Source organism: Allorhizobium sp. GW101-3B10, assembly GCF_059424725.1.
Genome location: NZ_JBWKZR010000001.1, coordinates 4723130 through 4779677, shown reverse-complemented (window position 1 = coordinate 4779677; position 56548 = coordinate 4723130). Strand labels below are relative to the sequence as shown.

52 protein-coding genes and 1 pseudogene (2 of these 53 cut by a window edge) are annotated in these 56548 nt (G+C 64.2%); 22 read left to right on the top strand and 31 right to left on the bottom strand.

The genetic code is table 11. The features are described from left to right. Positions 1 to 223, bottom strand: the start of a protein-coding gene (locus AC07Y0_RS23360) for a DNA translocase FtsK (RefSeq protein ID WP_498679988.1). 2591 nt of this gene lie to the left of the window's left edge; 223 of the gene's 2814 nt are visible here — the first part of the coding sequence; it begins with the start codon at positions 221 to 223; the stop codon falls past the left edge of the window. Between the two features lie 273 nt (positions 224 to 496). On the opposite strand from AC07Y0_RS23360, the gene AC07Y0_RS23355 reads away from it, so the two are divergent. Continuing rightward, positions 497 to 925 (top strand): RrF2 family transcriptional regulator, encoded by a 429-nt coding sequence (locus tag AC07Y0_RS23355; protein ID WP_498680324.1) that lies wholly within the window; start codon positions 497 to 499, stop codon positions 923 to 925. Positions 926 to 989: 64 nt separating this feature from the next. Here AC07Y0_RS23355 and AC07Y0_RS23350 read toward each other — a convergent pair whose 3' ends face one another. Further along, complete coding sequence (locus AC07Y0_RS23350) at positions 990 to 1826, bottom strand: ferritin-like domain-containing protein (protein WP_498679987.1); 837 nt, start codon at positions 1824 to 1826, stop codon at positions 990 to 992. A gap of 153 nt (positions 1827 to 1979) precedes the next feature. Here AC07Y0_RS23350 and AC07Y0_RS23345 point away from each other — a divergent pair, with 153 nt between their 5' ends. From AC07Y0_RS23345 to AC07Y0_RS23315, 7 genes are read left to right on the top strand one after another with little or no spacing between them, the layout of a single operon-like run. Then, complete coding sequence (locus AC07Y0_RS23345) at positions 1980 to 4295, top strand: 4Fe-4S binding protein (protein ID WP_498679986.1); 2316 nt, start codon at positions 1980 to 1982, stop codon at positions 4293 to 4295. 24 nt (positions 4296 to 4319) lie between these two features. Then, positions 4320 to 6239, top strand: coding sequence for a TAT-dependent nitrous-oxide reductase (gene nosZ, locus AC07Y0_RS23340; RefSeq protein WP_498679985.1), 1920 nt, complete (start codon positions 4320 to 4322; stop codon positions 6237 to 6239). Further along, positions 6236 to 7612: a nitrous oxide reductase family maturation protein NosD gene (locus tag AC07Y0_RS23335; protein ID WP_498679984.1), complete on the top strand. Its 1377-nt coding sequence runs from the start codon at positions 6236 to 6238 to the stop codon at positions 7610 to 7612. The genes nosZ and AC07Y0_RS23335 overlap by 4 nt, the downstream gene beginning before the upstream one ends. Next, positions 7609 to 8523 carry an ABC transporter ATP-binding protein gene (locus AC07Y0_RS23330; RefSeq protein WP_498679983.1) on the top strand — a complete coding sequence of 305 codons (915 nt, stop codon included), beginning with the start codon at positions 7609 to 7611 and terminating at the stop codon, positions 8521 to 8523. The genes AC07Y0_RS23335 and AC07Y0_RS23330 overlap by 4 nt, the downstream gene beginning before the upstream one ends. Next, complete coding sequence (locus tag AC07Y0_RS23325) at positions 8520 to 9347, top strand: ABC transporter permease (RefSeq protein WP_498679982.1); 828 nt, start codon at positions 8520 to 8522, stop codon at positions 9345 to 9347. Before AC07Y0_RS23330 ends, AC07Y0_RS23325 begins: the two co-directional genes overlap by 4 nt. Continuing rightward, entirely contained in the window at positions 9344 to 9919 is a 576-nt protein-coding gene (locus AC07Y0_RS23320; protein ID WP_498679981.1) for a nitrous oxide reductase accessory protein NosL, read from the top strand. The genes AC07Y0_RS23325 and AC07Y0_RS23320 overlap by 4 nt, the downstream gene beginning before the upstream one ends. Next, on the top strand, positions 9912 to 10931 hold the full coding sequence (locus tag AC07Y0_RS23315) for an FAD:protein FMN transferase (RefSeq protein WP_498679980.1): 1020 nt from the start codon (positions 9912 to 9914) through the stop codon (positions 10929 to 10931). The genes AC07Y0_RS23320 and AC07Y0_RS23315 overlap by 8 nt, the downstream gene beginning before the upstream one ends. Positions 10932 to 11023: 92 nt before the next feature. On the opposite strand, the gene AC07Y0_RS23310 is transcribed toward AC07Y0_RS23315, so the two are convergent. From AC07Y0_RS23310 to AC07Y0_RS23255, 12 genes are all read right to left on the bottom strand, one after another. Beyond that, positions 11024 to 12643: an FGGY-family carbohydrate kinase gene (locus AC07Y0_RS23310; RefSeq protein WP_498679979.1), complete on the bottom strand. Its 1620-nt coding sequence runs from the start codon at positions 12641 to 12643 to the stop codon at positions 11024 to 11026. After that, positions 12636 to 13364: an HAD family hydrolase gene (locus tag AC07Y0_RS23305; RefSeq protein WP_498680323.1), complete on the bottom strand. Its 729-nt coding sequence runs from the start codon at positions 13362 to 13364 to the stop codon at positions 12636 to 12638. Before AC07Y0_RS23305 ends, AC07Y0_RS23310 begins: the two co-directional genes overlap by 8 nt. After that, positions 13361 to 14842, bottom strand: coding sequence for a mannitol dehydrogenase family protein (locus AC07Y0_RS23300; protein WP_498679978.1), 1482 nt, complete (start codon positions 14840 to 14842; stop codon positions 13361 to 13363). Before AC07Y0_RS23300 ends, AC07Y0_RS23305 begins: the two co-directional genes overlap by 4 nt. Positions 14843 to 14888: 46 nt before the next feature. Then, positions 14889 to 15665 (bottom strand): L-iditol 2-dehydrogenase, encoded by a 777-nt coding sequence (locus AC07Y0_RS23295; RefSeq protein ID WP_498679977.1) that lies wholly within the window; start codon positions 15663 to 15665, stop codon positions 14889 to 14891. Next, positions 15662 to 16660, bottom strand: a complete 999-nt coding sequence (locus tag AC07Y0_RS23290) for an ABC transporter ATP-binding protein (RefSeq protein ID WP_498679976.1) — start codon at positions 16658 to 16660, stop codon at positions 15662 to 15664. The genes AC07Y0_RS23295 and AC07Y0_RS23290 overlap by 4 nt, the downstream gene beginning before the upstream one ends. Before the next feature lie 12 nt (positions 16661 to 16672). Continuing rightward, positions 16673 to 17497 (bottom strand): carbohydrate ABC transporter permease, encoded by an 825-nt coding sequence (locus tag AC07Y0_RS23285; RefSeq protein ID WP_498679975.1) that lies wholly within the window; start codon positions 17495 to 17497, stop codon positions 16673 to 16675. Between the two features lie 11 nt (positions 17498 to 17508). Beyond that, positions 17509 to 18381 (bottom strand): carbohydrate ABC transporter permease, encoded by an 873-nt coding sequence (locus AC07Y0_RS23280; protein ID WP_498679974.1) that lies wholly within the window; start codon positions 18379 to 18381, stop codon positions 17509 to 17511. A 209-nt stretch (positions 18382 to 18590) separates the two neighbouring features. Continuing rightward, the gene (locus AC07Y0_RS23275) at positions 18591 to 19904 is read right to left on the bottom strand and encodes an ABC transporter substrate-binding protein (RefSeq protein WP_498679973.1); all 1314 of its coding nucleotides are present in this window, start codon (positions 19902 to 19904) and stop codon (positions 18591 to 18593) included. A 151-nt stretch (positions 19905 to 20055) separates the two neighbouring features. After that, on the bottom strand, positions 20056 to 21009 hold the full coding sequence (locus tag AC07Y0_RS23270; protein WP_498679972.1) for a sugar-binding transcriptional regulator: 954 nt from the start codon (positions 21007 to 21009) through the stop codon (positions 20056 to 20058). 184 nt (positions 21010 to 21193) lie between these two features. After that, positions 21194 to 24394, bottom strand: coding sequence for an efflux RND transporter permease subunit (locus AC07Y0_RS23265; protein ID WP_498679971.1), 3201 nt, complete (start codon positions 24392 to 24394; stop codon positions 21194 to 21196). 118 nt (positions 24395 to 24512) lie between these two features. Further along, entirely contained in the window at positions 24513 to 25715 is a 1203-nt protein-coding gene (locus tag AC07Y0_RS23260) for an efflux RND transporter periplasmic adaptor subunit (RefSeq protein ID WP_498679970.1), read from the bottom strand. Between the two features lie 71 nt (positions 25716 to 25786). After that, the gene (locus tag AC07Y0_RS23255; RefSeq protein ID WP_498679969.1) at positions 25787 to 26593 is read right to left on the bottom strand and encodes an alpha/beta hydrolase fold domain-containing protein; all 807 of its coding nucleotides are present in this window, start codon (positions 26591 to 26593) and stop codon (positions 25787 to 25789) included. A 350-nt stretch (positions 26594 to 26943) separates the two neighbouring features. Between AC07Y0_RS23255 and AC07Y0_RS23250 the strand changes: the two genes are divergently transcribed. Further along, entirely contained in the window at positions 26944 to 27888 is a 945-nt protein-coding gene (locus AC07Y0_RS23250; protein ID WP_498679968.1) for a LysR family transcriptional regulator, read from the top strand. 84 nt (positions 27889 to 27972) lie between these two features. On the opposite strand, the gene AC07Y0_RS23245 is transcribed toward AC07Y0_RS23250, so the two are convergent. Genes AC07Y0_RS23245 through AC07Y0_RS23235 form a run of 3 tightly spaced genes read right to left on the bottom strand, consistent with a single transcriptional unit; the run spans position 27973 to position 31477 of the window. After that, positions 27973 to 29226 (bottom strand): dihydrolipoamide acetyltransferase family protein, encoded by a 1254-nt coding sequence (locus AC07Y0_RS23245; RefSeq protein WP_498679967.1) that lies wholly within the window; start codon positions 29224 to 29226, stop codon positions 27973 to 27975. 3 nt (positions 29227 to 29229) lie between these two features. After that, entirely contained in the window at positions 29230 to 30243 is a 1014-nt protein-coding gene (locus tag AC07Y0_RS23240; RefSeq protein WP_498679966.1) for an alpha-ketoacid dehydrogenase subunit beta, read from the bottom strand. A gap of 1 nt (position 30244) precedes the next feature. Beyond that, entirely contained in the window at positions 30245 to 31477 is a 1233-nt protein-coding gene (locus tag AC07Y0_RS23235; RefSeq protein WP_498679965.1) for a 3-methyl-2-oxobutanoate dehydrogenase (2-methylpropanoyl-transferring) subunit alpha, read from the bottom strand. Positions 31478 to 31937: 460 nt separating this feature from the next. On the opposite strand from AC07Y0_RS23235, the gene AC07Y0_RS23230 reads away from it, so the two are divergent. From AC07Y0_RS23230 to AC07Y0_RS23205, 6 genes are all read left to right on the top strand, one after another. Next, on the top strand, positions 31938 to 32411 hold the full coding sequence (locus tag AC07Y0_RS23230; RefSeq protein ID WP_498679964.1) for an Lrp/AsnC family transcriptional regulator: 474 nt from the start codon (positions 31938 to 31940) through the stop codon (positions 32409 to 32411). Positions 32412 to 32499: 88 nt separating this feature from the next. Further along, positions 32500 to 33672 (top strand): isovaleryl-CoA dehydrogenase, encoded by a 1173-nt coding sequence (locus tag AC07Y0_RS23225; RefSeq protein ID WP_498679963.1) that lies wholly within the window; start codon positions 32500 to 32502, stop codon positions 33670 to 33672. A gap of 10 nt (positions 33673 to 33682) precedes the next feature. Then, entirely contained in the window at positions 33683 to 35284 is a 1602-nt protein-coding gene (locus tag AC07Y0_RS23220; protein WP_498679962.1) for a carboxyl transferase domain-containing protein, read from the top strand. A gap of 5 nt (positions 35285 to 35289) precedes the next feature. After that, positions 35290 to 37287, top strand: a complete 1998-nt coding sequence (locus AC07Y0_RS23215) for an acetyl/propionyl/methylcrotonyl-CoA carboxylase subunit alpha (RefSeq protein ID WP_498679961.1) — start codon at positions 35290 to 35292, stop codon at positions 37285 to 37287. A 1-nt stretch (position 37288) separates the two neighbouring features. Further along, on the top strand, positions 37289 to 38203 hold the full coding sequence (locus tag AC07Y0_RS23210) for a hydroxymethylglutaryl-CoA lyase (protein ID WP_498679960.1): 915 nt from the start codon (positions 37289 to 37291) through the stop codon (positions 38201 to 38203). A gap of 3 nt (positions 38204 to 38206) precedes the next feature. Then, entirely contained in the window at positions 38207 to 38977 is a 771-nt protein-coding gene (locus AC07Y0_RS23205) for an enoyl-CoA hydratase-related protein (RefSeq protein WP_498679959.1), read from the top strand. A 125-nt stretch (positions 38978 to 39102) separates the two neighbouring features. Here AC07Y0_RS23205 and AC07Y0_RS23200 read toward each other — a convergent pair. From AC07Y0_RS23200 to AC07Y0_RS23135, 14 genes and pseudogenes are all read right to left on the bottom strand, one after another. Then, positions 39103 to 39540: pseudogene (locus AC07Y0_RS23200) on the bottom strand (IclR family transcriptional regulator domain-containing protein); the annotation flags it as partial. Positions 39541 to 39664: 124 nt separating this feature from the next. Next, entirely contained in the window at positions 39665 to 40291 is a 627-nt protein-coding gene (locus tag AC07Y0_RS23195; protein WP_498679958.1) for a nitrogen fixation protein NifQ, read from the bottom strand. A gap of 32 nt (positions 40292 to 40323) precedes the next feature. Next, entirely contained in the window at positions 40324 to 40644 is a 321-nt protein-coding gene (gene fdxB, locus AC07Y0_RS23190; RefSeq protein WP_498679957.1) for a ferredoxin III, nif-specific, read from the bottom strand. Then, on the bottom strand, positions 40644 to 40844 hold the full coding sequence (locus AC07Y0_RS23185) for a CCE_0567 family metalloprotein (protein WP_498679956.1): 201 nt from the start codon (positions 40842 to 40844) through the stop codon (positions 40644 to 40646). The genes fdxB and AC07Y0_RS23185 overlap by 1 nt, the downstream gene beginning before the upstream one ends. 15 nt (positions 40845 to 40859) lie before the next feature. Next, on the bottom strand, positions 40860 to 41342 hold the full coding sequence (locus tag AC07Y0_RS23180; protein WP_498679955.1) for a NifX-associated nitrogen fixation protein: 483 nt from the start codon (positions 41340 to 41342) through the stop codon (positions 40860 to 40862). 15 nt (positions 41343 to 41357) lie between these two features. Continuing rightward, positions 41358 to 41855, bottom strand: a complete 498-nt coding sequence (nifX, locus tag AC07Y0_RS23175; RefSeq protein WP_498679954.1) for a nitrogen fixation protein NifX — start codon at positions 41853 to 41855, stop codon at positions 41358 to 41360. Continuing rightward, positions 41821 to 43209, bottom strand: coding sequence for a nitrogenase iron-molybdenum cofactor biosynthesis protein NifN (gene nifN / locus AC07Y0_RS23170; RefSeq protein WP_498679953.1), 1389 nt, complete (start codon positions 43207 to 43209; stop codon positions 41821 to 41823). The genes nifX and nifN overlap by 35 nt, the downstream gene beginning before the upstream one ends. After that, positions 43209 to 44714, bottom strand: a complete 1506-nt coding sequence (gene nifE / locus AC07Y0_RS23165; protein WP_498679952.1) for a nitrogenase iron-molybdenum cofactor biosynthesis protein NifE — start codon at positions 44712 to 44714, stop codon at positions 43209 to 43211. The genes nifN and nifE overlap by 1 nt, the downstream gene beginning before the upstream one ends. 178 nt (positions 44715 to 44892) lie before the next feature. Beyond that, positions 44893 to 45285, bottom strand: a complete 393-nt coding sequence (locus AC07Y0_RS23160) for a type II toxin-antitoxin system VapC family toxin (protein WP_498679951.1) — start codon at positions 45283 to 45285, stop codon at positions 44893 to 44895. Continuing rightward, positions 45282 to 45545, bottom strand: coding sequence for a type II toxin-antitoxin system Phd/YefM family antitoxin (locus tag AC07Y0_RS23155; protein ID WP_498679950.1), 264 nt, complete (start codon positions 45543 to 45545; stop codon positions 45282 to 45284). The genes AC07Y0_RS23160 and AC07Y0_RS23155 overlap by 4 nt, the downstream gene beginning before the upstream one ends. 112 nt (positions 45546 to 45657) lie before the next feature. Further along, the gene (nifK, locus tag AC07Y0_RS23150) at positions 45658 to 47199 is read right to left on the bottom strand and encodes a nitrogenase molybdenum-iron protein subunit beta (protein WP_498679949.1); all 1542 of its coding nucleotides are present in this window, start codon (positions 47197 to 47199) and stop codon (positions 45658 to 45660) included. Positions 47200 to 47335: 136 nt separating this feature from the next. Further along, positions 47336 to 48847 carry a nitrogenase molybdenum-iron protein alpha chain gene (gene nifD, locus AC07Y0_RS23145; protein ID WP_498679948.1) on the bottom strand — a complete coding sequence of 504 codons (1512 nt, stop codon included), beginning with the start codon at positions 48845 to 48847 and terminating at the stop codon, positions 47336 to 47338. A gap of 93 nt (positions 48848 to 48940) precedes the next feature. After that, positions 48941 to 49840: a nitrogenase iron protein gene (gene nifH / locus AC07Y0_RS23140; protein ID WP_498679947.1), complete on the bottom strand. Its 900-nt coding sequence runs from the start codon at positions 49838 to 49840 to the stop codon at positions 48941 to 48943. 305 nt (positions 49841 to 50145) lie between these two features. Then, positions 50146 to 51245, bottom strand: a protein-coding gene (locus AC07Y0_RS23135) for an IS3 family transposase (protein WP_498673386.1) whose coding sequence is annotated in 2 segments (ribosomal slippage) — positions 50146 to 50993 and positions 50993 to 51245 — 1101 coding nt in all. Because the reading frame shifts where the segments join, the coding sequence is not laid out codon by codon here. A gap of 222 nt (positions 51246 to 51467) precedes the next feature. Here AC07Y0_RS23135 and AC07Y0_RS23130 point away from each other — a divergent pair. The 7 genes from AC07Y0_RS23130 to AC07Y0_RS23100 all read left to right on the top strand — a co-directional run. Beyond that, positions 51468 to 51788, top strand: coding sequence for an iron-sulfur cluster assembly accessory protein (locus AC07Y0_RS23130; protein ID WP_454747456.1), 321 nt, complete (start codon positions 51468 to 51470; stop codon positions 51786 to 51788). 13 nt (positions 51789 to 51801) lie between these two features. Then, positions 51802 to 52197: a NifU family protein gene (locus tag AC07Y0_RS23125; RefSeq protein ID WP_498679946.1), complete on the top strand. Its 396-nt coding sequence runs from the start codon at positions 51802 to 51804 to the stop codon at positions 52195 to 52197. Between the two features lie 12 nt (positions 52198 to 52209). Beyond that, positions 52210 to 53400, top strand: coding sequence for a cysteine desulfurase NifS (nifS, locus tag AC07Y0_RS23120; RefSeq protein WP_498679945.1), 1191 nt, complete (start codon positions 52210 to 52212; stop codon positions 53398 to 53400). Next, on the top strand, positions 53393 to 54586 hold the full coding sequence (nifV, locus tag AC07Y0_RS23115) for a homocitrate synthase (RefSeq protein ID WP_498679944.1): 1194 nt from the start codon (positions 53393 to 53395) through the stop codon (positions 54584 to 54586). Before nifS ends, nifV begins: the two co-directional genes overlap by 8 nt. Beyond that, the gene (cysE, locus tag AC07Y0_RS23110) at positions 54568 to 55374 is read left to right on the top strand and encodes a serine O-acetyltransferase (protein ID WP_498679943.1); all 807 of its coding nucleotides are present in this window, start codon (positions 54568 to 54570) and stop codon (positions 55372 to 55374) included. The genes nifV and cysE overlap by 19 nt, the downstream gene beginning before the upstream one ends. After that, positions 55367 to 55750 (top strand): nitrogenase stabilizing/protective protein NifW, encoded by a 384-nt coding sequence (gene nifW, locus AC07Y0_RS23105; protein WP_454747461.1) that lies wholly within the window; start codon positions 55367 to 55369, stop codon positions 55748 to 55750. The genes cysE and nifW overlap by 8 nt, the downstream gene beginning before the upstream one ends. Positions 55751 to 56023: 273 nt before the next feature. Beyond that, positions 56024 to 56548, top strand: partial view of an electron transfer flavoprotein subunit beta/FixA family protein gene (locus AC07Y0_RS23100; RefSeq protein ID WP_498680322.1) — the 5' portion only. Its footprint extends 330 nt past the window's final position; only the first 525 of its 855 coding nucleotides appear in the window; it begins with the start codon at positions 56024 to 56026; the stop codon falls past the right edge of the window.

Sequence of the window (56548 nt, the reverse complement as noted above, 5' to 3'; positions counted from 1 at the left end):
GGCCGGGCGTCCGCCCGAAGCGCACGTTCGGTCCCAGGATGAAGGCCCGCTGCCAGACAGGAAGCTTTTCCGGGTCCAGAATCACGGCATCGGGGACCGGCTGCGCCGGCGGCCGGGCATCGGCACCGGCCGTATCGGCACGCAGTGCCGCATGCGCCTGATCGCTATCGGGATCGACATTGCTGGGATTGGAAACCGAGATACGGAAGGGGGGAAATTGCATGTTACGCCAGACCATCAAACAAGCTGTCACACCAGTCCCGTTAATAGAAAGAAAACCTTAACCAGGTCTTGCCAAGGACCTCACATGTTCACCTTTCGCACATGCCGCACTTCGCTGAGCAGGGAATGCGGGTTGCCGATCGACCGATCGCAAGACACCGGCACCTACACGGTTTTTCGCGCAGCAATTGACAAGAAAGAATAGCGAATAATATATATTTGTTGCGCGGCACAATCCTGTGACGACGTGATGACGAATGGCACAGACTTCTCAATGCAGCTGACGCGCTTTTCCGACTATGGTCTGCGGCTGATGATGATGGCCGCCACCCACGCTGATCGGCGCATCACCATCGAAGAAACCGCAAAAGCCTATGACATCTCCCGTGCCCACCTGATGAAGGTCGCGCAATTGCTGGTTCGTGAAGGCTTCCTCAAGGCTTCGCGCGGGCGCTCCGGCGGCCTTTCCTTGGCGCGACCGGCCGAATCCATCACCATCGGCGATCTGGTTCGGGCCACGGAATCCGATTTTGCAGTCGTCGAATGCATGGGACCGGGCAACAAGTGCCGCATCACCAGGGGATGCCGGCTGCGCGGGGTGCTCGGCGAGGCGCTTGGCGCCTTCCTGAACGTTCTCGATCGCCATACGCTGGCCGAACTGACCTTGACGCCAGAGGATTTCGGTTTCTCCAGAGCGGCATGAGACTTCGCCATCCGCCGCAGATGGATCTGGACAGCCGCTGCGTCCGGCCGCTCTTGGTGGCAGCCTAGGTCCTGACCGCGTGGAGACAAGCGATCAGCCCGCCTGCACAAGCCTGGGCCCGCAGTCGGGAGTCCTCGTCCTTTTCGCGCTCGGCCAGGTCGAGATAGCAGTCGAGCAACAGTTCACACAACGGCACCGGCCGCGCCTCCACGCTCTCCGGCACGAGGTCGAGCACAGGCGTCGGTCCGAAGGGGTGTGCGGCAGCGGCTGCACTGCGCGCCTGCGCCTCCACAGCCAGATCGCGAAACCGCCCCGCATCCTTGGCCGTCGCCCGGATCGCACGTCCCTCCAGGTGGTCCGAAAGGCGAAGCTCAAGGGCGGCGATCTCGCCGCGCACCGGCCTCACGCCGGAGCGGCGCAGATCGTGGAAGGCCCGGCGCCGCTCGCGCCTGAGCGTCGCGACATGGCCCAGTTCCTCCCTCGCCATGCGCTCCGCCGCCTGGCGGATCTCCTCGGACGGCGCATGCGCCGACACATAGGTCCACAAGACGAAGGCACGTTCCTCGTTGCGAACCGCCATGGAAAAGGCACGGTAGGAATTGAGCAACTCCGGCGCCACGAGCGCGGTGCCTTCGTCGTCGAACATCGGCTCATGCAGGGCGACCGCGGGCGGGATGGCGACGTCCGACTGCGCGATCCAGCGGTCGACATTGCCGAGATGCCCCTCCTCCTCCGCCGTCAGGACCTCGAAGACGGCCGCGAGATCCGGACGGCCCTCGTGTCGCATGCGCTCGGCAAGCGCCACATAGCCGGTGATCGCCTCCTGCTCCATCGCCCGGGCGAGCGCCAGCAGCGCATCCATTGATTCGACGGCCCATGGCTCATCTCTGATGTCCGTCATGGCACTCCCCCGCTTCGCTCTCGTCTCGCTCAGCCTGCATATCATGCACAAAAGATACCTTCTCTATATTTGTTTTGAATCAAAGAGTTTTTACATTAGACTGCATAAACACCGCGTTACGCCACGAGCAGATCCCATAAAAAGACGAGGCCGATGATAGAGAGCGCGACACTTCAGCACCGCATCCGTTCGCTTCTGACCCGGTTTGCGGTCCTGCTGGTCGCCATCATGGCGGTCTTCGCCTTCGCATCTCCCGGCCATACGGCCGGCCAGCTCGGCGCCTATCTGGAAAAGGTCGAGCCCGGCGAGCTTTTCGACGGAGCCGACCGATTCGGCGACCTGAGCGGCGATCCGGCGATCGCGCCGGTCATGCGCGGCGACGAACTGCTTGGCTATGCCTATCTCAATTCCGACTTCTCCAGCGCCATCGGCTATTCGGGCAAGCCGATCCATATCGTCGTCGGCATCGATCCAAAGGGCGTGATCCGCGGCTTCAAGCTGGTCGACCACAAGGAGCCGATCGTCCTGATCGGCATTCCGGAGGAAAAGGTCGTCGCCTCCATGAATGCCCTGATCGACAAGGACATGGGCCGCGTCGCCTCGGGCGCCGAGCGCCCACCGCAGGTCGACATCGTCAGCGGCGCAACTGTCACCGTGCTGGTCATGGGCGACAGCGTATCGCGTGCCGCCGTCCAGCTCATTCGCAGCAATCGCCTCGGCGTGGACCTGGCGACCGGCGTGGCGGCCGCGACCGAAATTCGCAAGCTCGACCTGTCGAAGACCGAAACCGCCAACTGGCAGACGCTGCTCGGCGACGGCTCGGTGCGCAGCCTGCGCATGACCGTGGGCGAGGTCTCCGACGCCTTCCGCCAGGCGGGACAGACGATCTCGGCCGACAAGCCGGAGACGAAGACGCCACAGGACCGCTTCATCGACCTCTATCTCGCGCCCGTCAGCGTTCCAACGATCGGCCGGTCCCTGCTCGGCGACGCCGCCTACGACCGTCTGGTCCACAAGCTGAAGCCCGGGCAGTCGGCCATTCTCGTCGCCGGCGAAGGCGCCTATTCGTTCAAGGGCTCGGGCTATGTGCGCGGCGGCATCTTCGACCGGATCGAGCTGCTGCAGAGCGGCCAGGGCGTGCGCTTCCGCGACCGGGACCATACCCGCATTCCCGCCCTTGCCGCCGACGGCGCGCCGCGCCTGCGCGAAATCGCGCTGTTCGTGGTGCCGTCCGAATTCGCCTTCGACGTCACCCAGCCCTTCGAATTGCAGATGCTGGTGCAGCGCAGCGCCGAGGGGCGCAACAAGGCGGTCCTGCCCTACAACCTGTCCTACATCCTGCCCGACAAATATGTGACCGTCGAGAAGCTCCCAGCACCGGCGGCGCCCCAGGCCACGGCCGTTCCGGCGCCAGGTGCCGATCAGGCGCCGGCTCCCGGCGGCGACAGGCTGACGGACCAGCAGATCGCCGACGGCCAGCCGCTCTGGATGCGCATCTGGGACATGAACCGCATCAACATCGGCATCACCATTGCAGCGCTCCTCGTGCTGACCGGTATCTTCTTCTTCCAGGACTGGCTGGTGAAGCGTCCAAGGCTGTTTGCCTGGGTTCGCCGCGGCTATCTCCTGTTCACGCTCGTCTGGCTCGGCTGGTACGCCAATGCCCAGTTGTCGGTGGTCAACGTGCTGACCTTCGCCAACTCGCTGATGACCGGCTTCAACTGGGAGTTCTTCCTGTCGGCGCCGCTGATCTTCATTCTCTGGGCCTCGGTCGCTGCGGGACTGCTGTTCTGGGGCCGCGGACCGTTCTGCGGCTGGCTCTGCCCCTTCGGCGCACTCCAGGAACTGACCAACAATGTCGCGCAATGGCTGAAGGTGCCGCAGATCCGCCTGCCCTGGGGCCTGCACGAACGCCTTTGGCCGATCAAGTACATCATCTTCCTCGCCCTGTTCGGTCTGTCGCTCTATTCGCTGGCGCTCGCCGAGATGTTCTCGGAGGTCGAGCCGTTCAAGACCGCGATCGTGCTGAAATTCGCCCGCGAATGGCCCTTCGTCATCTTCGCGCTCACCATGCTGTCGGCCGGCCTGTTCATCGAGCGCTTCTACTGCCGTTATCTCTGCCCGCTCGGCGCCGCACTCGCCATCCCCGGCCGCATCCGCATGTTCGAATGGCTGAAGCGCTATCCCGAATGCGGTTCGCCCTGCCAGCGTTGCGCCAAGGAATGTCCCGTCCAGTCGATTCATCCGGAGGGGCAGATCAACGTCAACGAGTGCATCTACTGCATGCACTGCCAGGAACTCTACCACGACGACCACCGCTGTCCGCACATGATCCAGGTGCGACTGAAGCGGGAGAAGTTCTCGGCCCTTTCGACGTCGACGTCCCGGGGCGAGGCCCCGGCCAAGGTCGCCGTCACCCATAATGGCGCACCCATCGGCAAGGCCGGCGGCGCCGAACAGACTGCGTGATCAACCAGCCAAGGAGAGGCAATCATGTCAAACGAAGAGAACCAGATGCGCTTGAACCGGCGCCAGATGCTGGGTTCCACGGCTTTCGTGGCGGCAGCAGGTGCGGCGACCGTCGGGGGAGCGATCAGCCTTACCGGCGGCTCAGCCACGCCGGCGGCGGCTCAAGGCTCGGATGAGCACAGCTATGAAGTCAAACCCGGCGAACTGGATGAATATTATACCTTCTTCTCCAGCGGTCAGTCAGGCGAAGTCCGCATCGTCGGCCTGCCGTCGATGCGCGAACTCATGCGCATTCCGGTGTTCAACCGCTGCAGCGCCACCGGCTGGGGCCAGACCAACGAGAGCCGCAAGATCCTGATGGATGGCATGTTGCCGGAAGACCGTGAATTCATGGCGGATCGCGGCGGCATCTTCCAGAACGGCGACCTTCACCACCCGCATCTCTCCTTCACCGACGGCACCTATGACGGCCGCTATCTCTATGCCAACGACAAGGCCAATACGCGCGTCTGCCGCATTCGCCTCGACGTGATGAAGTGCGACAAGATCATCCAGCTGCCGAACCAGCACACGGTCCACGGCCTGCGCGTGCAGAAATATCCGAAGACCGGCTATGTCTTCGCCAATGGCGAAGACCGCGTGCCGATCCCGAACGACGGCAAAATCCTCGACGACCACAAGCAGTATCACGCCATCTTCACCGCGGTGGACGGCGAGACGATGAAGGTCGCCTGGCAGGTCATGATCGACGGCAATCTCGACAATGTCGACGCCGACTACCAGGGCAAATACGCCTTCGCGACCTGCTATAATTCGGAAGAAGGCGTCAATCTCGCCGAGATGATGGGCAACGAGCAGGACTGGATCGTCGTCTTCAACCTGAAGCGGATCGAAGAGGCCGTGGCCAAGGGCGACTTCAAGGAGATGGGCGGCGTTCCGGTCATCGACGGCCGCCATGGCTCGCCCTACACGCGCTACATCCCGGTCTCCAACAGCCCGCACGGCATCAACACAGCGCCGGACGGCATCCACGTCGTCGCCAACGGCAAGCTGTCGCCGACCGTCACGGTGTTCGACGTGCGCAAGTTCGACGACCTGTTCGACGACAAGATCAAGCCGCGCGACTGCGTCGTGGCCGAGCCGGAACTCGGTCTCGGGCCGTTGCACACGGCCTATGACGGCAAGGGCAATGCCTATACCACGCTGTTCATCGACAGCCAGGTGTGCAAGTGGAACATCGAGGACGCCAGAAAGGCCTATGCCGGCGAGAAGGTCGATCCGATCCGCCAGAAGCTCGACGTGCACTACCAGCCGGGCCATAACCATACCTCCATGGGCCAGACCAAGGAAGCCGATGGCAAGTGGCTGGTCTCGCTCAACAAGTTCTCCAAGGACCGCTACCTGAACGTCGGCCCGCTGAAGCCGGAGAACGACCAGCTGATCGACATTTCCGGCGACGAGATGGTCATCGTCCACGACGGTCCGTCCTTCGCCGAACCGCATGACGCCACCATCGTGCACGCCTCGAAGATCAACCCGGTGCATGTCTGGGATCGCAACGACCCGTTCTTCGCCGATGCGGTCGCCCAGGCCAAGATCGACAGCGTCGACCTGATGGCCGACAGCACGGTCATCCGCGACGGCGACAAGGTGCGCGTCTACATGACCTCGGTCGCTCCGGCCTTCGGACTGGAAAGCTTCCAGGTCAAGCAGGGCGACGAGGTCACCGTCTACGTCACCAATATCGACGAGGTGGAAGACCTGACCCACGGCTTCGCCATCATCAACTACGGCATCAACATGGAGGTCGGACCGCAGGCCACCGCCTCGGTCACCTTCAAGGCCAACAAGCCGGGTGTCTGGTGGTATTATTGCTCGTGGTTCTGCCATGCCATGCACATGGAGATGAAGGGCCGCATGTTCGTCGAACCGAAGGCGGCATGATGATTGCTCGTCTCCTGACGACACGATTTGGAATGGCGGCCACCCTGGCCGCCCTTCCAGCCATGGCCTGGGCGGCGGACCTCGCGGTCTCGCCGAACGGTCCCGCATTGCAGGAAATCATCGCCGGGGCGGCCGCCGGCGACGTGCTCACCCTCGAGCCGGGCGTCTTTGCCGGACCGATCACCATCGACAAGCCTCTGGTCATCGCGGGCAGGCCGGGCGCGGCGATTGCCGGCAATGGCAAGGGCAGCGTGGTGACGATCGAGGCCGCGGGCGTAACCGTGCGTGGGCTTTCCGTCAGCGGCTCGGGCCGCGATCTCACCACCCGGGATTCCGGCATTTATGCCGGCCAGGCCGCGACCGGCGCAATCATCGAGGACAACAGCGTCACGGACAATCTCTTCGGCATCTACCTCTACGGCGCGGTGGACTCCATTGCGCGCAACAACCGCATCACCGGCCTCCAGAGCGGACGCATGAGCGAGGCAGGCAGCGGCGTGACCATCTGGAATGCGCCCGGCGCCAAGGTGCTCGGCAACGAGATCCGCTTCGGCCGCGACGGGATCGCCACCATGGCCAGCAAGCGCAACGTCTTCAGTCACAACCGGTTCAGCGACCTGCGCTTTGCCATCCACTACATGTATACCGATGACAGCGAAGTGAGCGACAACGTCTCCACCCGCAACTCCGTCGGCTATGCGATCATGTATTCCAGCCGGCTCAAGATCATTGGGAATCTCTCCGACGGGGACCGTGACCACGGCCTGTTGCTCAACACCGCCAAGAGTTCCGAGGTGCGCGACAACACGGTCATCGGCCGGATGCAGCCGGTCGACCGCTGGCTTTCCGCCGGAACGCAATCCGGCGAGCACGGCTTGCCGAAGACGACGGACGATGCCGTCGTCGCCGCGAACGGCGAACGCCTCGGCCCGGAAAAATGCGTCTTCATCTACAATGCCAACAAGAACCGCTTCCTCGGCAACCTGTTCGAGAACTGCGCGATCGGCATCCATTTCACCGCGGGCTCGGAAGGCAATACGATGACGGGCAACGCCTTCATCAACAACCGCAACCAGGTCAAATATGTCGGCACGCGCTATCTCGACTGGTCGAACGAGGGCCGCGGCAACTACTGGAGCGACAATCCGGCCTTCGATCTCGACGGCGACGGCATCGCCGACAATCCCTATCGGCCGAACGACCTGATCGACCAGGTGCTGTGGACCTCGCCGCAGGCGAAGATCCTGATGTCGAGTCCCGCGGTCCAGGTGATCCGCTGGGCCCAGGCCCAGTTTCCGGCGCTCCTGCCCGGCGGCGTGGTCGACAGCCATCCCCTGATGGCGCCTATGGCAGCGAAGAAGGCGATCCAATGACGGCGACGGTAACCACCGCCGGCGTGTCCAAACGCTATGGCCCAGTTCAGGCGGTGAAGGACGTGACCTTCACCTTGAACGCCGGCGAAACGATCGCGCTCGTCGGCCACAACGGTGCCGGCAAGACGACGCTGATCAAGCTCATGCTCGGCCTGATCCGCCCGACGACTGGAACCGTCAGCGTGCTCGGCGAGGATCCGGCCCGCGGCGATTTCCATGTTCGCCAGCGGCTCGGCTATCTGCCCGAAAGCGTCTCCTTCCACATGGCGCTGACCGGACGCGAGACGCTCGCCTTCTATGCCCGGCTGAAGCGGGTGGAACTCTCCTCCGCCGACGCCCTGTTCGAGCGCGTGGGCCTGGCCCAGGAAGCGGCCGACCGGCCGGTACGCACCTATTCCAAGGGCATGCGCCAGCGTCTCGGTCTCGCCCAGGCGCTGCTCGGCGAGCCGCGCGTGCTCTTGCTGGACGAGCCGACCAGCGGTCTCGACCCGGCGCTGCGCCGCAATTTCTACGATCTGATCACCGACCTTCGCGCCGGCGGCGCCACCGTGCTTCTGTCCTCGCACGCGCTGACCGAACTCGAGGATCGGGCGGATCGCGTCATCATCGTCAATCGCGGCGTCAAGATCGCCGACGGCACGCTCGACGAGTTGCGCCACATCGCCCGGCTGCCGACGCGCATCGGCGTCAGGCTCGCCGCCGGGGATGCCTCGCCCGGCTGGACCCGGGGAGCCACCGACTGGAAACGGACGGCAGGCGGAATTTTCGAGACCGACGTGGCACCCGAAGATAAGATCGCCCTGCTCCATGACATGACGGCGGACCCGTCCCTTCTCGCAGCGCTGACGGTCGCCGAACCGACGCTCGACGAGCTTTATGCGCATTTTCTTGAAGGGCAGTCACCGGCATGACGAACATCCTCATCATCGCCCGTAAGGAGATCCAGGAGGGCCTGCGCAACCGCTGGGTTCTGGCGACGACCCTGCTGCTTGCGGCGCTGGCGCTCACCCTGTCCTTCCTCGGAAGCGCGCCTACCGGCAATGTCGGCGTCAATCGCCTCGACGTGGTGATCGTCAGCCTGTCGAGCCTCACCATCTTCCTCGTGCCGCTGATCGCGCTCCTCCTGTCGCACGATGCGATCGTCGGCGAGTCCGAGCGCGGCACCATGGTCCTGCTGCTGAGCTATCCGATCGGCCGCAGCGAGGTGATCTTCGGCAAGTTCCTCGGCCATCTCGCCATCCTCGCTTTCGCCACGGCGATCGGCTATGGCGCGGCGGCGGCCGCCCTGACGGTGACCGGCGCTGATATCGCGATCGACAGCTGGCGCGCCTTCCTGTCCATGATCGGCTCCTCCGTCCTGCTCGGCGCCGTATTCCTCGCCGTCGGCTACCTCACCAGCACGTTGGTCAGCGAGCGCAGCACGGCGGGCGGAATCGCCATCGGCATCTGGCTGTTCTTCGTGCTGATCTACGACATGGCGCTGCTCGGGGGACTGGTCGCCGCCAAGGGCCAGGCCGTGCCCGCCTTGTTGCTCGACCTTCTTCTGCTCGCCAACCCGACGGACGCCTACCGGCTGCTCAATCTCGGATCGGGCAATGCCGGCGCGCTGTCGGGCATGGGAGGCATCGCCGCCCATACGGGCCTCACCGCACCTGCGCTGATCGCAGCACTGACACTCTGGACGATCGTGCCTCTCGGCTGTGCGACCGTCATCTTTTCGAGGAGGGAAGTATGAGACTTTCCATCGCCATGGGCGCGCTTGCCGCCTCGCTCCTGCTTTCTGCCTGCAGCGGCGGAGACGAAGCCGCCATGCCGCCGCCCTTCGCGCTGACCGAAGAGGCCATGGGCCGCTACTGCGGCATGAATGTGCTGGAACATGCCGGCCCCAAGGGCCAGATCATCCTGCAGCAGATCCCCGAGGCCATCTGGTTCTCCTCCGCGCGCGACACCCTCGCCTTCACCATGCTGCCGGAAGAGCCGCGCGACATCGCGGCGATCTACGTGTCCGACATGAGCAAGGCGCCGAGCTGGGACGAGCCGGGAGCGGAAAACTGGATTGATGCGAAGAAAGCATTCTTCGTCATTGGCAGCGCCCAGCGCGGCGGCATGGGCACCGAGGAAGCCGTTCCCTTCTCCGTGGAAGCGGACGCGAAATCCTTCGCCGAAAAGCATGGCGGCCGCTTGGTCAGGTTCGACGACATGCCGAAGGACTATATCCTAGGCTTCGGCAGTGACGCGCCGACGGACGGTTCCGCATTCGATCCAGAAGGTACCAGCGAGAACGCAGAGGGACACGATCATGGCTGACACCTTCACGCGCCGCCGGGCGATCTGCATCATGGCCGCGGCCGCCGGGCTGCCGCTCATGGCTTCTGCCGGCCCGGCCTTAGCCGCAACGGATCCTGTCGTCTGGAAGGGCCAGGCGCTGGGAGCCCCCGCGACACTGATCCTCAATCATCCCGACAGGACGAGAGCCGAGGCCCTCGTCCGCCGCGCCGTGGCAGAGGTCGAACGGCTGGAATCGATTCTCAGCCTCTATCGCGACACATCGGCGCTGTGTGAGCTGAACCGTATGGGCGCGCTCGCCATGCCGCCGCAGGATCTGGTTCAGGTGCTTGAGGCCAGCCGGACCGTTTTCGAAATGACCGGAGGCGCCTTCGACCCCAGCGTGCAGCCGCTCTTTGCCGTCTATGCCCGCCATTTCGCCAGGCCTGACGCCGCAGCCTCCGGACCATCCGCCGCCGATATGGAGCGAGCAAAGGCGCTTGTCGATTTCGGCGCCGTGCGCTTCAACCCCGACCGCATCGCCTTTGCCCGGCGCGGCATGGCGCTGACACTGAACGGCATCGCCCAGGGCTATGTCACCGACCGGGTGGTCGCGCTGCTGCGAGAAGAAGGCATCGACAGCAGCCTCGTCGACATGGGCGAGGGCCGCGCGATCGGTGCACAGCCAGACGGTTCGCCCTGGCGCATCGGCATTGCCGAAACCCAGGCCGATCGGGCGGGCGAGACGGTGATCCCGCTGATCGACCGCGCGATCGCCACCTCCGCCTTCTCCGGCTTCCGCTTCGATCCCGCCGGCCGTTTCAGCCACATCCTCGATCCCCGTCAGGGCAGCGTGCCGCCGCGCTACCGGCGCCTCACCGTCATTGCCCCCGACGCGACCACCGCCGACGGCTATTCGACGGCCTTCAGCCTGATCAACCTCGAGCACATGCGCTCCATCCTCGACCGCCAGCCGGAGGTCGCCGTCGATCTGGTGACGTCCGCCGGCGAGCATCTGCGTCTCGGCCGAACCATCGACACCATGGCATTGTGAAGGTCTCTGCCCCCGGCGGAAATGACGGATCGAGAAAGCGCGCGAGCTGACCCGCAAGTGAAGCCGCTATCCGCATGATCCGGCGGTCGTCCTCACTCGGCCTCGTGAAGCCCCAGACTGTCACCGTCCTGAAGAAGTGCAAGCTCGGCCCGATGGCGCATCATCGTCATCAGCGCCGCATAGTCCCGTTCGTAGAAATTCCGCCGCGCGGGATTGGGCGCGGTGGAGCGCATGCGGATCGTCATGGCGGAACCCGCCGCCGCCATGTCGGCAAAGAGGCCGGCAGTGACCGCCGCATGCTGGGCGGTCCCCAGCAGCACGGCGTCCTGATCGACCGGCGTCAGCACGGTGCAGCCGATGGCATCGGCATAGAGCTGCGGGATGAGCGGGTGGTTCGAAAAGCCGCCGGCTATCGCCAGCGTGGCGACGCGGCCCGGCTCGCCCGGCATATGGGCGATGATGTGGCGAATGCCGCAGGCGAGCGCCACGCAGGTGCGCCAATAGAGGCGGCACAGGCTCTCGAAACTGCGATCGAGCGTCATGCCCGTCAGGCTGCCGGTGAGACCGGGATCGGTCGTCGGCGATCGAGTGCCGTGAAAATCGGGAAGCACATGAATCGGCAGGCCGTAACCCGGGCCCTCCGCCGCGATGCGTTCGGCGACATGGTCGAGGATCTGCGCATGCCGTGCCCGGCTGGGATCTCCGCCGGCGGGATGGGTCTGCAGGATGTGGTCGAGCAGCGCGCCGGATGCCGACTGACCGGCCTCCGTCAGCCACAAGCCCGCGATCGCCACGTCGCGAAAGGCGCCCCAGCATCCCTCGGCCTGCACGCTTTGCCGCGTCAGCTGCACCACGCAGCTCGACGTTCCGGCGATCAGCGCCAGATGCGTTTCCAGCCGGTCTTCGGAGAGTACGTCCGGAAGGCTGAAGAGGGCGATCGTGCCGGCATAGGCGTCGACCAGGCCCGGAGCGACGCAGCAGCCGATGGTCAGCCCCAGCTGATCGGCCGCCTCCACCGACAGATTACCCACCACCTCGGTGGCTACCAGAGTGCTCTCCGGCAGGGCCGCGCGCTCGACCACGTCCTCGACCCCGACCAGCGCGTAGAAATCGCCAGGCGCCTCGCCCGGCGCCTGTGGCCCAAAGCCCCATTTGGAGGCGAGCGGCGAGTGCCCGCGTTTGGTCGAGCCCGTGGCCCGCCATGTGAGATAGTCGGACAGGTCGAACATGAAGCCGGCCCGTTCCCAGGTGTCCGGCATCTCCTCCTTCAGCCACAGGAGCTTCGGTACCTGCATTTCGGCGGACAGGCGGCCGCCATAGCGATCGAGCAGCGGATCGCCGGTGGCATTGCAGCGCTCCGCCTGTTCCACCGCCCGGTGGTCCATCCACAAAAGCGTGTCCAGATTGGCGCGGCCGGTGGTCGAAATCGACAGCGGCTTGCCCTGACGATCACGCACGACCAGCGAGCAGGTCGCATCGAAGCCGATGGCGCGCACCGCGTCGGGCGCGATACCGGCCTTGTCCACGACCGAACGGACCGTGCGGCAGACGGCCGCCCAGATCTCCTCGCTGTCCTGTTCGAGGTGTCTTTCGCGCGGCTGGGCGAGCGAGATCGGTGCAACGTCACGGGCGATCTGCACGCCACTGAGGTCAAACAGGCCGGCCCGGGCACTGCCCGTCCCAACGTCCACCGCGATGATGTAGTCATGCATCAGGATTGTCTCTCGGTCTCCCGGCCGGGAGGACAAGGTGAAGCAAATCGGCCATGGCGTCAAACTGGGTTTCCGGTTTCAGCCTCTCCAGTTCGGCCCGGTAGTCGGCAAGGCCGGTATGCGATCCGCCGGTATAGGCAAGCACCCGCATCTGCGCCGCGCGCGCCGCCATGATGCCGGCGGGACTGTCTTCGATCACGACGCATTCGCGGGGAGGCCGTCCCATACGCTGGGCGGCATGGAGGAACAGGTCGGGTGCCGGCTTGCCCCGCTCGACCATGGTCGCCGAGAAGATCGGCGGATCGAATCGCGGGCGGATGCCCGTGACCGTCAGCGAAAGCTCGATCCGCTCCGGCTGCGAGGAGGAGGCGACGCACCAGGCGATACCCTCCGCCTCGAGCGCCTCCAGCGCCGCGATGATGCCGGCCGTCGGCCGCAGCTCGGCCCGGAACCGCGCATAGAGCTTCTGCCGCATCGCGCTCAGGAAGGCATCGTCGATCGCAAGGCCGTATTCCTCTTCGGCCGTCTTGACCATCGAAGCGAGGCTGCGTCCGAGGAAGAGGGCGGACGCCCTTTCCAGCCCGATGGAAATCCCCGAATCGCCCAGCATCTCCATGAGAACCGCCAGCGAGATCGGCTCGCTGTCGACCAGAACCCCGTCGCAGTCGAAGATGATCAGCGGCTTGGCCGCGCCCGGGGTGGTTTCATCGAGGCCGTTCAGCGCAATTGTCCTTCCAGATACCGCTTCAGCGTCTCCGCCGTGCCGACGCTGCGCAGCGAATTCAGCGCGGTGGCGAAGCGTTGCCGGAACAGCGGATCCGTGCCGACACTGCCGAAGATGTCCGATAGTTCCAGAAATGCAAGGGGCTCCTGCTTCGAACGGAGCGCGGTCGCGTGCAGGCGCTCGGCATTGGGGTCGTTGAAGGTGATCGCCTTGCCGCTGTCCGACTGGCCTTCGAAATAGCGGCACCAGAGCGCCGAGACCAGCGCCAGGCCGACGACGTCCAGCCCCCTCGCCAGCCGGTCGGCGGTGGATGGCAGGATGAATTTCGGCTGGCGGTTGGAACCGTCCTGCGCAAGACGCGGAATGGTGTCGCCGATCTTGGGATTGGAGAAACGCCGGTCGATCAGCTGGAAATAGTCGTTCAGGTCGGTGTTCGGCACCGGCGGCACGATCGGGATGATCTCGTCCCGCTCCAGCTTTTCCAGGAAGGCCTTCACCAGCGGGTTCTCCATCGCCTCATGGACGAAATGAATGTCCATCAGCGCCGCGGGATAGGCGATCGCCGCATGGCCGCCATTGAGGATGCGCAGCTTCATCAGCTCATAGGGCGCGACATCGGCGACGAAGGTGACGCCGACCTCTTCCAGCGCGGGTCGGCCGAGCGGAAACTTGTCTTCCATGACCCATTGCTTGAACTCCTCGCAGAATACAGGCCAGTTGTCCTCGATCGCGTAGGTGTCGCGGGTGATGGAAATCTCGCGCTCGCCGGTCGCCGGCGTGATGCGGTCGACCATGGAGTTGGGGAAGGCGACGTTCTCGTGGATCCAGTGGGCGAAATCCGGATCGGAGAGTTTTGCCAGCCCGGTGACGGTCGCCTCGGTCACTTCGCCATTGCCCGGAATGTTGTCGCAACACATCATCGTGAACGGCGGCAGGCCGGCGGCACGGCGCGCCTTGAGGCCGGCGATGATCAGGCCGAACACGCTCTTCGGGTGCGCGGGGTCGGCCGCATCGGCGACCATGGCCGGATGCTTCGGATCGAAGGCGCCGGTGGCCGGATCGATGAAATAGCCCCCTTCGGTGATCGTCATCGAGACGATGCGGATCGCTGGGTCCGCGAGCGCGGCTATGATCTTGTCGTAGTCGGGCGCGGTCAGGATGTCGATCATCGGACCGGTCACGGTCGCCGCACTGCGATTGTTGTCCTGCTCCACGACGGTGGTCAGATAGTCCTGCGCCGCGAGCTTTTCCTTCATCAACCGATCCGAGGGCATGACGCCGGCCCCGACGATGGCGAAGTCCAGATCCCGGCCGAGATTGAACAGCTCGTGCAGGTAGATCGCCTGGTGGGCGCGGTGGAAGTTGCCGACCCCGAAATGCAGGATGCCCGGCGTAAGCTGGTCGCGGCGATAGGCCGGCACCGCCGCCGTGGCGGCGATTTCGGGAAGGCTGGCCAGGGAAAGCTTGCAGGTCATGTCATTGTCCTCGATCGGTAAAGCCGGATGGTCGCGTGCGCGACCGTCAGCTCATCCAGTTGCCGCCATCGACATTGTAGGTCTGGGCGACGATGTACTCGGCCTCCGGGGTGGCGAGGAAGATCGCCATTCCCGTCAGGTCCTGGGCGGTTCCCATCCGCCCGAACGGCACGGCCGCACCGACCTGCCGCTTCTTCTCGCCGGGTGGCAGGTTCTCGTAGCGGGCAAACAGCGCATCGACGCCGTCCCAGTGCTCGCCGTCCACCACGCCGGGGGCGATGGCATTGACGTTGATGCCGTGCTTGATGAGGTCGAGGCCGGCGGACTGGGTGAGCGAGATGATCGCCGCCTTGGTGGCGCAGTAGACGGCGACAAGCGCCTCGCCGCGCCGCCCGGCCTGGCTTGCCATGTTGATGATCTTGCCGCCGCGGCCGGCCGCGATCATCGATCGGGCGACCGCCTGCAGCATGAACAGCGACCCGGCGACATTGATGGCAAACAGCCGGTCGTAGCTTGCCCGGGTGATCTCGACGATCGGTGCGAGATCGAAAAGGGCGGCATTGTTGACCAGGATGTCGATCCCGCCCGCCGTCTGCTCGACGGTCTTTACCGCCGTGTCGATCGAGGCCTGGTCGGTGACGTCGAGCCGGACGGCATAGGCGGCGGGACCGATCGCGGTCGCCGTCTCGCTCGCACGGTCAAAGTCGATGTCGGCAATGGCGACCCTTGCCCCTTCGCGCACATAGGCTTCGGCGAAGGCACGGCCAATCCCGCGCGCCGATCCGGTGATGATCGCGGACTTTCCCTCCAGCCTGCCGGTCATTGCGCCAGGCCTTTGTCGTTGAAGCGATGCAGGCGGGCGATGTCGGGCGTGATGTAGACGATGTCGCCGTGGCGGACCGGCATTTCTCCGCTGGCACGCGCCGTGACGTGACCGACGCCGTCGACATCGACATGCAGGAAGGTGTCGGAACCCAGATGCTCGGCGACCGTTACCTTGCCCTTCCAGGCACCCTCGGTGCTGGAAAGCGTGACATGCTCCGGACGAATGCCGATCGTGTGGGCTCCATGCTGCTGCGCCACGCCGCCGCCCAGAAGATTCATTTTGGGCGAACCGATGAAGCCGGCGACGAACAGATTGGCCGGGTTGCGATAGAGTTCGAGCGGGGAGCCCACCTGCTCGATGCGGCCCTTGTTGAGGACGACGATCTTGTCGGCCATGGTCATGGCCTCAACCTGGTCATGGGTGACGTAGATCGAAGTCGCGCCGAGCTTCTGGTGCAGTTCGGAAATCTCCAGGCGCATGTTGACGCGCAGCGACGCATCGAGGTTTGACAGCGGCTCGTCGAACAGGAAGCATTCGGGCGAACGCACGATGGCGCGGCCGATGGCGACGCGCTGGCGCTGGCCGCCGGAGAGGTTGCGCGGCTTGCGGTCGAGATAGTCGGTGAGGTTGAGGATCTTCGCCGCCTCTTCGACCTTGCGGCTGATCTCCGCCGGATCGACCTTGGCCATCTTCAGGGGGAAGCCGATGTTCGACCGCACGCTCATATGCGGATAGAGCGCATAGGACTGGAACACCATGGCAAGGCCGCGCTGCGACGGCGCCTTGTCGGTGGCGTCGACGCCGTCGATCAGGATGCGGCCGCCGGACACATCCTCGAGGCCGGCGATCAGCCGCAGAAGCGTGGACTTGCCGCAGCCGGAGGGCCCGACGAAGACGGCGAATTCGCCATTGTTGATCTCGAGGTCGATCGAGGGAATGACGGAGACCTCGCCAAAGGTCTTGCAGACGTTTTCGAGCTTGATGCTGCCCATGGTCGTTGTTCCTTACTTGACGGCGCCGAAGGTCAGGCCGCGGACCAATTGCTTTTGGCTGAACCAGCCGAGGATGACGATCGGTGCGATCGCCAGCGTCGAAGCGGCCGAGAGCTTCGCCCAGAAAAGCCCCTGCGGACTGGAGAAGGAGGCGATGAACGCGGTCAGGGGCGCCGCATTCGTCGTGGTCAACCGGATGGTCCAGAACGACTCGTTCCAGGCGAGGATGACGTTGAGGAGCATGGTCGAGGCGATGCCGGGAACCGCCATCGGGGTCAGCACGTAGACGATTTCGTTGAGCAGCGAAGCTCCGTCCATGCGCGCCGCTTCGAGGATCTCACCCGGGATTTCGCGGAAATAGGTGTAGAGCATCCACACCACGATCGGCAGATTGATCAGCATCAGCATGACGGTCAGGCCGATGCGGCTGTCGAGCAGGCCGAAGTCGCGGAACAAGAGGTAGATCGGCACCAGCACGGCGACCGCCGGCATCATCTTGGTGGAGAGCATCCACATCAGGATGTCCTTGGTGCGCTTGGTCGGCGAGAACGCCATGGCCCATGCCGCCGGGATGGCGATGATCAGGGCGAGCAGGGTCGAACCGACCGAAATCACCACCGAGTTCATGAACGGCTTGAAATAGTCCCTCTGGGTCTGGACCGTGACGTAGTTCTCGAGCGTGAAGGAGGGGATCAGGTCGAAGCCCTGGATCGCCTCGGTCTCGGTCTTGATGCTGGTGAGGATCGTGTAGAGGATCGGGAAGAAGATCACCAGGGCGACCGTCCAGGCAAGGACGGTCAGGGCGATCCTGCGGCGGGTGGTGACTGCGCGTGCCATGATCGTTCTCCTCAGCGGTCCAGGTTCTTGCCGACCGCGCGCATCAGGAAGAAGGCGACGATATTGGCAAGGATGACCGCGATGATGCCGCCTGCCGATGCGCCGCCCACGTCATAGCCGAGCAGCGCGGTGCGATAGATCAGGAAGGCAAGGTTGGTGGAGGCGTAGCCGGGGCCGCCATTGGTGGTGACGAGGATTTCCGCATAGACGCCGAGCAGGAAGATGGTCTGGATCAGGATCACGACCGTGATCGCCCGGGCGAGGTGCGGCAGGACGAGATAGATGAACTGGTTGATGAAGTTCGCCCCGTCCATCTCGGCGGCTTCCTTCTGCTCGCCGTCGAGCGACTGCAGCGCGGTCAGCAGGATCAGCGTGGCGAACGGCAGCCATTGCCAGGCGACGATGATAATGATCGACAGCAGTGGATATTGGGCGAACCAGTCGACCGGCTGCAATCCCAATGCCCGGTTGATGTCGGCGAGCACGCCGTAGCCCGGATGCATGATCATGTTCTTCCACACCAGCGCGGCGACCGGCGGCATCACGAAGAAGGGCGAGATGATCATGATGCGGACCAGACCCTGGCCGAAGATCGGCTGGTCGAGCAGAAGCGCGATGGCGATACCGCCGACGATGGTGATCAGCAGCACGCCGCCGACAATGGTCAGCGTGTTGAAGATCGACTGGAAGAAGGCCGGGTCCGTGTAGAAGAAGCGGTAGTTGAACAAGCCGCCGAAACTGACATTGGCCGGGTTCAGCAGATTGTAGTTCTGGAACGAGAACCACAGGGTCATTGCCAGCGGCACGATCATCCAGATCAGCAGCAAACCGACGGAAGGTGCCATCATGATGCGGGCAAGCGTCTGGGTGTTTTGCGTAGCCATGGTCCAATCCCATCCTTGAAGCCGCGTGCTCTGCGACGCGTGCGGCATGGCTCTTCATTGCGGCCGATCGGCCGTCCGCTTGCCGGTTTCGGCAGACGGCCATGCGGCGAAAGCCACAGGCCTTGCCGCCGAATGCCGACTTCGAGCGGAATGCCGACTTGGGGCGCCGCCCGAACCTCGGTCCGGGCGGCGCATGCGCGGGAGGGAGCTTACTTGATGTAGCCGGCGCGGGTCATTTCGCGTTCGGCGGCCTGCTGGGCCTGAGCGAGGGCGTCGTCGACCGTCATCTGGCCGGCAAGCGCTGCCGAGAAGAGCTGGCCGACCGTGGTGCCGAGGCCCTGGAATTCAGGGATCGCCACGAACTGCACGCCGACATAGGGAACCGGCTTGACGGACGGGTTCTTCGGATCGGCGGCATTGATCGAGTCCAGCGTCATCTTCGCGAACGGGGCTGCCTTCTGGTATTCCGGGTTTTCATAGAGCGAGGTGCGCGTGCCCGGGGGGACGTTGGCCCAGCCCTCCTTGGAAGCGACGAGGTTCGCGTATTCCTTGCCGGTTGCCCAGGCGATGAACTTCTCGGCCGCTTCGGCCTTCTGCGAGCCCGCCGGGACGGCGAGGTTCCAGGCCCAGAGCCAGTTGCCGCGCTTGCCGAGGCCGGTGTCGGGAGCGAGCGCGAAACCGACCTTGTCGGCGACCGTCGAGTCCTTCGGGTTGGTGACGAAGGAGGCCGCCACCGTGGCGTCGATCCACATGCCGCACTTGCCCTGCTGGAACAGCGCCAGGTTCTCGTTGAAGCCGTTGGACGACGCGCCCTGCGGGCCGGCATCATTCATCAGCTTCACATACATGTCGAGCGTGTTCTTCCATTCCGGCTGGTCGAACTGCGGCTTCCAGTTCTCGTCGAACCAGCGGGCGCCAAAGGCATTGGACGTGGCCGTCAGGAAGGCCATGTTCTCGCCCCAGCCCGCCTTGCCGCGCAGGCAGATGCCGTTGATGCCGGTCGCACGGTCGGTCATCTTGCGGGCCGCTTCATTGATGAATTCCCAGGTCGGCGCGTCGGGCATGGTGAGCCCGGCCTTTTCGATCAGGTCCTTGCGGTACATGACCATCGAGCTTTCGCCGTAGAACGGCGCGGCATAGAGCTTGCCGTCGTCGCCGGTGAGGCCCGAACGGATCGCGGGCAGCAGGTCGTCGACGTCGTAGTCGGCTCCGAGATTGTCGAGCGGCAGAAGCCAGCCCTGCTTGGCCCAGATCGGAACTTCATAGGTGCCGATCGTCATCACGTCATACTGGCCGCCCTTGGTGGCGATGTCCGTCGTGACGCGTTCGCGCAGAACGTTCTCCTCGAGCGTGACCCACTCGACCTGGATGTCCGGGTTCTTGGCGGTGAACTCCGAGGTCAGACCCTGCATGCGGATCATGTCGCCGTTGTTGACGGTCGCGATCGTCAGGGTTTCGGCCGAGGCGATGCCCGTGAGCGCGAGTGCCGAGCATGCGCCCAGCAGAAGTGTCTTCAAATTCATGTCTTCCTCCCAGAAAGAATGAGCATTTGCTTGGCTCATGGGCAATTACTCACATGCGCGCGCCGAAAGTCAATGCAGAATCCATGCTGCATTGCCGAAGAGCCGGGTCACGCCGTTGAATTGAAATGGAAAAATCTTGGTGAGAATTTGCTCAGCGGGCGAGCAGATGACGGGCCGCGTCTTCGTCGGTGATGAGGCCGTTGATATGTCCGCCCATCGCGGCGGCCCGGATGGCCTGCAGCTTGCGCCTTCCCCGCGCCACGCCGATCACCACCGCAGTCTCCCGCGACGGGATGGCGATACTGGCGACGCGCTCGTTGACCGGATGGTCGAGAAGCCTGCCGTCCTCGCCGAAGATCCAGCCGCAGATCTCGCCGGCGGCCCCGGCGGCCAGCAGCTCATCCATTTCGTCCTGCCGCAGGAAGCCGTCCACCAGCAGCGGCGCCCGGGCGCCCATTTCGCCGATACCGACGAAGGTGATGTTCGATCGCCGGCCGAGCTCTATTGTCGGCGCCACCAGCGGCTGGCGGTGTAGCAGGTCCCGCTCTTCGCGGGACGAGACGATGACGGGCAGAGGCATGGGAAAATGCGGCGCCTTCACCGCATCGGCCATCGAATAGATGACGTTGAAATAGGCGGCCGAACCGTCCGGGCTGATATTGCCGGTGAGCGATACGATCTTGTGCTGCGGGCACTCCATCGGCGGCAGCTGGTCGACCATGGCGCGTAGGGTTCGCCCGGTGCCCATGCCGATGACGAGCGGGTCCGGCTGCTTCAGCCAGCGCTCGAGCTCGGCGGCACCTGCCTCGGCCACGCCGACAGTGGCCGAATCGGAGCCAGGATCAGTCGGCACCACCTCGACCCGCTTCAGCCCGTACTTCGCCTTGACCGCCTCGGCAAGCTCCATGCAGACCGCGATCGGATGGTCCAGGCGAACCTTGATCAGCTTTTCGGCGACCGCGAGCGAAACGAGGCGCTGGGCGCTCTGGCGGGAAATGCCCATGGCGGCGGCGATCTCGTCCTGGGTCCGCCCGGCGACGTAGTAGAGCCAGCCGGCCCGTGCCGCATCGTCAAGCCTGGTGTGCGTTTCGCCTCGCCGTGTCATGTCGCATTGCCCTCTCGTCAGGCAGTGCTGCCAAGTTTTCCCCTCTGTGTCAAACATGGCGCCCCGATCCACCGGCCGCACCACTCGTTGCGACGGCAACGGCACCGCGCGTCAAGTCATATGCCGGTGAAACGGCAAAAGGAGGCCCGTCGCCGGGCCTCCTTTTGCGTCGTCGTCAAGCATCCTACTCCGCCGCGATGCGACGGCTCTCCGCTGCCTCTGCGGCCACCACGTCCTGATTGTGATGCACCAGCGCACGATTGCCGGTAATCCGACGCAGGAGCACGTAGAAGACCGGCGTCATGAAGATGCCGAAGAAGGTGACGCCGATCATGCCGGAAAACACCGCCAGCCCCATCGCCGCGCGCATTTCCGCACCGGCACCGGTCGAAATCACCAAAGGCACGACACCCATGATGAAGGCCATGGACGTCATCAGGATCGGCCGCAGGCGAAGCCGGCTCGCCTCGATCGCGGCCTGGACCGGCGTTCGACCCTCGAACTCCAGTTCCCGGGCGAATTCGACGATCAGGATCGCGTTTTTCGCCGACAGCCCCACGAGCACCATGAGGCCGATCTGGGTGAAGATGTTGTTGTCCCCGCCCGTGTACCAGACCCCCGCCAGCGCTGCGAGCACGCCCATCGGCACGATCATGATGATCGCGATCGGCAAGGTCAGGCTCTCGTATTGGGCGGCCAGCACGAGATAGACGAGCAGCAGGGCGAGCGGAAAGACGACGATGCTCGAATTGCCGGCCAGGATCTGCTGGTAGGTCAGGTCCGTCCATTCGAACGTGATGCCGTTCGGCAGCGTTTCGTCTGCGATGCGCTCGACCGCCGCCTGCGCCTGCCCAGACGAGAAGCCCGGCGCCGGACCACCATTGATGTCGGCAGCGAGGAAGCCGTTATAGCGCGTGGTGCGCTCCGGCCCCGTGGTGCTGTCGACCTTCAGCAGGGCCGAAAGCGGGATCATCTGCCCGCTGCGCGAACGAACCTGCAACTGACCGATATCCTCGGGCCTCGCCCGGAAGGCGGCATCGGCCTGCACGCGGACACTGTAGGTTCGGCCGAAGGCATTGAAGTCGTTCACGTAGAGCGAGCCGAGATAGATCTGCAGCGTTTCGAACACGTCCGTCACCGACACGCCGAGCTGTTCCGCCTTCGAGCGGTCGAGGTCGGCATAGAGCTGCGGCACGTTGATCTGGAAGCTGGAGAACAGGCCCGCAAGCTCCGGCGTCTGGTACGCCTTGCCGAGGAACGCCTTGGTCGCCTCGTCCAGCGCCTGATAGCCGAGACCGGCACGGTCCTCGATCTGCAGCTTGAAACCGCCCGTGGAGCCGAGGCCGTTGACCGGCGGCGGCGGGAACATGGCGATGAAGGCGTCCTGGATACCGGCGAACTTCTGGTTCAGCTGCATGGCGATGGCACCGCCGGACAGCTCGGGCGTCGTGCGCTCGGCGAAATCGTCGAGAACCGCAAAGACGATGCCCGAATTGGAGCCGATGGTGAAACCGTTGATCGACAGACCGGGGAAGGCGATGGCATGAGCCACGCCCGGCTGTTCCAGCGCGATGTCGCTCATGCGCTTGATCACCTCTTCCGTCCGATCGAGCGTCGCACCGTCCGGCAATTGCGCAAAGCCGATGAGATACTGCTTGTCCTGCGCCGGGACGAAGCCGCCCGGAACAGCATTGAAGACGGTATAGGTGGCGCCGATCAGCGCGAGATAGACGACCATGACCAGCGACTTGCGCGACAGGAGACCGCCGACGCTGCGGCCGTAGCCGTTCGATGCGGCGCCGAAGGCCCGGTTGAAACCGCGGAAGAACCAGCCGAAGACGCGATCCATGGCCCGAGTCAGCCAGTCCTTGGGCGCATGGTGATCCTTCAGCAGAAGGGCTGCCAAAGCCGGGGACAGGGTGAGCGAGTTGACGGCCGAGATCACGGTCGAGATGGCGATCGTCAGCGCAAACTGGCGATAGAACTGGCCGGAAAGCCCGCTGATGAAGGCCAGCGGGACGAAGACGGCGACCAGCACCAGTGCGATGGCGATGATCGGCCCGGAGACTTCCCGCATCGCGCGATAGGTCGCCTCTCGCGGCGTCAGCCCGTTCTCGATATTACGCTCGACGTTTTCCACGACGACGATCGCGTCGTCCACCACGATGCCGATGGCGAGCACCAGCCCGAACAGCGTCAGCGCATTGATCGAGAAGCCGAAGGCATACATCACGGCAAAGGTGCCGATGATCGAAACCGGCACGGCGATCAGCGGGATGATCGACGCGCGCCAGGTTTGCAGGAAGAGGATGACGACGAGAACGACGAGGGCAACCGCCTCCAGAAGCGTGTCGACGACCTTCTCGATCGACGCGCGCACGAATTCGGTGGTGTCGTAGACGATCTCGTATTTCACGCCGTCGGGCATGGCGAGCTGGAGCTGGTCCATGGTGGCGCGCACGTTGTCGGCGATCTCGATGGCGTTCGAACCGGGCGCCTGCAGCACGGCAATCGCCACCGCCGGCTGGCCGTCGAGCAGCGAACGCAGCGTATAGTCGGCCGCGCCCATCTCGATGCGGGCGACGTCCTTGAGGCGCGTGATCTCGCCCTCATTGCCCGTCTTGACGATGATCTCGCCGAATTCCTCCGGCGTGCTGAGACGTCCCTGGGCGTTGACGTTGAGCTGAAGTTCGACGCCGCTCGGGCTCGGCGATGCGCCGATGATGCCGGCCGCGGCCTGCACGTTCTGCTGGCGGATAGCATTGGTGATGTCGCTGGCGGCCAGAGCGTGTTCGGCCGCCTTCTGCGGATCGATCCAGATGCGCATGGCGTAGTCGCCGGCACCGAAGACCTGAACCTGGCCGGCGCCCTCGATGCGGGCGAGACGGTCCTTGATGTTCAGCGTCGCGTAGTTGCGCAGATAGGTCACGTCGTAGCGGTCGGTGGTCGAGACCAGGTTCACCACCATGATGAAGTCCGGCGAGCTCTTGACGGTGGTGACCCCGAGCGCGCGAACCTCCGCCGGCAGGCGCGGTTCGGCCTGCGAGACACGGTTCTGGACGAGCTGCTGGGCCTTGTCCGGATCGGTTCCGAGCTTGAAGGTGACGGTCAGCGTCAGCACGCCGTCGGACGTTGCCTGGCTGTTCATATACAGCATGTCGTCGACGCCGTTGATCTGCTCCTCGAGCGGGGTTGCCACCGTCTCGGAGATGACCACGGGGTTGGCGCCGGGATAGACCGCGCGCACCACGATGGACGGCGGCACGACCTCCGGATATTCCGAAATCGGCAGCGACCGCATGCCGATCAGGCCTGCGACGACGATCAGGATCGACAGGACGGCAGCGAACACCGGCCGGTCGACGAAGAAGCGGGAAATACTCATTTCGAAGCCCTCTCCAGGGTGAAATCTTGACAATGCAACCCGGGCCGGTGGACCGAGGTCCGCCAGCGGATCAGATGCAATGCGGAAAGAGGCGGGGCGTCGGCGCCCCGCCCGCCCGTCAGTTCACGACCGCGACGGCCTCTTTGGTCTGCGGGTCAACCAGCGCGCCCGGACGCACGCGCTGCAGTCCGTTGACGATCACCTTGTCGCCATCGGCAAGCCCGCTCACGACGATCCGCTCGCCATCGGCACTGCTGCCGAGTTCGACCGGCCGATAGGTCACCTTGTTTTCGGCATCGACGACGAAGACGAACTTCTTGTCCTGGTCGGTTCCGATCGCCCGTTCGCTGACGAGGATCTTCCTGTCCGGTCGTGGGTCGCCCATGCGGATGCGCACGAACTGGCCCGGGATCAACAGACCTCGCGGATTGTCGATCACGGCGCGGACCGCAATGGTGCCGCTCGACGCATCCACCTCGTTGCCGATCAGTTGCAGCTTGCCCTTTATCGGCGTGCCCTCGTCGGCGAGCGTGCCGATCTCCACCGGAATCTGGTCGATCGGCGGTAGCGCGCCATCGGTCGCCGGCAGCCTGGACAGCGCCCGCGCGACGATTTCCTCGCTGGCGTTGAAGCTGGCATAGATCGGGTCGGCCGATACCAGCGTCGTCAGCGCCGAGGAGGTGGATCCGGCGGCAACGAGGTTGCCCGCGGTGATCGCCACCTTGCCGGCGCGGCCGGATACCGGGGCGCGGACCTTGGTGTAGTCGAGCTCCAGCACCGCGGAACGAAGGACGGCCTGGGCCGTCTTCAAAGCCGCTTCGGCTTCGGCGACCGCGTTCTGGCGCTGGTCCAGATCGCTCTGTGAGATCGTGCGGTTGCTCGCAAGCCGGCGGCCGCGTTCGAGTTCCGTATTCGCCAGCGCCACCTTGGCTTCCGCGGAGGCGACCTGCCCGGCTGCCTGGGCAACGGTCGCCTCATAAGGCGCGGGATCGATGGTGAAGAGGAGGTCTCCGGCCTTCACCAACGCGCCTTCGCGGAAATTCACGGACTGGATCGCGCCGCCGACACGGGGGCGGATCTCGACGCGGTCGACGGCTTCCAGCCGCCCGGAGAACTCCTGCCAGGTGGTGACGTCGCGGCTCTTCACCACGGCCACCGTGACCGGCGTCGCCGGCGGGGCGGCGGCAGCGGCACCCGCGTCTTCCGTCTCCGCGGCTGCCTTGCTGTACGGCAGATCGAGGAACAATGCGGCTGCCGAAATGGACGCAGCCAGTCCCAGGCCGGTGCCCGCGAGGGCCCAGCGCTTTGCTTTCCTTGTCATCGTCTAGCTCCTTGCGGCCTTGGGGCGCCGCGTGTGGTCAAATGCTCTAAGTCTTCTAAAGGGTCTTCAAATCAGATCTCTGATCTCTGAATGCCGATGTCGCGCACGAAACTCGCGAACTGGCTGCTTGCGCTTTCCTGCCAATTCGGGGTTTCCTCCGTTTTTCCGCCATACACCGATGGCCAGCCTGTCCCGGCGGGAAGGACATGCTGTCGAACCTCGACGCCCGCGCTCTTCAGTCGCTGGGCATAGATCAGCGTCTCGTCGAGAAGCGGGTCGTCCTGCGATGTCAGCAGGAGCGCCGGCGCAATTCCCGACAGTCGCGAACAGGCGGACGGGGCTGCATAAGGGTGGCAGATGCCGCCGCTCAGATAGTGGCTCCATCCTTCCGCCCAGAGATCCCGCATGCCGATCGCCTCCGCCTTGCGAAACGAAGGCGTCCCCATGAAGGGGTCGAGCAGCGGCGAGACCAGCACCTGACCGTCCAGTTCGTCGGCAAGATGGTCGCGAGCCTTGAGCGTAACCGCGGCGGCGATATTGCCGCCCGCCTCCGAACCGCCGACAAGCAGCAGGGACTTGCGATCGCCGAAGCCGGCACGCTTCTTCGCCATATAGGAGAAGACCGAAAATCCGACCTCGAGCGGTTTGGGGAAGACCGACCCGAGGGCATTGTAGTCCGGCACCACAACGATTGCGCCGGTACCCGCCAGGCATTCCGCCATCGGGCAATCGACCAGTCCGGTATGGCGAAACGCACCGCCGTGAAAATAGATCAGGACCGGCGGACCCTTGCCATAATCCGCACCCTGATAGACCCGCACGGCGATGCGGCCGACGGCCACATTGTCCAGCGTCATATCCTTGATCTCGACCGGCATCGGACCGCTCACTCCGGACGCAATGCCACCAGGCACAAGCTCACGAAGAACATCCCCGGCACGGGCAGATAATGCGGAACGCGCATCTCATGGACCTTTCCTTGTTGGTCGGCCGCCACGGACATTCACGAATGTCGCGCAAGAGGCCACCAGGATCGACAAGATTTCAAACGCAAGGATGCGATTCAATCGCCACGTGACCGACAATTGTGGGCTTGGCTATCCGTCGACACTTTGCTTTTCTTGAAACCCAATGTACTTTATTCCCAAAACCGAACAAGCTCACAAATGTGAGAACACTGTTCGATATCTCGAACAATACCGCGTCGCATACTGACAGGAATCGTCACATGGATCAGCTATCGGCCATGCGCGCCTTCGTCCGGGTGGTGGAGATGGGCAATTTTACCCGCGCCGCCGAAGCGCTCAGCCTGCCCAAGGCCACGGTGACCAATCTCATCCAGGGCCTGGAGGCGCATCTTCACACCAAGCTGCTGAACCGCACCACGCGGCGCGTCATGGTGACGACGGATGGCGCGCTCTACTATGAGAGGGCGACGCAGATCATCTCCCAGCTCGACGAGCTCGACACCAGCCTGTCCAGTTCGCACCTGTCGCCGAGCGGCCGGCTACGGGTGGAGATGGCGGGCGCCTTCGCCGACGGGATCGTCATTCCGGCCCTGCACGACTTTCACGCGCGTTTCCCGGATATCCGCGTCGATCTTGGCGTGGGCGACCGTCCCGTCGACTATCTTGCCGAAAACGTCGACTGTGCGCTTCGCGCCGGCGTTCCGGCCGACCAGTCGCTGATCGCCCGTCGGGTCACCGAAGTCTCCGTGGTGACCTGCGCCGCGCCGAGTTACCTGGAAAAGCACGGCACCCCGCAGCACCCTTCCGAACTGGAGGATGCCCACCACTGCGTGAGCTATTTCATGGCCCAGAACAATCGCGCGATGGCGTTCGACTTCGAACGGGCCGGTGAAAAGCTCGAAATCAACGCCCGTTACGTCATCGCGGTGAATGACGCCCGCAGCTACCTGACGGCGGCGCTGAACGGGCTGGGCATTTCTCCGATGCCCTACTTCATGGTTTCGGACGCGTTGGCAAAGGGCGACCTCGTTCGCGTGCTACCCGAATGGCGCACGGAGCCCATTCCGCTCTACATCGTCTATCCACCGAACCGCCACCTCAGCAACAAGGTTCGGGTCTTCGTCGACTGGCTGGTGCGCCTTGTGGCGGACAGGAAACTCGACCGCCCGCCGGACCACCCTGGATCCGAGGCCAAGAGCACATAGGCGCCCAACGAACGCTCCGATCTCTGCGCCGGCGCTGACCTGCGCCGGCAATCCCCGACGCAGGCTGATGTTCGGCAACGGGCATCAGCCCTCGACGAAGATCAGTGCAGGTGCCTCGATCAGCGCTCTGAGCCGCTGGATGAAGGTCGCCGCATCCCAGCCGTCGATCACGCGATGGTCGAAGCTGGACGACAGGTTCATCATCTTGCGGGGCAGGAACTGGCCCTTTCCATCCCAGACCGGCCGCGTGGCGATCTTGTTGACGCCGATGATCGCCACCTCCGGGTGATTGATGATCGGGGTCGAGACGATACCGCCCAGCGAACCGAGCGAACTGATGGTGATCGTCGAGCCGGTGAGTTCCTCGCGTTGGGCGCTGCCGCTTCGCGCCGCCTCGGCGACGCGTGTCAGTTCGGCGGCGCAATCCCACAGGCTGCGGGCCTCCGCGTGGCGGACGACCGGCACGGACAGCCCGGCCGGCGTCTGGGTGGCGATGCCGATATGCACGGCGCCGTGGCGGGAAATCACGCCCGCCTCGTCGTCGAAGGTGGCGTTCATCGCCGGCTGCTCCTCCACCGCCTTCACCAGCGCCCGCATGAGAAAGGGCAGGATGGTCAGCTTCGGCTGATCCGGCTTTCGCCTGCCGTTCATCACGGTGCGAAGCTCCTCGAGAGCGGTGACGTCGACTTCCTCGACATAGGTGATGTGGGGAATGCGCGAGACCGAAAGGGCCATCCTCTCGGCGATCTTGCGCCGCATCCCGGTGATCCTGATTTCCTCGACGCCTGTCCTTCGGGCGAGGCCGGCCATCGTGCCTGAAGGCGGCGCGCCGGCCGACAGCAGGCGATCGAGGTCCTCATGCATGATCCGACCGTCCGGCCCCGTCCCCGCCACCTGGCCGAGATCGATGCCCGCCTGCTCCGCCCGGTGGCGCACCGCTGGAGCGGCCAGCGGCTTTGAAGTAGGCTCGGCGGCCGGTGTCGCTAACGATGCGGTTTGCGGCGAGACCGCTTCAACCGCACTGTCGACGGGCGCCTCCGTTTCGACGGCCTCTGCCGTCGGCTGTTCCTCAACCGACACCGGCTCTGCCGCTTCATCAGCAATCTCGATCCGCACCAGCGGCGCCTTGACCGCGATCAGGTCGCCCACTTCGGCGGCAAGCCAGGTCACGACACCCGCCACGGGAGACGGGATCTCCACCGTCGCCTTGTCGGTCATCACGGCGGCCAGCACCGTGTCCTCCCGGACGGGATCACCGGGTTTCACATGCCATTCGACCAGTTCGGCCTCGGCGACACCTTCGCCGACATCGGGCATATGGAGAACATATTCGCTCATGGCTTAGCCTTTCATGATGTCTTGGAGCGCCTTGCCGACGCGCAGAGGTCCGGGGAAATAGTCCCATTCCTGGGCATGGGGATAAGGCGTGTCCCAGCCGGCGACGCGTATGACCGGCACTTCCAGATGGTAGAAGCAATGCTCCTGCACGAGGGCGACCACTTCCGCCCCAAAGCCCGAGGTGAGCGTCGCCTCATGGACCATCACGCAGCGGCCGGTCTTCGAAACGGATTCGACGATCGTGTCGAGATCGAGCGGCAACAGGCTTCGAAGGTCGATGACTTCCGCGTCGATACCGGTCTCCTCGGCAGCCGCCAGGGCCACATGCACCATGGTGCCGTAGGCGATCACGGTGACGTCAGTGCCGGGCCGTCTGATCTCGGCCTTGCCGAACGGCACGGTATAGTGGCCATCGGGAACGTCGCCGAGCGCATGGGCCGACCAGGGAACCACCGGCCGGTCGTGATGGCCGTCGAACGGCCCGTTGTAGAGGCGTTTCGGCTCGAGAAAGATCACCGGATCCGGATCTTCGATCGCCGAGATCAACAGGCCCTTGGCATCGACCGGGTTCGACGGAACGATGACCTTCAGGCCGCAGACATGGGTGAACAGGGCCTCCGGACTCTGGCTGTGCGTCTGGCCACCGAAGATCCCGCCGCCGGTCGGCATGCGCAGAACGATCGGGCAGGTGAAATCGCCGTTGGAGCGGTAGCGGATGCGCGCCGCCTCCTGGGTGATCTGGTCATAGGCGGGATACATGTAGTCGGCGAACTGGATCTCGACGCAGGGCTTCAGGCCATAGGCCGCCATGCCGATGGCGGTGCCGACGATGCCGGATTCGCTGATCGGCGTGTCGAAGCAGCGCGTCCGGCCGTATTTCGCCTGCAGCCCCTGGGTGGCGCGGAACACCCCGCCGAAATAGCCGACGTCCTCGCCGAAAACGACGACATCGTCGTCGCGCGCCATCGACACGTCCATGGCGCTGCGGACCGCCTCAATCATTGTCATTCTGGTCATCTCAGCACCCCGCCATCTTGCGTTGCCGTTGCAGATGGGGCGGGATTTCGGCATAGACCCCTTCGAAGATGTCGCGCAGCGGCGGCTTGCCGCCGGCATGCAGCGTGCCGTGGCTCTCGGCCTCCTTCTGCGCCCTGATCACCTCGTCCATGATCTCCGCCTCGGCCTGCACATGCCGCTCCTCGGACCAGACGCCGCGCACGATCAGATGCTTCTTCAGCCTGAGAATCGGGTCACCGAGCGGCCATGCTTCCGATTCGGTCTTGGGCCTATAGGCGCTCGGATCGTCGGAGGTCGAATGGCCGCCGACGCGATAGGTGACATATTCGACGAGCGTCGGGCCGAGGTTGCGTCGCGCCCGCTCGACCGCCCAGCGGGCGACCGCATGGACCGCGAGATAGTCATTGCCGTCGACCCTGAGCGCCGGAATACCGAAACCCAGACCGCGGGCGGCAAAGGTGCCGGACCCACCCCGGGCAATGCCCTGGAAGGTGGAGATGGCCCACTGGTTGTTGACGACGTTGAGAACGACCGGCGCCTTGTAGGTGGAGGCAAAGACCAGCGCCGAATGAAAATCCGATTCGGCGGTCGATCCGTCGCCGATCCAGGCGGCGGCGATCTTCGTGTCGCCCTTGATCGCCGAGGCCATGGCCCATCCGACCGCCTGCACGAACTGCGTGGCGAGATTGCCCGACACCGTGAAGAAGCCGTGCGCCTTCGACGAATGGAGCACGGGCATCTGCCGGCCGTGCAGCGGATCCGCCTCGTTGGAGAAGATCTGGTTCATCATCGTCACAAGCGGATAGTCGTCGGCGATCAACAATCCGGCCTGGCGATAGGTGGGAAAATTCATGTCGCCCTTCAACAGCGCCTTGCGGAAGGCGCAGCTGACGGCCTCCTCGCCGAGGTGCTGCATGTAGAAGGATGTCTTGCCCTGGCGCTGCGCCATCAGCATGCGCGCATCGAAGGCGCGCAGCATCATCATGTGCCGGAGCCCGGCGAGCAGTTCCTCGTCGGACAGCAGCCCGGCCCAGGGGCCGACGGCTTCGCCTTCCTGGTTGAGCACGCGAATGATCGAATAGGCGAGTTCGCGCATGGTCTCGGCGGCGGCGTCGATTTCCGGCCGCGGCACCGATCCGGCCCTTGGAATGCTGACATTGGAAAAATCCGGCTGGTCGCCCGGACGGACGGCGGGTTCCGGTACATGCAGGCTCAAACGCGTGCTCTCGGTCATGCCCTGTGTTTCCTCCTCACGTGACCACCTCCTCCAGGCGGCGAACTTACATTTCCTGCTCTTCAGTCACCCTTCATGGCGATGGCGGTCGCGGTGCTTGCGGCCAGGTCGGCGCGCGGGTTCCACCCGAGGCCATGCGGCCGAAGCGCCGAATGCGTCACGACGGCGTACGCATCTGCGGTACCATCCGGTCTCGTCCGGAAGGCGGCAGGGGTGGAACCGACAATAGAGACAGAATCATGCTCAGCCACTTTCCACCTCCTTGGAAAGAACCTTGCCCGCATCCGGCTCCTCCAAGCCTGAATACATCGCCGCAGCGGAGTTCAGATGAACTGTCGATGCAGGCGCTGGCAAACGCTATCACTATCCAGAATTCGTTTCAAAGCTATTCTGATTGACAGAAATGCCGATCTCGGTATCTTTGTTCCATCATTACGGAAAACTGTAGATCGTTTGATCCATGGAAGAGCTCGACGGTTTCGATCAGAAAATCCTGCATGCCCTCAGCGAGGACGGGCGGATCAGCTGGCGCGACCTCGCCTCCCGGATCGGACTTTCGATTACGCCGACGCTCCGGCGCGTGCGCAAGCTGGAAGACGCGCAGATCATCCGCGGATATACCGCGGTGTTCGACGAGAACCGCCTGCTCGGCACGATGGGCGTGTTCATCTCGGTGACGCTCGAACGGCAGATCAAGGACGTGCTGACGACCTTCGAGCAGAGCGTCTCCTCCCTTCCGGAAGTGGTCGGCGGCTACCAGACCAGCGGCAATACGGATTATCTGATCCATGCCATGGTGCGTGACCTGCCGCACTACCAGCAGCTTCTCGATTTCCTGACCACGGTTCCGGGCGTGGCCCGCATCCAGTCCAATTTTGCCATCAAGACCTTCGTGCGCCGTTCGGCGGCTTTCACCGGAGGCGAAGCGGCATAGAATACGGCAGCCGGCGTGGAGGAGACGCCGGCCGCTTTCAACGCAGGAGACGGCTGCGTCGTCATCCGTCGGGAGGAGGAGTTAAACCATGAGCCAGGACCTCGCGGCAGTCTTCGACGTCGATCTCGGGGAGGAGATCGCCGCCTTGCGCGACAGTGTTAGGCGGTTCGCCCAGGACCGGATTGCGCCGCTGGCAGACGAGATCGACCGGGAGGATCGCTTTCCCCGTGCCCTCTGGCCGGCGATGGGTGCACTCGGCCTGCACGGCATCACGGTTTCCGAGGACTATGGCGGGGCCGATATGGGCTATCTCGCGCATTGCGTGGCGATGGAAGAGATCAGCCGGGCCTCGGCCTCCATCGGCCTCTCCTACGGGGCGCATTCCAATCTCTGCGTCAACCAGATCCATCGCTGGGGAACGCCCGGGCAGAAGCGGCGCTATCTGCCCATGCTCATCTCCGGAGACCATGTCGGCTCGCTGGCCATGAGCGAGACCGAAGCCGGGTCCGACGTGGTGTCGATGCGGCTGAAGGCCGAGCGCAAGGGCGACTTCTACGTGCTGAATGGCACCAAGATGTGGATCACCAACGGTCATGAGGCCGACACGCTGGTGGTCTACGCCAAGACCGACATGGCCGCCGGGCCGCGCGGAATCACCGCCTTCATCGTCGAGAAGGGGTTCAAGGGATTTCGCCCCGGTCAGAAGCTCGACAAGCTCGGCATGCGTGGATCGCCGACCTCGGAACTGGTCTTCGAGGAGTGCGAAGTGCCGGCGGAAAACGTGCTCGGCAAGGTGGATGACGGCGTCACCGTGCTGATGAGCGGGCTCGATTTCGAGCGCGCTGTGCTGGCGGCCGGCCCGATCGGCATTATGCAGGCGGCCTTCGACCTCGTCCTGCCCTACAGCCGGGAGCGACGCCAGTTCGGCAAGCCGATCGGCGAGTTCCAGCTGGTGCAGGGCAAGATCGCCGACATGTATACGGCGATGAACGCCTCGCGCGCCTATGTCTATGCGGTGGCGCGGGCCTGCGACAACGGCCGGATCACCCGGCAGGATGCGGCGGGCGCCATCCTCTTCGCCGCCGAGCGGGCAACCCAGGTCGCCCTCGACGGCATCCAGCTCCTGGGCGGGACCGGCTACATGAACGACAGCGCGGCCGGCCGCCTGTTGCGCGACGCCAAGCTCTACGAGATCGGCGCAGGCACCAGCGAGATCCGGCGCATGCTGATCGGCCGCGAACTGTTCAAGAGCAATGCGTGAGGGGATGACGATGCAGCTCAAATCCACGCTCGCCCGCGACGAGACCTACCATGCCAATACCGCCTTCATGCGCGGCCTTGTCAAGGATCTGAGATCGCGGGTCGCCGAGATCGCGCTCGGTGGCGGAGAGACGGCGCGCCACCGGCACCTGTCGCGCGGCAAGCTTCTGCCCCGTGATCGCATCGACGGGCTTCTCGATCCCGGCACCCCGTTCCTGGAGCTGTCGCAATTCGCCGCCTACGGCGTCTATGACGAAGCCGTGCCGGCCGCGGGTATCCTCACCGGCATCGGGCGCGTGAGCGGTCGCGAATGCATGATCGTCGCCAACGATCCGACCGTAAAGGGTGGCACCTATTATCCGCTCACCGTGAAGAAGCACCTGCGCGCCCAGGAGATTGCCCGCGAGAACCGCCTACCCTGCCTCTACCTCGTCGATTCGGGCGGCGCCAACCTGCCCCGGCAGGACGAGGTTTTTCCCGATCGCGAGCATTTCGGCCGTATCTTCTACAATCAGGCGACCCTGTCGGCGGAGGGCATTCCGCAGATCGCCGTGGTCATGGGCAGTTGCACGGCGGGCGGCGCCTATGTGCCGGCCATGAGCGACCAGTCGATCATCGTAAAAAACCAGGGCACGATCTTCCTCGGCGGGCCACCGCTGGTGAAGGCGGCGACCGGCGAAGTGGTGACGGCCGAGGAACTGGGCGGAGCCGACGTCCATTCGCGCGTCTCCGGCGTCACCGACCACTATGCCAGTGACGATCGCCACGCGCTGGCGCTGGCGCGCGGGATCGTTCGCACGCTCAACCGGCCGAAACGCGTCGATCTCGAGATCCGACAACCCGTAGAACCGCTCTATCCGGCGGAAGACCTGCACGGCATCGTGCCCGACGATACTCGCAAGCCCTTCGAGGTGCGCGAAGTGATCGCCCGAATTGTCGATGGATCGGAATTCGACGAGTTCAAGGCGCTTTACGGCACGACGCTGGTCTGCGGCTTCGCCCATATCTTCGGCTATCCGGTCGGCATCATCGCCAATAACGGTATCCTGTTTTCGGAGTCGGCGCTCAAGGGCGCGCATTTCATCGAGCTCTGCTGCCAACGCGGCATTCCGCTCGTCTTCCTGCAGAACATCACCGGTTTCATGGTCGGCAAGAAATACGAGGCGGGCGGCATCGCCAAGGACGGCGCCAAGCTGGTGACGGCGGTGGCCTGCGCCAAAGTGCCGAAGTTCACCGTCATCATCGGCGGCTCGTTCGGCGCGGGAAACTACGGCATGTGCGGCCGGGCCTTTTCGCCGCGCTTCCTGTGGATGTGGCCGAATGCGCGGATTTCGGTGATGGGCGGCGAACAGGCGGCCTCCGTGCTGGCGCAGGTCCGGCGCGACGGCCTGGAGGCGCAGGGCCGGGACTGGCCGGCCGAGGAGGAAGAGGCGTTCAAGGACCCGATCCGGAGGCGCTACGAAACCGAAGGCCACCCCTACCATGCCAGCGCCCGGCTGTGGGACGATGGCCTGATCGACCCTGCCGACACGCGCATGGTGCTGGGCCTCGGGCTTTCCGCCGCGTTCAATGCACCAATCGAGCGCACCCAATTCGGCATATTCAGGATGTGATGGTGATGTTTTCCAAGATCCTTGTCGCCAATCGGGGAGAAATCGCCTGCCGGATCATCCGCACCGCGCGCCGGATGGGCATCGCCACGGTCGCCGTCTATTCCGAAGCGGACCGTGATGCCGCCCATGTGGCGATGGCCGACGAGGCCGATTCGATCGGCCCGGCACCGGCGCGCCACTCCTATCTCGACGGCGACAAGATCATTGCCGCCGCGCTGGCAAGCGGGGCCGAGGCGATCCATCCCGGCTATGGCTTCCTGTCGGAGAATGCGGATTTCGCCGAAGCCTGTGCGGATGCCGGACTGGTCTTCATCGGCCCGCCCCCGTCGGCGATCCGCGCCATGGGCGGCAAGAGCGCGGCCAAGGCCCTGATGGCGGAAGCCGGCGTGCCGCTGGTTCCCGGTTATCATGGCGACGACCAGTCGCCCGACCTGCTCGCGGACGAGGCAGCGAAGATCGGCTATCCAGTGCTCATCAAGGCCTCCGCCGGCGGCGGCGGCAAGGGCATGCGCATCCTCGCCCGGCCGGAGGATTTTGCCGGCGAACTGGCCGGTGCCAAGCGCGAGGCACTGGCGGCCTTCGGCGACGAGCGGATGCTGATCGAGAAATTTCTCGTCCGCCCCCGCCACGTCGAGGTTCAGGTCTTCGCCGACAATCACGGCAACTGCCATTCGCTGTTCGAGCGCGATTGCTCGATCCAGCGCCGCCACCAGAAGGTGATCGAAGAGGCCCCCGCCCCCGGCCTGCCGGAGGATCTGCGCAAACGCATGGGCGAGGCGGCCCTCGCCTGCGCCCGCGCCATCCGCTATTCCGGTGCCGGTACGGTGGAATTCCTGCTCGATCAAAGCGGCGCATTCTACTTCATGGAGATGAACACCCGCCTCCAGGTCGAACATCCGGTCACCGAATTCATCACCGGTCTCGACCTGGTCGAGTGGCAGTTGCGGGTGGCTACGGGCGAACGCCTGCCGGAGAGCTGGGCCGATCTCAAGATCAATGGTCACGCGATCGAGGCGAGGCTCTATGCCGAGGATCCGGACCATGACTTCCTGCCCGCGATCGGAAGGATCAGCCACCTCGTCCTGCCCGAGCCGGACGCCCATGTCCGCATCGACAGCGGCGTGCGCGCCGGCGATACCATCACCGTGCATTACGATCCGATGATCGCAAAACTGATCGTCTGGGACACGGATCGCGCCTCGGCGGTCCGCCGTCTGCGCGCTGCCCTGCGCGGCACGGCCATTGCCGGCGTGACCAGCAATGCAGGCTTTCTGGCCAGGCTGTCGCGCCTTGCGGATTTCGCCGAAGCCAATCTCGATACGGGCTTCATCGCCCGCAACGAGGCCGCCCTTCTGTCCGCACCGGAACCCGCCGAGACGACAGTGGCCATGGCGACGCTCGGCCTGCTGCTGGCCCGAAAGGTCGCCATCGAGCGCCAGTCGATGGCGACGGCCGATCCCCATAGTCCGTGGAACAGGACGAACGGCTTCCGGCTCAACGGACCGGCCCGTGAGAGACTGCGGCTTGTCCTCGGGCAGCAGGCGATCGAAACGGAGGTTCTCTATCTGGCACGCGGCTTCGAGATCGGCATCGGCGGCGAGGCCCTGGTGGTGGACGGCGTGCTTGGCGAGGACGGCCGGCTCTCGGCGATGGTCGGCGGACGCAAGCACACCGGCTATTTCCTCGCCGACGGTGAGGCCTTCGATCTCGTCGTCGACGCAAACCGCTATCGCGTCACCACCCCCGATCAGGCTGGCGCTGCTGCTCCGGAGGCCTTGGCGGGCGGCCTGACATCGCCGATGCCGGGCCTCATTCGCGCCGTGCTGACCGAAGCAGGCGATCTTGTCGAAGCGGGCCGGGCGCTCGTCATCATGGAGGCCATGAAGATGGAACACACCATCCGCGCACCCTCCGCCGGCCTGGTCCGGTCGCTGAACTGCGAGCAAGGCGCGATGGTCGACGCCGGCATCGTGCTGGTCGACTTCGAACCGGAGGCCGGCTGACATGGAGATGCCGGAAAGCGTCAAGATCGTCGAGGTCGGCCCGCGTGACGGGTTGCAGAATGAGAGCGGCGAACTGCCCGTCGCTGTCAAGGTCGAGCTCGTCGAACGCCTTGCCGCTGCGGGATTGCCGGTCGTCGAGGCCGGTTCCTTCGTCTCTCCGAAATGGGTGCCGCAGATGGCGGGGTCCGGCGAAGTCTTCCGCAGGCTTACGAAACGACCCGGCACTTCCTATCCGGCCCTCGTACCCAATCTCAAGGGGTTGGAGGCCGCGATTTCCGCGGGCGTCGACGAGATCGCGGTCTTCGTCTCCGCATCGGAGGGCTTCAGCAGACAAAACCTCGCCTGCTCTCGGGTGGAAAGCCTTGCCCGGCTCCGCGACGTGTTCGATCTCGCCGGCGCCCGCGGCATGAAGGTCCGCGGCTATGTCTCCTGCATCGCCGGCTGCCCCTTCGACGGCGATGTTCCGCCCGTCGAGGTGGAGGCCATGGCGAACGACCTGGCCGCCATGGGTTGTTACGAAATCTCGCTCGGCGACACGATCGGCGTGGGCACGGCAAGGCAGGTCCGCGGCATCATCCGTCAAGTGACCGCCGATTTGCCGCGCGAAAGAATCGCCATGCATTTCCACGACACCTATGGCCAGGGCCTCGCCAATGTGCTGGCGAGCCTCGAAGAAGGGATTGCCGTTTTCGACAGCTCCGTCGCCGGCCTCGGCGGCTGCCCCTATGCGCCGGGCGCCACCGGCAATATCGCGACCGAAGACGTGCTCTACCTGCTGCAGGGCCTCGGCATTTCGACAGGGGTGGATCTGTCGATGGTTGCGGAGACGGGCGATTGGATCAGCAGCCTGCTCGGCCGACGCACCGAATCGCGTGCGGGCCGGGCGTTGCAGGCCGGACGACAGGCGGGAGGATGAAGAATGACCGATGAACTGCTCGTCGAACGCCGCGGCAAGGTCCTGTGGCTGACGCTCAATCGCCCGCAAGTGCACAATGCCCTCAACGCAGCCGTGGTGGAGGCGCTGATCGGCGCTCTCGAGGCAGCCTCGACCGACGAGACGCTGCGGGCCGTGGTGCTGACCGGCGCCGGCGAGCGCAGCTTCTGCTCCGGCGCCGATCTCAAGGAGAGCGCGGGCGGCATGTTCCGGTCGAAAGACGGCGCCAATCCGATCGCCGAAGTGCTGCGCGCCATCGAAACCTGCAGCAGGCTGGTGATCGCCCGCATCAACGGCTCGGTCCTCGCCGGCGGCATCGGCCTCGTCGCCGCCTGCGACCTCGCCTATGCCGCCGAGCATGCGAAGTTCGGCCTGCCGGAAGTCCGGGTCGGCCTGTTCCCGATGATGGTGGCGGCAAAGCTGTTGCCCGTGATGGACCTGAGGCGCCTGCAGGAGATGGCCTATCTCGGCGAGGGCTTTACCGCGGCCGCCGCCGAATCATGCGGCCTGATCACCCGTTGCGTGCCGCAGGCCGAGCTGGACACGGTCCTGTCCTCTGCACTCGCCACGCTTGGTCAAGGCTCCCCCGCGGCGATCCAGGCTGGGAAACAGGCCCTGCGCGAAATGCGGGACATGGAGGGTGGTGACAGGCTGGCCTTCGCCGAGCGCGCCATTGCCGACCTCTCCCAATCGCCCGAGGCCCTCGAAGGCCGCGCGGCCTTTGCGGAGAAGCGGAAACCCTGGTGGGTCGACTAACGCCGCCCTGCATGCCGGAAACGCCCCACGCCGCGTCGGGCAGAACCCGTCTCGAAACTGTATCTGACAGTCCATGGAGTGCAGGTGCCGATCCCGCCGCAATGGCGCCGGGCCAAGCCCGATCGCTACACGCTGGCGCGGTTCGCCCGGTCCTGAACGCCGCCGAAGCCGAGTTTTTCCGAGATTTCGCGCGAGGCGCCGACGAGGCTCTCGAGATAGGCGCTGCGGTTGCGCAGTCCGTCTTCGCGCGGCGGGACCAGACAGAGCGTGGCGATGCAGACACCGTCGGCCTGGTAGATAGGCGCGGCGAAGCAATGGGTGAAATTCTCGACCTCGCTGTTGAAGGTGAAGAAGCCGTCCTTCGCTGCCTGTCGCACCTGGGCGATGAATTCCGCCGGCTCGATCCGCCGGCCGCTCGGCAGTATGAAGTCTTCCGGCGGGATGAAGTCGAGCATCTCGGCTTCGGACAGATGCGAGACGAGAAGGCGGCCGGACGCGGTCCACGGGATCGGAACCAGTTCGCCGACGCTCGACGAAATGCGGAAAGGCCGCAGGCCCCCCCTTCGAACTTGCAGGCGCTCCCAAGGTCTCATCTGCGGGTCTTGCCCTCGGGTCCCTCGAGAGTTTCCATGTCTTTCTCGATCGGACCGGACCGGCAAAGGAGATTTGCCCCGCCTCCGCGATGCTTTAGCCGGCGGCGACGAGCCCATTCTTCAGTCGTGCCAACCGGCTCTCGCCCGTTTCCTCCCCGAAACAGGACGCAAAGTCGGTGCAGTCCCGACAGCTTGGTGCCGTACAGAGCGAAAAGCCTTCGACCTCGCAAAGCTTGCGGTAGAAATACTTCTTCCACTTCATGTTATCGGTATTGCCCTGGGCAAGGGTGGGGAAATGCCGGTTTAGGAGGCGCGTCAGCTCGGCCCTTTCGAAAAGCCCGAGATCCTGCCAGAGGTGGTCGTCCCGCATGGCACGCCTTGCGACGATACGCGCAAAATAGGGACTTTTCGGCAGGCCGCCGTCCGCATGCTCCAGCAGCAAGGCATGCAGCATGTCTTCCTCCATATCGCGCTGCGGCGCCTCGCCCGTCGGCTTGAGATCGAAAAAACGCAGCGGCACACCTGGGAAGCTGAGACTGACCAGCCGAACCAGATCCTTCGACGAGAGACCGGTCGCTTCGACCAGACTTGCCCGGCCGAAAAGCTGTTCGTCACGGGCGACCGAAAAGACGCAGGCGAGCGCGTGCTGGTCGAAGGCGGCATCCGCATTGACCGTCGGCCATTGCCCGGCGATCAGGGCGGCATAGTGATCGGCAAACATCGCACCATCTCCTTTGGCCCATTCGATTCATGTCATGCGGCAAGCTCGCTGGCCGCCACATGGGTCTGGCAGTTCTTCGGGCACACGCGGGCGCAGGCGCCGCAGCCGATACAGGCGCCGGCCTGATCGACGACCATGATCATGCGGTTGAGCTCGCCGTCGAAATCATCCCCCTCCTCCTCGTCGTAGAGACCGAGGACCGCGCCATCCTCATCGACACCGTAGAGATGCATGACGCCGCGCGAGCAGACCTTGAAGCACCGGCCGCAGCCGATGCAGGTTTTGCCGTCGATCGCCGTCAGGTAGTCCGGCATCCAGCTAGAACCGTCGCGGGTGGCAAAGGGGCCGGACATCAGACGCCCTCCATCGCCGCGAGCTCGGCCTTCGCCGCATCGAGCTCGGCAAAGACGCCATAGGTCTTTTCGGCGACCGTGATGATCTGCGCCCAGTTGATCGGCAGGTCCTCGGCCAGATCATGCAGTTCCATCTTGGCAATTCCCGCACGGGAGTTGAGCTTGCGGACCTTCTTCTGCAGCTCTTCGAGTTCCGACATCGCCACCTCCCACCTTCAGTATTTCGCCACGTCCGGGAATTTCCCGACCATTTCGACCGCGTCCTGCACCAGCTTGTTGCCGGCCTCGGCAAGCTTGGAGAGGTTTTCGAAACCGAAGCGGTGCACGTCGCGCAAGGTCTTCAGCACGACGACGAGACGGCCGGTCGTCAGAAGCACGCGGCCAAAACCCTCATGGCTCATCTTCATCATCGGCGAAGCCATGATCCCGGTTTCCTGCTCGATGGCGAGGCCGACCGCTGAATAGAAGATCTCCAGCCGCCAGAGCACATCCGGGTCGGGATCGCCGATGATCGGAATCTCCCGGCGCTGCTCCTTCGTCACGATGAAGTCGGTGAGGATGGAGGCATCCGAGCGCCCCTCCCAGGCGTCATAGGTATCTTGCGCGCGCATCAGCCGGACAAGGCATTTCATGAACGGCGTCGCCATGGCGTCGTCGTCGGAGACGGCGGTCTTTTCGAGAACGGCAGTCGGGGTCATGGGCAGTCTCCTTTTTCAATCTTCGTCGTCGAAGGACGGTTTGGTGACGGAAACGCCGGCCTCGGCCAGCACCTTGCGCAGCCAGGGCGGCGGCGCGGTCTTGAGCATGGTCTGGGTGCGGCCCAGCACTTCGTCGATCGACGAGGGCTGGGGCACCTTGATCGGGTGGATCTTCGCCGAGACGACCTTGGCGGCGGACGGGCCGCCGATCGCCAGGCAGAACAACAGGTGGCAACCCTTGAGCGCCTCGACCTTCGGCGTGATCCGATCGTCGCCCTCGGTCTTGTGCTTGCCGCTCTCGTCGGACACATCGCCGAAGCCGACCGCCTCGACGAAATTCCAGCTTTCGGGCGTCACGTCATAGACCGCAAACAGCTTCGCCGAACCGAAATGGGCGTTCAGCCCCTTCATGTCCTGCGTCGCAATCGCGATGCGCAATGCCCCCTTGGGGCGTTCGGGCGCAGGTGCCTGACCCTCGTCAGTGACGAGTGAAAGACGTCGGACAGCTGTCATTGTCGGTCTCCCTGTTGCGGAAAGGATTGAGCCCTTCAGGCGTCGGTTGGTGCTGGTTGGCCTGGAAGATATTGGCCGCCTCGAAGATCAGGTCGCGGGCGCCTTCGTAGAGAACGGTCAGCCTGTGCTGGCTGCCGAGCCGGTCGAAAATCGGGAAGCCGACGCGCATCAGCGGCACGCCGAGGCGTTCGGCGGCCTGCCGGCCATGCGAATGGGTAACGATGAGATCGACTTCGGCAGCTTGCGCCATGGCCTCCAGATCGGCGAGGTCGCCGACCTGAACCACCTCGGCCTGGACCTTCGACAGGATGCGGCTGGTGCCGGTTGTGGTGACCGCCGCCGTGATCTCGGCGCCCAGACCGGTGAAGAAGGTTGAGAGCTGATAGAGATGGTCCGGCTCGGCGGCGATCGCGATCCGCTTGCCACCGAAATGGAAATGGCCGTCCAGCAGCGCGTCCTGCAACTGGGCCCGGCGGCGGCGGACCCGGGCCGGCACCGGATTGCCGGAAATCATCGCCAGCATGGTGATGAAGCGGTCGATCGCCTTCATGCCCGAGAGCTGCTGAAACAGAGCGTAAGGCACGCCGGTTCTTGCCTGCAAGGCCTCCGCCGGTCCGCGCATGTGCTCGCCGATGGCGATTGCCTGGAAGCAGGTTCCGAGATCGCGGATGTCCTCGACCTTCGTGCCCCCATAGGTCGTCGGGATCCAGCGGTCGGGCACCGTTCCGTCAAGCGCGCCGGAAACGTCCGGCAGGATCACCGGTGTCAGGCCGAAGCTCTCGACCGTCTCGCGGATATGCTCGATATCGGCGACCGTCAGGTGCCAGCCGGGCAGGATCGCCACCTTCCTCGGATCACGCGCGCGTTCGCCCGGGATGGTCACGCCGTCGATCATCGAGGTCACGGCCTTGGCCCAGCCCTCCTCGATCGCTCCGTCGAAATCCGGCGTGTTGGACAGCACCACCTCGGTGCCGGCCAGCTCTTCGGCGCGCCTGGCCTTGATGCGCGCGACATCGCCGGCGAAATCCTCGCCGCGGGTTTCCACAAGCGCCGTGGTGCAGATGCCGATCAGGCTCGGCTTGGTGCGGTTCTTCAGGTTGAGGATCGCCTCCTCCAGATGGTCGGCGCCGCCGAGAATGGTCGCCACCTCGTCCATGGCGGTGGTCTGAAGCGGGATCGTCTCCTTGAAATGGCGGACGAACAGCACCAGCGCGAAGGAGGTGCAGCCCTGGCTGCCGTGAAACAGCGGCATGGCGCCGTCGACGCCGAGATAGGCGAAGGCGGCCCCCAGCGGCTGCGAGGATTTGAGCGGGTTGATCGCAACCTGTTTCGTCTGATGCTGCACGCGGGCCATCAGCATTCTCCCATGTCGTCGGCGGTGGTGGAGGCGAACTTGCGGAAGGCGTGGACGGGGGCGGCGACCGTTGCCCCATGCGCCACGAAGCTCCGCGCGGGCTCGGCTTCGAGCAGGCGGCCGTCCTTGTCCCAGGGGCAGGCCTGGCGCACGGTTTCCCAAACCGGATTGTGAATGGCGATGTCGATCTGGCGCACCAGTTCGACCATGCCGTCATAGCCGGCATAGGGATGATGACGCTCCTGGTTGATGTCGAGCCAGGGCATCTTTGCTTTCAGCGCGATGAACTGGGTGCGGCCGCCCGACAGCATGATGTCGGCCTTGTGCTCGGCCAGCATGGCGTAGAGATCGCGCGGCGCCATCGAGTCGAACATGTGGTTCTCGTCTTTGAGGATCTGCTTGATGCGCTCCTTGTCCTCGGGCGTCGATTTCTTGACCGAGGTGCCGACGATCTCGATGCCGATTTCCTGTAGCGCGTGGACCACCGACCAGGACTTCACGCCGCCGGTGTTGAGCAGTACGCGCTTGCCTTCAAGACGCGGACGGAATCCCTCGAGCGCGGCCCAGGCGGTGGCCTCCTCCTCCTTGATCAGGGATTCCGTCCGCTCAAGGAGCTCAGGGGGCGCTCCTTGTTGAACGAGCAGGCGGGCAAGTTCCCTGAGCGCCTCGGAGGTGTCCGAAATCCCGTAGAACGAGCCTTCGAAATAGGGGATGCCGAAGCGTTCCTCCATCTTGCGGGCCAGATTGATGAGGGCGGTGGAACAGACCATCATCGTCGCCTTCGCCCGGTGGGCGGTGGCGACATCATGGTATCGCGCGTCGCCGGGGATGCAGGCGCGAATGCGCATGCCGAGCTTTTCAAGCAGCGGCTTCACCATCCAGAATTCGCCGGACAGGTTGAACTCGCCGAGAATGTTGACGTCATAGGGCGTGACGTCGTCCGGCTCCTCGGTGCCGATCACATGGTCGAGCAGCGCCTCGCCGGCCAGCTTGTTGCCGAGGTTCTTCGAGCCGACGAAGCCCGGCGCGTTGACCGGCACCACGGGAAGCCCGAACTTCTCCGCCGCGCGGCGGCAGACGGCCTCGATATCGTCGCCGATCAGCGCGGTGACGCAGGTCGAATAGACGAAGATCGCCGGCGGGGCATATGTGTCCGAAATCTCGCGGATCGCCTTGAACAGCTTCTTCTCGCCTTGTCCCAGAACGATGTCGAGCTCGGTCAGGTCTGTCGTGAACGAGGTGCGCCAGAGATCCGGCCCAGAGGACGCCGCCCCGCGGTTGTCCCAGGAATTGCCCTCGCAGGCGAGCGGCGCATGGATCAGATGGGCGACATCGGTGATCGGCTGCAGCACGATCTTCGCGCCGTCAAAGGCGCAGCCGCCGGCCGCCGCCCCCGGCGTCAGCGGCTTGGAACAGCCCTTCTTGCGCGCCTTGGGGTCCTTGCCCTGGTTCTTGTCGCAACCGGGCTCGTTGAACACGTCGTCGATCTTTGCTTTCAGCGACATTGGCGAGATCCTTGTCCGAACCGCCTCCGGAAAGGAGGTGACAAGGACAATTCTGCAAGCGCCATGCCAGCATCAATGAGATAATTTTTTTATAGAAAATTCATATGGTTGCAGAATTCTTGCAAACAACGGATCCGACAAAGGCCTTTGTCGGCTTGTCGCTTTCCCGACAAAGCGGTCAGGCAAGTCCGCTCGCCGGACGGATATCGGTCCGGGAAAAATCGTTGCCGACGAAAAGCAGCGGCGCATCCCGCTCCTTCGCCAGGGCGTAGGCGAAGCAATCGCCGAAGTCGAGGCCCGCCGGGTGGAACCCTTTGCCCCATTGGCGGTAGATGGCGCCGATCTCTTTCGCGACCTCCTCCGTGACCGGAACGATCTCCGGCCTGATCCGCGCCAGAAACTCGTCAAGCCTTTCGAAAATACCCCGCCTGCTCGCCACGATATACATCTCAGACAACGTTCCCGCAGATATCAGAACGTCGCCCGACACCGCTAATCGGTTGGCCAACTCACCCGCCTCGGGCTCTCGCAAGAGGATCGCCAGCATCGCCGAAGTGTCTACAACAGTCACGCGGGCAGTCCGGTCTCGGGATCGTAGAGAAAATCCTGACTGTGCGCCGCATCGGGGCCGGGCTTCGCTTCCTTCGCGGCGCGGCGACTTATGTCATCAATGATCGCCAGCTTCTCTTCGGGCGTCAGCGCTCTTTTCTCTTCCGCCTGCAACCTTGCAACCGCTTTTCCGGCGTCGGTCAGGACAATTTCCTCTCCCGCTTCGGCACGGCGGACAAGTTCGGCAAGTCTTTTCGCGGCCTCACTGACGGTGATATTCATGGCGTTCTCCATGGTCCTGCCGCCTATATAGCATGGCCGTCGGCGGAAATCAGCGCCGACGAAAAAAGCCGGCCTTTTCGGGGCCGGCTCTTGTAGTTCGGCGACGCCGCGCTCAGCGCGTCAGGTCGAACGAATAGTCGGTCTTCGACGGGACCATCGTCTGCTGGTCGTAGACGTCGAAGAACTTGTCGAGGATCGTCGTCAGCACGCGCAGGCCGCCCTGATAGCCCATGACCGGGAAGCGGTGATGGTGATGGCGGTCGAAGATCGGGAAGGTCAGGCGCAACAGCGGCGTACCGGTATCGCGCTCCAGATACTTGCCATAGGAACTGCCGATCAAAAGATCGACCGGCTCGGTGAAGAGCAGCGAGCGCATGGCCCACAGATCCTTGCCCGGCCAGACCTGGCAATCCTTGCCGAAGGGCGAGGAGGCGAAAAGCTCCTTCATCTCCGCTTCCCAGGCGGGCGTACCGTTGGTGGCGAGGCAATGGGTCGGCTCGCCGCCGGTTTCCAGAATGAAGCGGGCCATGCCGTAGACGAAATCCGGATCGCCGTAGATCGCGTATTTCTTGCCATGCAGATAGGCCTGGCTGTCGGCCATGGCGTCGACCAGGCGGCCGCGCTCCATGCGCAGCTCTTCCGGAATCTCCTTGCCGGTCATCTCCGAGACCTTCATCAGCAGGTCGTCGGTGCCGCGAACGCCCATCGGATAATGCAGTGAGGCGACCTTCTGGCCGACCTCCTTGCAGTAATCCTCGGTCTTGCGGGTGCAGTAATGCTGCAGCGACAGCGTCCATTCGGCGTTCAGCGCCGCCTTGACGTCGTCGATCTTCGTGCCGCCGTCATACATGCGATATTCGCCGTCGGACGGCGTGTCGTACTGGTCTGAGGCGTCCTGGATGAAGGTATAATCGACCCCCATCATCGCCAGCATGCGCTTGATCTCGCGGTTGTTGCCGACGCAGAAACCGTCGAAGCCGGGGATCAGGTTGAAGCGGCCCTTGATCTCGGTGCGCGGCTGGCCCTTCCAGAAATGCTCGAACACGCCGCGCACCATGTTGTCGTAGCCGTCGACATGGCTGCCGACGAAGGCCGGCGTGTGGGCAAACGGCACGTCGTAGTCGGCCGGCACGGAACCTTCGTTCTTGGCGTTCTCGATGAAGCTGCGCAGGTCGTCGCCGATGACTTCCGCCATGCAGGTGGTCGAGACCGCGATCATCTTCGGCTCATAGAGCGTGTAGGTGTTGGCAAGCCCGTCGATCATGTTCTTCAGCCCGCCGAACACGGCCGCGTCTTCCGTCATCGACGAGGAGACGGCGGACGACGGCTCCTTGAAGTGGCGCGACAGGTGCGAGCGGTAATAGGCGACGCAGCCCTGCGATCCATGGACGAAGGACATGGTCTTTTCGAAGCCGGCGGCGGCGAATACCGCGCCGAGCGGCTGGCAGGCCTTGGCCGGATTGACGACGAGCGCCTCGCGGGCGAGGTTCTTTTCGCGATATTCCCAGGTCTTGGTCAGTTCGCGCTGGTCGTCGACCCATTCGCCCGGATGCGGGCATTCGAAGTTTTCCTTCTTGTTCTTCAACATCTCGACATATTCTGGCTCACGGAAGAGCGGGGCGTGGTCGAGAACCTTTTCTGCTGACTGTGGCATGACTTCACCTCCATCCACTGCGGCCGCGCCATACGGCGGCTCGGGGACATATGAGACGTTTCAGGAAATCCCGGACGGGTTATCCCGCAGGGTGTTTGCAAAGGGTCGGGGCGCTCGGGAGCGCTCCCGGCCCAGGTCATTCGGCGGCGATCGGCAATGGTTCGGCCTGCTTCTTCTTCCATGGCGCGTCGTAGAGGCCCCAGACCGGATTGTTGATCGCGAGGTCCATGTCGCGGGCGAAGATCGCGAAGCCGTCATAGCCGTGATAGGGGCCGGAATAGTCCCAGCTGTGCATCTGGCGGAACGGGATGCCCATCTTCTGGACCGGGTACTTTTCCTTGATGCCGGAGCCGACCAGATCGGGGCGGATGCCCTCGATGAACTTTTCCAGCTCGTAGCCGGTCACGTCGTCATAGATCAGCGTGCCGTCCTTCACGTAATGACGGGTGCGCTGGTAGTCGTCGTTGTGGCCGAATTCGTAGCCGGTGCCGACGATCTCCATGCCGAGATCCTCATAGGCCGTAATGACGTGGCGGGGGCGCAGGCCACCGACATAGAGCATCACCGTCTTGCCTTCGAGGCGCGGACGGAAACGGTTGATCACGGCATCGACCAGCGGGCGGTACTTGGCGATGGCGGCTTCGGCATTGGCCTCGATCTCCGGCCCAAAATGCTTGGCGATCTTGCGCAGCGAGGCTTCGATCTGGGAGGGACCAAAGAAGTTGTATTCCGTCCAGGCAATGCCGTACTTCTCTTCCATGTGACGGCAGATGTAGTTCATCGACCGGTAGCAGTGGATGAGGTTGAGCCTGGCCTTCGGCGCCCGCTCGATCTCGGCGAGCGTCGCATCGCCCGACCAGTTGCCGACCACGCGCAGGCCCATTTCCTCGAGCAGGATGCGGGACGCCCAGGCATCGCCGCCGATATTGTAGTCGCCGATGATATTGACGTCGTAGGGGCCGGTCTCGAATTCGGCATGCTTGTCCTCGCCGGAGAACACCCAGTCGCGGATCGCATCATTGGCGATGTGGTGGCCGAGCGACTGCGACACGCCGCGGAAACCTTCACAGCGCACCGGCACGATCGTCTTGTTGATCTCCTTCTTCTTCTTGCGCGACACGGCTTCGATGTCGTCGCCGATCAGGCCGATCGGACATTCGGACTGGATCGTCACGCCGTTGTTGAGCGGGAAGAGCTGTTCGATCTCGTCGATCACCTTTTCGAGCTTCTTGTCACCGCCGAAGACGATGTCCTTCTCCTGGAAATCGGAGGTGAACTGCATGGTGACGAAGGTGTCGATGCCGGTCGTACCGATATAGTAGTTGCGGCGTTGCGACCACGAATACTGGCCGCAGCCGACCGGTCCGTGGGAGATGTGGACCATGTCCTTGACCGGCCCCCAGACCACGCCCTTGGAGCCTGCATAGGCGCAGCCGCGAATGGTCATGACGCCCGGAATGGACTTGATGTTCGACTTCACGTCGCATTCGGAAAGCGGCTTGCCGTCCTCGGCATCGACCTCTTCGCCCGTCTTGGCGACGTTCAGGTGCTTCTTGCGGCGCTTGGCCGTCTTGTCGGGATAGTGCGACAGCACGTCCTCGATCAGTTTCTCGTGGAGCTGGCTGTCGTTTTCATAATCGAGGCTCATGGCGTTCTACCCCTTTGAACAGGATGGCGGTACATCCGCCGGATTGAAAAGGAGCGCCGGGTCAAGGCCGGCGCCCGGTTTCGTCTGAGCCGGTCACACGGCGGCGACGGCCTGCTTGGCGGCTTCCTTGGCGGCCAGTTCGGCCAGCATCTGCTCGTCGGTCTTCATGATGCCGAAGTCGAGCAGCATGTCTTCCAGCTCTTCCATGGTGATCGGCGTCGGGATGGTGCCCTTGCCGGAATTGTCATGGATCTTCTGGGCCAGCTGGCGGTATTCCTGAGCCTGCTGGGAGTTCGGCGCATATTCGATGACCGTCTGCTTGCGCAGTTCGGCATGCTGCACGATGTTGTCGCGCGGCACGAAGTGGATCAGCTTGGAATTGAGCCGTGCCGACAGGGCTTCGGCGAGATCGAGCTCGCGGTCGGTCTGGCGTTCGTTGCAGATCAGGCCGCCCAGGCGCACGCCGCCGGAATTGGCGTATTTCAGAATGCCCTTGGCGATGTTGTTGGCGGCATAGAGCGCCATCATCTCGCCGGACATGACGATGTAGATTTCCTGGGCCTTGTTTTCGCGGATCGGCATGGCGAAGCCGCCACAGACGACGTCGCCGAGAACGTCGTAGGACACATAGTCCACGTCGTCATAGGCGCCGTTCTCTTCCAGGAAATTGATCGAGGTGATGACACCGCGGCCGGCACAGCCGACGCCCGGCTCCGGACCACCGGACTCGACGCACTTGATGCCCTTGTAGCCGATCTTCAGCACGTCATCGAGTTCGAGATCCTCGACGGAGCCTTCCTGGGCGGCGAGCGACAGGACGGTGTCCTGGGCCTTGGAGTTGAGAATGAGGCGGGTGGAATCCGCCTTGGGGTCGCAGCCGACGATCAGGATCTTCTGACCCAGGTCGACGAGCGCGGCCAGCGTGTTCTGGGAGGTGGTCGACTTGCCGATACCGCCTTTCCCGTAAAATGCAATCTGACGCAGAGCTGCCATGACTTTTCCTTCCTTCGCTTAAGCAACCGCGGCGAGGCCGCGAATTGGATACCGGATCGGCAGGCTTGACCGCCGCCATCCCTCTCGTTTCAAAAGCCGTGCCAGTTTGGAAAAGGCGAACGCGACGACATATTTTATCATTTAATTTCAATTAGTTGCACAACATTGACGCCAACCGCCGACATCGACATCGGCCTGTCGCAGACGTGACAAACCCGACAGCCGCCCGCTGTTTTGTAGGATGGCTGACCTGAGACCCACTTTCCCTCCAGTTTTCGGGAGAGTCTTGGGTTTTTAATCTGGCCTCATGCGGCCTGTTTTTCCATAGCCATTTTCATTGCGAACTCGCTGGGGGTGATATTGCCCAGCGACGAGTGGGGTCTGCTCCTGTTGTAATCCTCCTTCCATGCGTTGATGGCGGCTCGGGCCTGAGTGAGCGACGAGAACAGGGTCTCGTTGAGGCACTCGTCACGGAAGCTGCCGTTGAAGCTTTCGACGAAGCCGTTCTGCATCGGCTTGCCTGGGGCGATGTAGTGCCATTCGACCTTTGCTTCCTGGCACCATTTGAGGATGGCCATACTGGTCATCTCCGTGCCGTTGTCCGAGACAATCGTCCTCGGCTTTCCCCGTCTGGCGATGAGACTATCCAGTTCGCGGGCAAGCCGTGCCCCCGACAGGGATGTGTCGGCGACCAGGCACAGGCATTCACGGGTGAAGTCGTCGACCACCGCCAGCACCCGAAAGCGACGACCGTCGGTGAAGGCATCGCTGACGAAGTCCAGGCTCCAGCGCTCGCCCGGACGCGACGGCAGAGCCAAAGGACGTCTCGTCCCCAAGGCCCGCTTTCGGCCGCCGCGCTTGCGCACCGTCAGCTTCTCCTCGCGATAGAGACGTCGAAGCTTCTTCAGGTTCATGACCATCCCCTGCCGGTCGAGCATCACGTGGATACGGCGATAGCCGAAGCGACGACGCTCGGACGCCACCTTCTTCATCGCCTCGCGGATGGACGCATCGTCCGGCCGCACGCTCCGATATCGCATGCTCGAACGATCCACCGATAGAACCTCGCACGCCCGACGCTGGCTCACCCCGTGCTGCGCACAGACGTGAGCCACCGCATTCCGCTTCACATCGGGCGTCACCATTTTTTTGCAGCGACATCCTTCAGGATCGCATTGTCCAGCATGGCCTCGGCGAGCAGCTTCTTCAGCTTGGCGTTCTCGTCCTCGAGCGCCTTCAGCTTGCGGGCATCGGACACGTCCATGCCGCCGTACTTCGCCTTGTATTTGTAGAAGGTTGCATCCGAGATGCCGTGCCTGCGGCAGACATCGACTGTCTTCGCGCCCGCCTCCTGCTCCTTCAATATTCCGATGATCTGTTCTTCCGTGAACCGTGAACGCTTCATTCGTCCGTCTCCTTGATGTGACGGACTCTACCAAATTCTGGAGGAAGTTCAGGGTCTCAGGTCATGGCGCCCTGCACTGTCGGACCACTGTCGGATTGTCGACGTTGTCGCAAAGTCGACAATGCAGAAACGCATCAAGCTATTGTTTTATAAGATAAATAATCTCTGGCACGGCTGATGCATGGTCAATCGCGTCGTCCTACCAAGATGGAGAACCGCGCCATGATTATCCTGACCGAGAATGCCGTTTCCGCCGTCAAGTCCGCATTGTCGAAGGCCGCCGAGCCGGCCGAGGGCCTACGCATCATGGTGGAGGCCGGCGGCTGTGCCGGCTTCAAATACATGATGGGCCTGGAATCGACGGCGCGCGACGGTGATGCCGTCATCGACGCCGACGGCGTCAAGGTCTACGTCGATACGCGATCCCAGCCCCACGTGGCAGGCATGACCGTCGATTTCGTCACCGGCCTCGAATCGTCGGGCTTCGTCTTCGACAATCCCAATGCCGCGGACAAATGCGCCTGCGGCAAGTCGTTCGGCTGAGCGGGAGAAGATCATGCAGGACCAAAGCCAGTCGGCCCGCGTCACGCTGTTTGACGGATTGAAGTCCCGGCCTGCCAGGCCGGCGACGAAACCGCAACTGGTCAGCCCCGAGGTGCCGAAGGCGCCACCGGTCGCCATCGAGGCAACTGACCCGGGCGCGCAAGGCATGCGGGCCGCACTCCTGGCCCGCCGCCGGCCGCTGATCGAGGCGGCAATCGAGGCCATCCGCCCCAACCTGCAACGGGACGGCGGCGACTGTCAGCTCGTGAAGCTGGAAGGCGATGCCGTCTATATCCGCCTTTCCGGCGCCTGTGTCGGCTGCCAGCTCGCCTCCGTCACCGTGCACGGCGTCCGCCAGAAGCTGATCGAGGCCATCGGCATGCCGCTGCGCGTCATCCCGGTCAACTGAAAGCATCCAGCCATGCAGACGGTCTATCTCGACAACAACGCCACGACCCGACCCGATCCGGCGGTCGTCGAAGCCATGCTGCCCTATTTCGCCGAGCACTTCGGCAATCCCTCCTCCGCTCATACGATCGGCACAGGCGTCGCCGAGGGGATCAGGGCAGCGCGGAGGCAAGTGCAGAGCCTCATCGGCGCCGCCCATGACCAGGAGATCGTCTTCACCTCTGGCGGCACGGAGAGCGACAACACTGCGATCCTCTCGGGCCTTCAGGCCGATCCTCGACGCGACGAGGTCGTGGTTTCCGCTGTCGAACACCCGGCGATCCTCACGCTATGCCATCATCTGGAGACAAGCCTCGGCACCAGGGTCCACCGCATCGCGGTGGATGGATGCGGGAAGCTGGATATGGAGGCCTATAAGGCCGCCCTGTCCGGGCGCACCGCCATCGTCTCGATCATGTGGGCCAACAACGAAACCGGCACTGTCTTCCCTCTGGAACAGCTCGCTGCGATGGCAAAGACGGCCGGCGCGCTGTTCCACACGGATGCGGTCCAGGCCGCCGGCAAGCTCTCCATGGATCTCAAGACGACGGCAATCGACATGCTGTCGCTCTCCGCGCACAAAATCCATGGCCCGAAAGGCGTCGGCGCACTCTATGTCCGGCGCGGCACACCCTTCGCACCGCTGATCCACGGCGGCCGCCAGGAACGTGCCCGCCGCGCCGGCACGGAAAACGTTCCCGGCATCATCGGCTTCGGCAAGGCGGCCGAACGGGCGATGGACGCTCTAGCGCTGGAAACACCCCGGATCGCCCGGCTTCGCGACCGCCTCGAACAGGGATTGCAGCGCTCCATCGTCGGCATCCGGGTCAACGGCGACCCGTCGGCGCGGCTTGCCAACACCTGCAACATCGCCTTCGAAGACGTCGAAAGCGATGCGCTTCTGACGCTTCTCGGACGCGAAGGCATCGCCTGTTCCTCCGGCTCGGCCTGTGCCTCGGGCTCGATGGAGCCGAGCCATGTGCTGCGCGCCATGCAGGTGCCGCCCCCGTTCCTGCCCGGTGCCCTGCGCTTTTCCCTGTCGCGTGACACCCGCGACACTGACATCGATCGGGTGCTGGCCGTCATGCCGCGGATCGTCGAGCGGCTGCGCAAGCCGGCTCCCCGCCCCTCCCGCCATCAAACATCCGATCTCATCCATGCCTGAGAGCAAGCTGATCCCCATGACCTCGAAGCCAGCCGTCTTTTTGAACGACACCACGCTGCGCGACGGCGAGCAGGCACCCGGCGTCGCCTTCTCGCTGTCCGAAAAGCTTGGCATGGCCGAGGCGCTTGCCGCCGCCGGCGTGCCCGAAATCGAGGTCGGCACGCCGGCCATGGGCGAGGAGGAGATCGCCGCGATCCGCGCCGTCGTCTCGCTCAACCTGCCGATGCGCGTCATGGCCTGGTGTCGCATGACCGATCAGGATCTCGACGCAGCGCTGGAGAGCGGTGTCTCGGCCGTCAATCTCTCCCTGCCGTCCTCCGACCTGCAGCTCGCGGCCAAGCTGGGCATCGGCCGCGCCGAGGCGCTTTCGCGCATCGATGCTCTGGTGCGCAAGGCGGCACGGTTCGGGCTCTCCGTCGCGGTCGGCTGCGAGGATGCCTCGCGCGCCGATCCTGCCCATCTGTCCGATGTGATCGCGGTTGCCGCCACCGCCGGCGCCGCGCGCGTTCGGCTGGCCGACACCGTGGGCATTCTCGACCCGTTCTCGACGGTGGCGTTGATCGAACCCTTGGCGAGATACGCGCCCCTGGCGATCGAATTCCACGCCCACAACGATTTCGGCCTTGCCACCGCCAATTCGATCGCCGCTTACCGGGCCGGCGCCCACCATCTGTCCGTCACAGTCTCGGGCCTCGGCGAAAGGGCCGGCAACGCGCCTCTGGAAGAAGTCGCGGCCGTCCTGCAGATCATGCACGGCGTGCCCTGCGGGCTGGATCTGGCCGCCCTGCCCGGCCTGGCCGCGCTCGTCGCGCGATATGCGCGGCAAACCCTGGCTCCGGCCAAGCCGATCACCGGCGGCAACGTCTTCACCCATGAGTCCGGCATCCACGTCGCCGGCCTGCTGGGCAATCGCCAGACCTATCAGGGGCTCGATCCGGCGGAGTTCGGCCGCGACCACAGCATCGCCATCGGCAAGCACTCCGGCACAGCCGCGCTCGCCTACGTGCTTGAGCAGCACGGCCGGCACGGCGACCGGGAGACCCTGGCGAACCTGCTTGCCGAGGTTCGCAGGCTGGCGGTCGCGACCAAGGCGACCGTGCCGGCCGCGCAGCTGGTTCGCCTTTTTGATCGTATCCAGGCGGAATTCCCACGTCCAAGGGGAGAGCCATGTCCTTCGTCATGCTGACATCCGCCCACAAATCTCGCGGGCGCCAGGAGGCCGATCCGCCACGCCGGAAGGGCGTCCTTGCCATGGTTCGCGCCGACATCGCCTGCGTGAAGGCGCGCGACCCGGCCGCCCGTTTCACCTTCGAGGTCCTGCTCACCTATCCGGGCGTGCACGCCATCATCTGGCATCGGATCTCCCACCGCCTGTGGCAAAAGGGCCTGCGCTTCCCGGCGCGCTTCCTCTCCTGGCTGTCGAGGCTGCTCACCAATATCGACATCCACCCGGGGGCGGTGATCGGAGAGCGCTTCTTCATCGACCACGGCGCCGGCGTGGTGATCGGCGAGACGGTCGAAATCGGCAATGACGTGACGCTCTATCATGGCGTCACCCTCGGCGGCACGTCCTGGTCCCCCGGCAAGCGCCACCCCACCCTGATGGACGGCGTGCTGGTCGGGGCCGGCGCCAAGATCCTCGGCCCCATCGTCGTCGGCGCCGGCTGTCGCGTGGGCGCGAACTCCGTCGTCGTCGACGATGTCCCGCCCGGCATGACGGTGATCGGCATTCCGGGAAAGATCGTCCGGCCGGTCGAGGAGCGTCGCCGGCTCGGCCACGGCCGCATCGATCTCGATCACCACCTGATGCCGGACCCGGTGGGGGACGCGGTATCGGCCCTGATCGATCGCCTCGACTTTCTCGAAGTGCGCCTCGCCCACCTGCAGGCGCAGCTCAATCGCCGGCCGGAAGCCAGTCCCAGCGTCCCGCCCACCCATCATTCTCACCAACCACAGGGAGCTCAACATGAGTGACTGCTCGTCCAATTCCCGCCCGATCGAGGTCGACAACATTCTCGAACGCCTGCGTGGCCTGTCGTCGGCGGAAGACTTCTTCCACACGCTCGGCATTCTCTACGACGCCAAGGTGCTGAACGTCGCGCGCCTGCACATCCTCAAGCGCATGGGGCAATATCTTGCCGAGGAGGATTTCGAGGGTCTTCCCGACCGGGTGATCGCCGCCCGCGCCCGTTCGACGCTGGAACGCGCCTACTCCGATTTCGAGTCCGCGTCGCCCCTCTCTCAACGCATCTTCAAGGTCCTGAAGGATCACGACCCGGACAAGCCCGCCGAGAGGCGCGGAGCCTTCGTCTCGCTGGAATCAGCCCTCAAACCCTTTGCAGATCAATAACCGACAGCCCTTCGACCCCCGCCTCGGCCGGTCCGTCCAACGGCCGGCCTCCTTTTTTTCGTCCGCCTTCGACACCGTGCGGAAAATCCGGATCGCTTCCTGCCGGCACCCGACGCGACATTGTCGAAAACCCGACAAAACCGCCGGACACGGCTGCGCTCTGGAAATCGAACAAAAGCATATCAAGGACTTACGCGCGCATCGAGGACTTGGCACGGATTATGCTGAAGGTCCTGTACAGCCTTTGAAGCGACCATGATGGAGGTGCACGGCATGCATATCGTCGTCTGTATCAAGCAAGTTCCGGACTCGGCGCAGATCCGCGTTCATCCCGTGACGAATACCATCATGCGCCAGGGCGTTCCGACCATCATCAATCCCTTCGACCTGTTTTCCCTCGAAGAGGCGCTGAGGATGCGCGACGCCCATGGTGGCGAGGTCACCGTGCTGACCATGGGCCCGCCGATGGCGTCGGATTCGCTGCGCAAGGCGCTCACCTTCGGCGCCGATCGCGCCGTGTTGCTGACGGACCGCTTCTTTGCCGGCTCCGACACGCTCGCCACATCCTTCGCGCTTTCCGCCGCGATCGAAAGGATCGGCCAGGTCTATGGCAGGCCGGACGTGATCTTCGCCGGCAAGCAGACGATCGACGGCGACACGGCCCAGGTCGGGCCTGGCATCGCCAAGCGGCTGGACCTGCTGCAACTGACCTATGTCGCGAAAATCGCCTCCGTCGAGCCCGAGGCGCGCGAGATCACCGTCGAGCGGCGCGCCGAGGGCGGCACGCAGGTTCTGAAG

Excerpts from the sequence above, each read along its gene's own strand:
- AC07Y0_RS23355 (WP_498680324.1), top strand. The coding sequence starts at position 497 with ATGCAGCTGACGCGCTTTTCCGACTATGGTCTGCGGCTGATGATGATG.
- AC07Y0_RS23350 (WP_498679987.1), bottom strand. The coding sequence starts at position 1,826 with ATGACGGACATCAGAGATGAGCCATGGGCCGTCGAATCAATGGATGCG.
- AC07Y0_RS23345 (WP_498679986.1), top strand. The coding sequence starts at position 1,980 with ATGATAGAGAGCGCGACACTTCAGCACCGCATCCGTTCGCTTCTGACC.
- nosZ (WP_498679985.1), top strand. The coding sequence starts at position 4,320 with ATGTCAAACGAAGAGAACCAGATGCGCTTGAACCGGCGCCAGATGCTG.
- AC07Y0_RS23335 (WP_498679984.1), top strand. The coding sequence starts at position 6,236 with ATGATGATTGCTCGTCTCCTGACGACACGATTTGGAATGGCGGCCACC.
- AC07Y0_RS23330 (WP_498679983.1), top strand. The coding sequence starts at position 7,609 with ATGACGGCGACGGTAACCACCGCCGGCGTGTCCAAACGCTATGGCCCA.
- AC07Y0_RS23325 (WP_498679982.1), top strand. The coding sequence starts at position 8,520 with ATGACGAACATCCTCATCATCGCCCGTAAGGAGATCCAGGAGGGCCTG.
- AC07Y0_RS23320 (WP_498679981.1), top strand. The coding sequence starts at position 9,344 with ATGAGACTTTCCATCGCCATGGGCGCGCTTGCCGCCTCGCTCCTGCTT.
- AC07Y0_RS23315 (WP_498679980.1), top strand. The coding sequence starts at position 9,912 with ATGGCTGACACCTTCACGCGCCGCCGGGCGATCTGCATCATGGCCGCG.
- AC07Y0_RS23310 (WP_498679979.1), bottom strand. The coding sequence starts at position 12,643 with ATGCATGACTACATCATCGCGGTGGACGTTGGGACGGGCAGTGCCCGG.
- AC07Y0_RS23300 (WP_498679978.1), bottom strand. The coding sequence starts at position 14,842 with ATGACCTGCAAGCTTTCCCTGGCCAGCCTTCCCGAAATCGCCGCCACG.
- AC07Y0_RS23295 (WP_498679977.1), bottom strand. The coding sequence starts at position 15,665 with ATGACCGGCAGGCTGGAGGGAAAGTCCGCGATCATCACCGGATCGGCG.
- AC07Y0_RS23290 (WP_498679976.1), bottom strand. The coding sequence starts at position 16,660 with ATGGGCAGCATCAAGCTCGAAAACGTCTGCAAGACCTTTGGCGAGGTC.
- AC07Y0_RS23285 (WP_498679975.1), bottom strand. The coding sequence starts at position 17,497 with ATGGCACGCGCAGTCACCACCCGCCGCAGGATCGCCCTGACCGTCCTT.
- AC07Y0_RS23280 (WP_498679974.1), bottom strand. The coding sequence starts at position 18,381 with ATGGCTACGCAAAACACCCAGACGCTTGCCCGCATCATGATGGCACCT.
- AC07Y0_RS23275 (WP_498679973.1), bottom strand. The coding sequence starts at position 19,904 with ATGAATTTGAAGACACTTCTGCTGGGCGCATGCTCGGCACTCGCGCTC.
- AC07Y0_RS23270 (WP_498679972.1), bottom strand. The coding sequence starts at position 21,009 with ATGACACGGCGAGGCGAAACGCACACCAGGCTTGACGATGCGGCACGG.
- AC07Y0_RS23265 (WP_498679971.1), bottom strand. The coding sequence starts at position 24,394 with ATGAGTATTTCCCGCTTCTTCGTCGACCGGCCGGTGTTCGCTGCCGTC.
- AC07Y0_RS23260 (WP_498679970.1), bottom strand. The coding sequence starts at position 25,715 with ATGACAAGGAAAGCAAAGCGCTGGGCCCTCGCGGGCACCGGCCTGGGA.
- AC07Y0_RS23255 (WP_498679969.1), bottom strand. The coding sequence starts at position 26,593 with ATGCCGGTCGAGATCAAGGATATGACGCTGGACAATGTGGCCGTCGGC.
- AC07Y0_RS23250 (WP_498679968.1), top strand. The coding sequence starts at position 26,944 with ATGGATCAGCTATCGGCCATGCGCGCCTTCGTCCGGGTGGTGGAGATG.
- AC07Y0_RS23245 (WP_498679967.1), bottom strand. The coding sequence starts at position 29,226 with ATGAGCGAATATGTTCTCCATATGCCCGATGTCGGCGAAGGTGTCGCC.
- AC07Y0_RS23240 (WP_498679966.1), bottom strand. The coding sequence starts at position 30,243 with ATGACCAGAATGACAATGATTGAGGCGGTCCGCAGCGCCATGGACGTG.
- AC07Y0_RS23235 (WP_498679965.1), bottom strand. The coding sequence starts at position 31,477 with ATGACCGAGAGCACGCGTTTGAGCCTGCATGTACCGGAACCCGCCGTC.
- AC07Y0_RS23230 (WP_498679964.1), top strand. The coding sequence starts at position 31,938 with ATGGAAGAGCTCGACGGTTTCGATCAGAAAATCCTGCATGCCCTCAGC.
- AC07Y0_RS23225 (WP_498679963.1), top strand. The coding sequence starts at position 32,500 with ATGAGCCAGGACCTCGCGGCAGTCTTCGACGTCGATCTCGGGGAGGAG.
- AC07Y0_RS23220 (WP_498679962.1), top strand. The coding sequence starts at position 33,683 with ATGCAGCTCAAATCCACGCTCGCCCGCGACGAGACCTACCATGCCAAT.
- AC07Y0_RS23215 (WP_498679961.1), top strand. The coding sequence starts at position 35,290 with ATGTTTTCCAAGATCCTTGTCGCCAATCGGGGAGAAATCGCCTGCCGG.
- AC07Y0_RS23210 (WP_498679960.1), top strand. The coding sequence starts at position 37,289 with ATGGAGATGCCGGAAAGCGTCAAGATCGTCGAGGTCGGCCCGCGTGAC.
- AC07Y0_RS23205 (WP_498679959.1), top strand. The coding sequence starts at position 38,207 with ATGACCGATGAACTGCTCGTCGAACGCCGCGGCAAGGTCCTGTGGCTG.
- AC07Y0_RS23195 (WP_498679958.1), bottom strand. The coding sequence starts at position 40,291 with ATGTTTGCCGATCACTATGCCGCCCTGATCGCCGGGCAATGGCCGACG.
- fdxB (WP_498679957.1), bottom strand. The coding sequence starts at position 40,644 with ATGTCCGGCCCCTTTGCCACCCGCGACGGTTCTAGCTGGATGCCGGAC.
- AC07Y0_RS23185 (WP_498679956.1), bottom strand. The coding sequence starts at position 40,844 with ATGTCGGAACTCGAAGAGCTGCAGAAGAAGGTCCGCAAGCTCAACTCC.
- AC07Y0_RS23180 (WP_498679955.1), bottom strand. The coding sequence starts at position 41,342 with ATGACCCCGACTGCCGTTCTCGAAAAGACCGCCGTCTCCGACGACGAC.
- nifX (WP_498679954.1), bottom strand. The coding sequence starts at position 41,855 with ATGACAGCTGTCCGACGTCTTTCACTCGTCACTGACGAGGGTCAGGCA.
- nifN (WP_498679953.1), bottom strand. The coding sequence starts at position 43,209 with ATGGCCCGCGTGCAGCATCAGACGAAACAGGTTGCGATCAACCCGCTC.
- nifE (WP_498679952.1), bottom strand. The coding sequence starts at position 44,714 with ATGTCGCTGAAAGCAAAGATCGACGACGTGTTCAACGAGCCCGGTTGC.
- AC07Y0_RS23155 (WP_498679950.1), bottom strand. The coding sequence starts at position 45,545 with ATGAATATCACCGTCAGTGAGGCCGCGAAAAGACTTGCCGAACTTGTC.
- nifK (WP_498679949.1), bottom strand. The coding sequence starts at position 47,199 with ATGCCACAGTCAGCAGAAAAGGTTCTCGACCACGCCCCGCTCTTCCGT.
- nifD (WP_498679948.1), bottom strand. The coding sequence starts at position 48,847 with ATGAGCCTCGATTATGAAAACGACAGCCAGCTCCACGAGAAACTGATC.
- nifH (WP_498679947.1), bottom strand. The coding sequence starts at position 49,840 with ATGGCAGCTCTGCGTCAGATTGCATTTTACGGGAAAGGCGGTATCGGC.
- AC07Y0_RS23130 (WP_454747456.1), top strand. The coding sequence starts at position 51,468 with ATGATTATCCTGACCGAGAATGCCGTTTCCGCCGTCAAGTCCGCATTG.
- AC07Y0_RS23125 (WP_498679946.1), top strand. The coding sequence starts at position 51,802 with ATGCAGGACCAAAGCCAGTCGGCCCGCGTCACGCTGTTTGACGGATTG.
- nifS (WP_498679945.1), top strand. The coding sequence starts at position 52,210 with ATGCAGACGGTCTATCTCGACAACAACGCCACGACCCGACCCGATCCG.
- nifV (WP_498679944.1), top strand. The coding sequence starts at position 53,393 with ATGCCTGAGAGCAAGCTGATCCCCATGACCTCGAAGCCAGCCGTCTTT.
- cysE (WP_498679943.1), top strand. The coding sequence starts at position 54,568 with ATGTCCTTCGTCATGCTGACATCCGCCCACAAATCTCGCGGGCGCCAG.
- nifW (WP_454747461.1), top strand. The coding sequence starts at position 55,367 with ATGAGTGACTGCTCGTCCAATTCCCGCCCGATCGAGGTCGACAACATT.